The following is a 56,889-nucleotide window of genomic DNA, read 5'->3' on the forward strand; positions in this document are numbered from 1 at the left end:
GTGGCTTGCGGTTCCGGGAACGCACGCGGCGGGGGCGCTCTATCGTGCCGAGCTCGACGAGAGCGACTGGCGTGTGAGCCCCATCCACGGCGACCTCACTGGCCTCGCACCCATCACTGTCTTCACGGGAACCCGAGACCTCGTGCATGCGGATGCGCTGCGCCTTCGTGATCGTGCGCAGAAAGAGGGCATCGCCCTCGACTTCCATGTGGGGGAGGGCATGATCCACGACTACCCACTCTTGCCGATTCCCGAGGCCGCCGAGGCGCGCTCCGTTATTGAGCGCGCAATAACGCGTTAACGAATGAAGGCCGCCTCAGTGAGGCGGCCTTCATTCTGTAATGGAGGGGATACGGAGAATCGAACTCCGGTCATCAGTTTGGAAGACTGAGGCTTTACCATTAAGCTACATCCCCATTTGGTACCCGTTCGTGCTGTGTACCGAGGAATACTGTACCTGAAACCTCGCAAAGTGCGAAGTCGAGATCGCTCAAGGCGAAACTTCCCAGCGAATTGCTGGACGGGAGCCCGATAAACACGGTGAACGGGATGCAAAAGAGATCGATCTTTGGATCTCGTCAACATTCTCTGCGCGCTCAGGCTAGACTTGCCGAGGCCAATTTTGTATCGGCATTGCACTGTGATGCCGCGGCCATGAAACAGCACGGCGCCCCGGGGCGTAGCTCAGCTTGGTAGAGCGCTCGGTTTGGGACCGAGAGGTCGCAGGTTCGAATCCTGTCGCCCCGACGAAATACACCATCGAATTACAGGAGATCCACGACGTGAAGACAACCGTTGAGAAGCTGAGCCCGACCCGCGTCAAGCTCAACATCTCGGTCACCCCCGAAGAACTCAAGCCGAGCATCGATCACGCGTATGGCCACATCGCCTCGCAGATCAACATCCCCGGCTTCCGCAAGGGAAAGGTGCCGCCGCAGCTGGTTGACCAGCGCGTTGGCCGCGAAGAGATCTTGAACCACGCTGTGAGCGATGGACTCGATGGCTTCTACCGCCAGGCTGTTACCGAAGAAGAGATTCGCGTTCTCGGTCGCCCCGAGGCTGACATCGTCACCTGGCCCGAGGTCAAGGACTTCAGCGGAGACCTCGTTCTCGCTATCGAGGTTGACGTTCGCCCCGAGTTCGACATGCCTGCCTACGACAAGCTCACCCTCACGGTTGACGCTGTCGAAGCATCCGCCGACGACGTCAAGACCGAACTCGACACCCTGCGTGCTCGTTTCGGCACGCTCGTCACCGTTGACCGTCCGGCCAAGACCGGCGACTTCGCTCAGCTCGACCTCGTCGCCAAGATCGGTGACACCGAGGTTGACTCCGCAACGAGCATTTCCTACGAGCTCGGCTCAGGTGAACTGATCGAGGGCATCGACGAAGCCCTTGACTCGCTCAGCGCCGGCGAATCCACCACCTTCGAGTCAGTACTGCTCGGCGGAGACCACGAGGGCGAAACCGCCGTCATCAGCGTTTCGCTGCTCACCGTCAAGGAGCGCGAGCTTCCTGAGGCTGACGACGACTTCGCTCAGATGGCTAGCGAGTTCGACACCATCAAGGAGCTCAAGGCCGACCTCAAGGAGCAGGTAAAGCGCTCCAAGTCGTTCGGTCAGGCTTCTGAAGCTCGCGACCAGATCGTTGACGAACTGCTCAAGAGCGTTGAGATCCCCGTTCCCGAGAAGCTCGTTGAAGACGAAGTTCACCGTCACCTCGAGAACGAGAACCGCCTCGAAGACGACGAGCACCGCGCAGAGGTAGTCGTCGCCAGCGAGAAGACCTTCCGCTCGCAGATCCTCCTCGACTCGATCGTTGAGAAGGAAGAGATCAAGGTCAGCCAGGAAGAGCTCACCTCGTACCTCGTGCAGGGCGCTCAGCAGTACGGCATGGAGCCCGGCGAGTTCATCCAGATCCTGGACAAGAACGGCCAGATCCCCGCCATGGTGGCTGAGGTTGCTCGCAGCAAGGCTCTCGCAGTCGTGCTCAGCAAGGCCAAGGTTGTTGACACCAAGGGCAAGGCCGTCGACGTATCGGCTTTCACCGCTCTCGCCAACTCAGACTCTGCTGAAGAAGTTGTTGCAGCAGAGGACGCAAGCGACGAGTCCTAAGCAACACAGTTTTACCCCCTCACGGCCGACTAGTTATCTAGTCGGCCGTGAGGTCGTTAAGGGCGAAAACGTCAGCGTGTGATTGTCTCGACAAAGAGGCGCGCATAGCGAGCGCCGTCGACGCCGAGCGCGACATCGATGCGGCGAGAGCTGTTGTCAGCAGCGCCGTCTTGTTCGTGTCCTGCGGTGCGGTGGTCGACCACGGTTTGACCGCGAGTGAGCGGATCGGCCAGACTGACGCGCACCGGCACATGCACCGTGGTGAGCCCGACCGGATCGATGGCAGCGCAGACCGCACCAGCATCCCCAATATCGCCGTGTCCATCACCGGCAACGCGAACCTCGCCGCCCTTCACCGTGACAAGGTGCTGGAGCAAGCGGCCAGTGAGTTGAGCTCCGGCCTCTGCCGACGCCGCGAGAGTGGCAATCTCGGCGGGCGCAATGGTGACGGCATAGAAAACATCCAAGCCATACATCGTGATCGGAACACCCGCGGTGAGCACGATCTCCGCAGCCTCGGGATCGTGCCACGTGTTGAACTCGGCAACGGCCGTCGCGTTGCCGACAGAGGCCGAGCCGCCCATGAACACGATGCGTTCGACGTTGGCGAGCACCTCGGGGTAGGTGCGCACCAAGAGGGCGATATTCGTCATCGGGGCGAGCGGAACGAGCGTAACCGGAGTGGGGCTCGCGAGAATCTCGCGACGCAACAGCTCAACCGCATGAAGCGGAACGACCTGACGAGTGGATGCGGGCAGGCCGAGATCGGCGAGTCCATCCACGCCATGAACGTGGGCAGCCGGATGCGCGTCGGCGAGTAACGGGCGGTTGGCGCCCGCGGCTACCGGAACATCGCCGGCTCCCGCAGCATCCAGAACGGTCAAAGTATTACGCACGACCTGCTCAAGGCTCGCGTTGCCCGCCACGCAGGTAACCGCTCGCAGATTGACACCGGGGTGTCGCACCGCCAGCATCAGCGCGAGCGCATCGTCAATACCAGTGTCAACGTCGAGAATCATTTGCTGCATGCGGCAATGCTATTGCCGCTGCAGCACTCACCGTGACGGATGCCGTCACCCACAGTGCGAACTATTCAGCGAGCAACTCGGCAGCGTACCCCCGCACCGAGCGTTGATAGATAGGGAGATAGCTCGCCAGGGCCATCAGGGCAACGGCGGCACCCTGCGTCGGATCGCCGCGACTCGTGAGGGCAAGAGCGAGGAAGGCGGCGGTAGGCCCCGTCCACTCATCGTCGGGATGCTCGTGGAGCTGCTGCTCGAGTAAAGCGATTGACTCCTCGATGCGATCGAGATTGCGTAGCGTGCTGGCCAACTGGATGGTCGCACGCGGCATCAGGGCTGCATCCAAGCCATTCTCGATGGCGCGGCGGTAGAGCGGTTCTGCCTCGGTCTCTAACCCGGCATAGTCCCGCGCGCCCGCTGCCTCGAAGAGCGCTTCGGCATCGTCAGGGTCGCGTTCGGCGACAAGCTCATCGATCGCCGAGACAACATCGTGCTCCGCCATGGTGGCTGCGTGGGCCCAAATATCTGCGATTCGATCGCGCCAGTTCTGCTGCATTCGGTGAGCCTACAAGCAGCCTCTGGCGACGCGGTACTTTGCCTAGGGCGAACACGCCAGAATCGCGGGCCGTACTCGGATAGATTCTTACTACGCGATAACTGAAATGGAGCGCAACAATGGCCCAACCGGCATTGGTCTCGAGCATCTTCGACCAACTCCTCAAGGACCGCATCATCTGGCTCGGCTCAGAGGTGCGCGACGCAAACGCGAACGAGATCTGCGCAAAGATCTTGCTGCTCGCAGCAGAGGATCCCAAGCGCGACATTTACCTTTACATCAACTCGCCCGGTGGTTCGATCACCGCTGGCATGGCGATCTACGACACGATGAAGTTCGTTCCGAACGACATTGTGACCGTCGGTATTGGCCTTGCCGCCTCGATGGGGCAGTTCCTGCTCTCCTCGGGTACCAAGGGCAAGCGCTACATCACCCCCAACGCACGCGTGCTCCTGCACCAGCCGTCGGGTGGATTTGGTGGAACCGCCGCAGACATTCAGACTCAGGCTGGCGTCATCCTCGACATGAAGAAGCGCATGGCAGAGCTCACCGCTGAGCAGACTGGCAAGAGCGTCGAACAGGTTCTTATCGACAACGACCGCGACAACTGGTTCACGGCTAAAGAAGCACTCGAATACGGCTTCGTTGATCACCTCCGCGAATTCGCATCCGACGTTGTGGGCGGTGGCGGAACCGAAGACAACGCGTCCGACGACAACGCAACCGGCAAGAAGGACTAATCATGGAGAACTTTAACCTCGGTGCTCAGGCACCCGCAGGCATTGGCCGTCCGGATGCTGACGCTCGCTACATCTTGCCGACGTTCGAAGAGCGCACGGCATATGGCTACAAGCGCCAAGACCCGTACGCCAAGCTGTTCGAAGACCGCATCATCTTCCTGGGTGTGCAGATCGACGACGCATCCGCCGACGACGTGATGGCTCAGCTTCTCGTTCTCGAGAGCCAAGACCCTGACCGCGACATCGTGATGTACATCAACTCACCCGGTGGCTCGTTCACCGCGATGACGGCAATCTACGACACGATGCAGTACATTCGTCCGCAGATTCAGACCGTCGTTCTCGGCCAGGCTGCTTCGGCTGCCGCCGTGATCACCGCCGGTGGAACCAAGGGAAAGCGTCTGGCTCTGCCCAACGCCCGCATCCTCATCCACCAGCCCAGTGGTGGCTCGGAAGGTTCGAGCCAGGCGTCGGACATCGAGATTCAGGCACGCGAAATTCTTCGTATGCGTGGATGGCTCGAAGAGACCCTGTCGTTCCACTCGAACCGCACTCCTGAGCAGATCAACAAGGACATCGAGCGCGACAAGATCCTGAGCGCGGCTGAGGCAATGGAGTACGGTCTCATCGACCAGGTGCTCACGAGCCGCAAGACGCTGCCGGCGATCACGAGCTAACACTCGCTTGTACGCAATTGAGGCGGTCACCCTGATGGGGTGACCGCCTCAATTCGTTAATACGTGTGGTGAGAGAGGGTGAGCCAGCTGACGCGCTGGCTCACCTTCCTTACGGGGACTCGTCTTTCTTGCGTTTGACGGAGATCAAGAAGATCGCCACGCCAGCAATCAGCACGAGCGTGATTGCGGCGCCGATTAACACGATCGTTTCAGCATCGACGCTCGTGCCCGCAGTGGAGCCGTCACTATCGCTGCTGCCGTCGGAGTCTTCGGACGCCGCCGGGGGAGTGCTCTCCTCGAGCGAACCACCGCCGCAGGCTGGCGGGGCATCCAACGCTTCGGAGAGCACCTGATCGGCATCCGGTTGCCACGTGAAGTTGATCTCGTCAGAGATGGTGTGGCCGTCGGCTGACACCAGCTGCCAGAGCATCCGGTACTCACCAGGCTCACCGAGAGCAGCCACAGTGGAGAGCGACTCGTCGCGGATGCTGACGCAGCCGTCGCCGTAGTAGCCGCCGTCGGCATCCAGAATCTGAATCGCGAAACCACCACCGTCCCCGGCAAGGTCGAGCAGTACGTCGTTGGTGGTGACGGAGAACTCGTCGGGCAGCACGGTGAGGGTTTCGCCCTCGAGCGGGGTGCTGTCGACGAGATAGTTATGGGCAGACGCGGGCGCGGCCACGAGCAGCAGTAACGCTGCAAGCGTGGCCGCGCTGAACGCGGCGCCGATGCGAATAACTCGACGCATGATTCGAACTACTTAGTGGCGGGGCGACGGAAAGCGAATGCCGCTACGAGCGCGCCGAGACCGGCGACGAGACCGGCGATTCCCAGACCGCGGGCAACCGGGTCGCCGCTGGAAGCTGCAGCCTCGTCACTGTGCTCGTCTTCACTGGCGTGGTCGTCGCTGTCGCCGTGAGCATCGTCGTCGGTTGCGGTGTCACCGTGGTGATCCACCGGAGCATCGTTGACGTAAAGGATTGGAGCAGGCTTCTCCGCTCCCTCTTCGGTGCCATTCCAACTCACAACGGAACCATCGGTGTACGTCTGGTCGGCGGTCAGTACAACGCTTCCGACATCCGGAACCGGTCCGAGTGAGATCGGGAGCAAGAGCAGTGCACCGTCGCCGATTTCGGAACCCGCCTGAGCTGTCCACACAATCGACGTCACGGCTTCGGTGATTTCGCTTTCGCCGATCATGACGGGCTCGGGCAGCTCGCTGCGCACCAACTCAGCATCCCAGCCGGGAACCGGCACGAAGCGCACGCTCGTGAACGGGGTGTCGGTGGGCAGGTTCAGTTGCACGCGGTTGGTCTTCTCGGTGTCTGATTCGTTGGGAACCTTGACGGTGATGAGGGCGTAGCTTCCAGCGTCTGACTGGCCCGGGTCAATAGTGACGTGAGCCATCGCTGCGAGCGGAGCCGCTACTGCGAGTGCAGCACCAGCGGAAAGGGCGAGGGCAACTTTAGTTAAATTCTTCATTGTTTTCTTTCTCAAAAAGGGTCGCAAATGAGCGACAAATATCGGGGGATGCTGTGCGGCGTCGTTAGGCCGCGGCGAGAGTGGCCGGTGGGCCCCGATAGCGCGTGATGGAGAGAAAGCGAGGGACAAGGTCAACGGCGGGCGTGCTGCGCGGCACGACGCGGAACTCGAGAACAGGAGTTGAGCCGAGGGTGAGCGTGGCGAACAGGCGCGAGACGAACATCCGCGCTGTATCGAAGAGCCCCCAGAACGCGACTTCGGCGTAGCGAAAAGCCACGATGGTCACTACGGCAGCGACGACGTGGGAGAGGGACATCGCCGAATCGGCGGACTGCGCTACCGAGCTGAAGTCAAACGTCATCGCGGCCATGTTGTGCTCAGCGATGCCGGTAGGGGCCAGCATTGAGCTGAAAAGTGCGTGATACATCGCTTGGCTCGCCATAATTGCGATGCTCAAACGGGCGAGTGAGATCGTGCGCCCGGCAAGCAGGGTGCAGATCGCGATCGAAATCACGAGGGAGACGCCCATGCCGAAAAGCGATGGCGAAATGCCGCCAGCGAATTGATGGGAGAACGCCGCCGTAAAGGTGGCGAAGAAAGCGGCGATGCTGCCTCGAAGCACGCGCATGGCACGGGTATGCATGGGGCTCCTTCGAGGTCGGCGCTAACCCTTCCAGCCTAGTTCGTCTTCGCGGCCTCGTTGACTGCATGGAAGCTGGGATGTTGCGGTGCAACCGACTCGCCGAAACGCCGCCTGTAATGGTGACGGAGACTGACCGAATATCGGGTTAGGCTCATTGTCAAGGTATTTACTCAAGGAGAGGAACCGGCATGGCCCGAATTGGGGAAAGCGCGGACCTGCTCAAGTGTTCCTTCTGCGGCAAAAGCCAAAAGCAGGTACAGCAATTGATCGCCGGTCCGGGTGTCTATATCTGCGACGAGTGCGTAGATCTGTGCAACGAGATCATCGAAGAGCGTCTTGCTGAAGCTGGCGAAGAGCCGTCGAGCGAATTCGACCTGCCTAAGCCACGCGAAATCTACGACTTCCTTGAGGAATACGTCATCGGCCAAGAGGCAGCTAAGCGCTCGCTCTCCGTTGCCGTCTACAACCACTACAAGCGCGTTCGTGCTCGCAGCACCATCACCTCCGCCGATGCGGTCATCGACGATGTGGAGATTGCCAAGTCGAACATTCTGCTCATCGGTCCCACCGGTTGCGGTAAGACCTATCTCGCTCAGACTCTGGCCAAGCGCCTCAACGTTCCGTTCGCTGTTGCGGATGCCACAGCACTGACCGAAGCCGGCTACGTCGGCGAGGATGTCGAGAACATCCTCCTCAAGCTCCTTCAGGCTGCCGACTACGACGTCAAGCGTGCCGAGACGGGCATCATCTACATCGACGAGATCGACAAGATCGCTCGCAAGGCTGAGAACCCGTCCATCACGCGCGACGTGTCTGGTGAGGGCGTTCAGCAGGCGCTGCTCAAGATTCTTGAGGGCACCGTCGCGTCCGTTCCGCCGCAGGGTGGGCGCAAGCATCCGCATCAAGAATTCATTCAGGTAGACACCACCAACGTGCTCTTCATCGTTGCGGGAGCTTTCTCGGGTCTCGAAGAAATCATCTCTAACCGCGCGGGCAAAAAGGGTATCGGTTTCGGTGCTCCGCTGCACAGCAAGGGTGACGATGTGAACCTCTTCGGTGAGGTTCTGCCCGAAGACCTCCACAAGTTCGGCCTCATTCCTGAGTTCATCGGTCGCCTTCCTGTCGTGACCACGGTCACCCAGCTCGACCAGGTTGCTCTCATGGATATTCTCACCACGCCTAAGAACGCTCTCGTGCGCCAGTACCAGCGCATGTTCGAGATCGACGGTGTTGAGCTGGAGTTCGAGCGCGATGCCCTCGAAGCGATTGCCGACCTTGCCGTGCTTCGCCAGACCGGTGCTCGCGGATTGCGTGCCATCCTCGAAGAAGTTCTCGGGCCGATCATGTTCGACGTTCCCTCCGACGAGACCGTCGGTCGCGTCATCGTGACTAAGGCTGCCGTTCTGGAGAACGCGGCCCCCACGATCGTTCCTCGTAAGCCGGTGCGTGCGGAGAAGTCCGCCTAACGGCACCTTTCGTCTCGCCCACGCTTCTAGAAAGCGCAGATGCCTCCGGGCGTCTGCGCTTTTTTAGTGCCCGAGAGCGCTCGGCACGCGATGTAGGCGCTCGATGGCGGGCAGATGCGGGCGCAAGACGAGTCGTCGGGTGGCGAGGTGGCCGAGAAGTGATGTTCCTGAGGGCGATCGCGCCGGGCAAACACATTGCAGCCAAATTCGGGTGAGGCTGAGATGGGATCGCCCTCAGGACATCGTGCTAGGTGACGTCTAAGTGTGAAGGGGCGCGACTAACGCGACCGGCACTATTGTGCCCGACCGGAGGGCATTAACGAAAGGTTTTCACCAATTTTTGTGGGTCGAGCACAACAATCCACCAACTGCTGTGCTTTTCCTAGGAGCTTCAGGCAATGCGTTCACTTCTCGCGTGGCTTTAACTAAAGTGCGGTCGTCGATTTCGGTGAAATCGACGACCGCACTCGTGTGTTGGTGGTTAGTTGAGGCCGCGACGGGTTAGTAGCGGCTGCAGCTCGGCGTCACGTCCGCGGAAGTCGCGGAAGGCTTCGAGCGGGTTCTTGGAACCGCCGACGCCGAGCAGCCGCGAACGGAAGCGGTCGCCGTTTTCGCGGGTGAGTCCGCCGTTTTCGGTGAACCACTCGACAGTGTCGGCATCCAACACTTCACTCCAAATGTAGGAGTAGTAGCCAGCGTCATAGGCGGAGTTTGCAAAGATGTGCTGAAAGTAGGTGCTGGAGTAACGGGGAGGCACGGCGGGGTTGTCGAGACCGACTTCGGCCAAAGCCTGCGCTTCGAAAGCGGCGACATCCGTGACATCGTCGGCAACACCGATGCGGTGCCACGCCTGGTCGATCAGGGCGGCAGCCAAGTACTCGCTCGTGAGGAAGCCTTCGTTGAAGGCGGCGCTGGCCTGAATGCGCTCCACGATCTCGCGGGGCATGGGCTCGCCGGTCTCGTAGTGCTTGGCGTAGTTGTCGAGAACCTCGGGCCAGAGCATCCACATTTCGTTTACTTGGCTGGGGAACTCGACAAAGTCGCGGTAGGTGTTGGTGCCCGCGAACTTGGGGTACGTGACGCGGGCAAAGAGCCCGTGCAGCGCATGCCCGAACTCGTGGAACAGCGTGTTGACCTCGTCATAGGTCAGCAACGTTCTCTCACCGGCGGCCGGCTTCGGCACGTTGAGGTTGTTGGTGACAATCACCGGATGCCCGAGTAGGTCTGACTGCGAGATGAGCGAGTTCATCCAGGCACCGCCGCGCTTGGAATCCCGCGTGTAGAGGTCGAGGGTGTAAAGCCCGACTTCAGTGCCGTCTTCGTCGGTCACCTCGAAGACCCGCACATCAGGGTGGTAGGCGGGCAGATCACGGCGCTCGCTGAAAGTGACGCCGTAGAGCTTGGTGGCGGCGAAGAAAACTCCGTCACGAAGCACGCGCTCCGCCTCGAAGTACGGACGCATCTGGGTGGTGTCGACGTTGTACTGCTCGGCGCGCACCTTTTCGGCGTAGTACGCCCAGTCGGCGGCCGTCACCTCGGTGCCCGCGAGCTTTTCTAGTGCCGCGTGCTCATCACGAGCGTTGCGCGCTGCGGCAGGAGCAAGCTTGCCCAGCATGTCAGCGACCCGCTGCGGGTTCTGCGCAGTCTCATCGGCCGTGACCCAGGCGGCGTGGCTCTCGAAGCCTAAGAGAGCCGCACGCTGCGAACGAACCTTTGCGATCTCAAGCACAAGTTCGCGGTTGTCGAACTTTCCGCCGCGGATGCCACGGGTGCGCGACGCTGCCATGACCCGGCCGCGAACATCCGCATTCTTCAACACAGAGAGGTGTGGTTGGTTGGTGGGCAGGATGAGCGTGATGAGGTACTTGCCGGTGAGCCCGCGATCATGCGCGGCGCTGGCAGCCGCCGAGATCTCGGAGGCGTCAAGGCCGTCGAGCTCGTCGATGCTGTCCACCACGACGGCGAGGTCGTTGGTGTCGGCGAGCAGGTTCTTCTCGAACTTGGTCGTGAGGGTCGAGAGCCGCGAGTTGTAGTCGCGCAGGGTCGCTTTGGCCTCTTCGGAGAGGCCAGCGCCGGCAAGCGTGAATTCGGTGAAGTAGCGCTCGACGAGGTAGCGGGCTTCGGCATCCAGCTCGGTGGAGTCGAGACCGTCATGAATGCTGCGAATGCGTTCGTAGAGGGCACTGTTGAGGCTGATGGCGTCGTTGTGCGCGGCAAGCTGGGGAGCGATGACCTCTTCGAGAGCATCCGAGGCTGCATCGCCATCGGCGGAAGTCTTGTTGAAGAAGACGATCGCGACCCGGCTCAGCAACTGGCCGCTCTTTTCGAGCGGGATCATGGTGTTCTCAAAGCTGGGGGCTTCAGCCTGCGCTGTGATCGCTTCGATCTCGGCGAGTTGCTCAGCCATACCCTTCTCGAACGCGGGAGCGTAGTGCTCGTCTTCGATGTCGGCAAAGGGTGGCATGCCGAAGGGCAGCGTGCTGGGCTCAAAGAAAGGATTGGTCATTCATCTACCCTATTCTCGGAAGATGACGAGCGAGCGATATACCCACGGCCATCATGAAAGTGTGTTGAAGTCACACACGTGGCGCACGATCGCCAATTCGGCGGCGTACTTCGAGCCGCACCTTGAGTCGGGGCTCTCGTTGCTCGATATCGGCTGCGGGCCGGGCACGATCACAGCGGAGTTTGCCGACCGACTGGCCCCCGGCCGCGTTGTCGGGCTGGATGCCGCGCCCGCAGCGATAGAAAAAGCATCGGCTTTCACTGCCGAGAACCTGAGCTTCATCGTGGGTGATGCGTATGCGCTGCCGTTCGATGACAACAGTTTCGATCTCGTGCATTCGCATCAGACCCTGCAGCATTTGGGCGATCCGGTCGCGGCTCTCGTGGAGATGAAGCGCGTCGCCAAACCGGGCGGACTCATTGCAGTGCGAGACGTCGACTATGCGGGCACTATTTGCTTCCCCGAGTTGCCGGGGCTGAAGGTCTGGGCTGATGTGTACGACACGGTGCATCGCAGTAACGGGGGAGAGCCAAATGCGGGCCGCCGTCTAAAGGCGTGGGCGATGCAGGCGGGCTTGAGCGACGTCGTCACGTCAGCATCGATCTGGAACTTCTCTGACGACACTGACCGCCAGTGGTGGGGCAGCATGTGGGAGGCGCGCGTGCTGGAATCGGCCTTCGCCGCGGACGCCCTGAGCAAGTCGCTGGCCACGCAAGAGGTACTGCAGCAGATCAGCAGCGCGTGGCGTGAGTGGGCGGATTCGCCCGAGGGCTGGATGGCAATGCCGCACGGTGAGATTCTCGCGCGAGCGTAATCTCACCGGCGGCCTACCGGGTTCTGCAGAAGAGCCGTGTGGAAGGTGCCTTACGAAACGGGTTCTTCGACGGTGACGGTGCCGTCGGCGCGTTGGCGCACGACGGTGCCGTCGTCGAGTTCGGCAACAGGACGCGATTCAAGCCACGTGAGCGTCCAACGCCACGCGCTTGTATCGAGGTGGGCGACATCCGCTTCAACACCAGCGATCGCCTCGCGCATTGCTGCGCCGAGGCGTTCGGGTACGTCGCCGCCGACCGGCCATCGAGTGCCGAGCTGCATTAAACGTTCTTTTCGTACAGGATCCACGACGTGCGGTCAGCGACCTTGTCGTAGAGAGCCTTAGCGCTGTCGTTTTCCTTGTTGGTGATCCAGCGGAGCTTTCCGCCGCCATCTTCTGCCGCACGAGCAGCGATGTCGTCGATGATCGTTCCGGCAACTCCGGCACCGCGGTGCTCGGGGTCGACGTACAGGTCATCCATGAACCAGCCCCAGGAGGCGGTGAAAGTGTCGGGCAGGCGGCGGTACAGGCCAAAAGCGGCTACTGCACCAGGAGTGGGGCGGCCTTCGGGGGCCACGGCAACAACAGCGTTGAGCTGTGCCGAGTCATCCATGAGCCATTCCCAAACGCCCTGAACGATTTCATCGGTGAACTCAGTGTCGTAGAACACTCCGTACTTTACGAAGTGTGCTTTCCACTGGTCAAAATCGTCGTGCTGAATGTCGCGAACTGTGTACGAAGGCTTCTCTGAATTCGTCATTTATTCAACAATACGCGGTTTTGGGGTTCGACGCCGCGCCGGCGCCGAACCCTCAGCAGACCTTTAGGCAGAAGCCTCAGGTGCAGCTTCAACCAAAACGATGTCGCGAACCTCGATGTCATCGGCTTCCACAATCGTCAGATCGTGGATGCGGCCAACAGCCTTCAGGTCGTCAATAGCGGCAGCAATCAGCGCTGGCCCTGCGAGGGTGGCCGAGGTTACTTCCGTCTTTTGTGATGCCTTCGCGTCGGTCTTGGCACGGCGGATCGTGATGAGTGCCTGGCTGACCGCGTGGAACAGACCACTCGGCTCAGCGGTGACGCCGAGCTCGTCGGCGGTGGGCCACGATGCCGAGTGAACCGAGGTGTTGTGCGTCCAACGCCAGACCTCTTCGGTAGCGAACGGCAGGTACGGTGCGAAGAGGCGCAGGAACACGTCGATCGCGGTGTGCAGGGCACGGTTCGCGCTCGCTTGGGCTCCGGGGGTTCCTGCGCCGTAGGCGCGCTCCTTGACGAGTTCGAGGTAGTCGTCGCAGAAGGTCCAGAAGAACTTCTCGGTGACCTCGAGCGCCTTGGCGTGATCGAAGTTCTCCAGCGCTGTGGTGGCCTGGTCGACAACCGAAGCGAGCTCAGCGAGCATCTCCAGATCGAGAGCCTCGGTAACTACCGCACCGGAATCCGTTGCCGCAGCAGCGGGAGCCGGGAACGAGTAAACGAACTTCGACGCGTTCAAGACCTTGATCGCGAGTCGGCGACCGATCTTGATCTGCTTCGGGTTCTGCGGGTCAAAGGCCGCGTCGGTTCCGAGGCGGCTGGATGCTGCCCAGTAGCGAACGGCATCCGAACCGTGGTCATCGAGCATGCCCTTGGGCGTTACAACGTTGCCCTTGGACTTGGACATCTTCTTGCGGTCGGGGTCAACGATGAAGCCGGAGATGCCGGCGTTCTTCCACGGCACCGTTCCGTGCTCGAGTTCCGAACGCAGAGCGGTCGAGAACAACCACGTGCGAATGATGTCTTGGCCCTGGCTGCGCAGCGAGTAGGGGAAGACCACATCGAACAGCTCGGGGTCGGTCTCCCAACCACCGGCAATCTGCGGGGTCAACGACGAGGTGGCCCACGTGTCCATGATGTCGAGTTCGCCCTCGAAGCCTCCGGGAACGCCACGCTGGTCTTCCGTGTAGCCGGGAGCGGTATCCGACGAAGGATCGATCGGCAACGAGTCTTCACTCGGAACGATGGGCGAACCCTTTTCGCCCTCGGCGTCGAGCTCGTACCAGACGGGAATCGGAACGCCGAAGAAGCGCTGGCGCGAAATGAGCCAGTCGCCCGTGAGGCCACCAACCCAGTTGTCGTAGCGAACGCGCATGTGGTCGGGGGTGAAGTTGATCTGCTGGCCAGCGTCAAGAAGGCGGCTGCGCAGCTTCTCGTCGCGCGCACCATTGCTGATGTACCACTGGCGCGTGGAAATGATCTCGAGGGGCTTGTCGCCCTTTTCGAAGAACTTGACCTGGTGCTGGATCGGCTTAGCGTCACCGATCATTTCGCCGGAGGCCTTCAAGAGCTCGACCATGGCGGCCTTCGCGCTGAAGACCGTCTTGCCCGCGAGCTCAGCGTAGGCAGACTGAGCGGCGTCGCCCACGATGACATCGGGAGCGTCAGCGATGATGCGGCCGTCGGCGCCGATGATGGTGCGGTTCGGTAGGTCAAGCTCGCGCCACCAGACAACGTCAGTGACGTCACCGAACGTACAAATCATGGCGATTCCCGAACCCTTGTCTTGCTGAGCAAGGTGGTGGGCAAGAATCGGAACCTCAACGCCAAAGATCGGCGTCTTTACCATCGTGCCGAAGAGGTGCTTGTAACGCTCATCGTCGGGGTGAGCCACGAGAGCAACACAGGCAGGCAAAAGCTCGGGGCGCGTCGTCTCGATGTGGATGTCCTCGCCATCCGCCTTATGGAAAGCCAAGCGGTGGTACGCGGCAGGCTGCTCTTTGTCTTCGAGCTCGGCCTGCGCAACGGCAGTGCGGAACGTGATGTCCCACAGGGTGGGAGCATCCGCCTGGTAAGCCTCGCCGCGCTCAAGGTTGCGCAGGAACGCACGCTGGGCGGCACGCTGAGCGTCATCGCCAATGGTGCGGTAGGTGAGGTTCCAATCAACGCTCAATCCGAGCTGGCGCCAGAGGTCTTCGAACTGCTTTTCGTCTTCGGCCGTCAACGTCTCGCACAGCTCAACGAAGTTGCGACGCGAGATCGGTAGCTGGGCTGCAGCCTTCGTCGACTTGCCTTCGCCACCCTGCTGCGGAGGCTCAAAACCCTCGTCGTAGGGGAGCGTGGGGTCGCAGCGTACGCCGTAATAGTTCTGAACCCGACGCTCAGTGGGCAGACCATTGTCATCCCACCCCATCGGGTAGAAGATCTCCTTGCCACGCATGCGCTGGAAGCGAGTGACCAGGTCCATGTGGGTGTAGCTGAAGACGTGGCCAATGTGCAGGCTTCCGGATGCCGTTGGCGGGGGAGTATCGACCGAGAATACGCAGTCAGAACCATCGGTGAGCGCCTTCTGGCGATCGAACCGGTACGTACCTTCGTTCTCCCAGACGGGAGCCCATTTGCCTTCGAGGCCTTCTAGGGCGGGCTTTTCGGGAACGCTCGACGACATTATTTCTCCGGTTCGATATGTGCGGCACCGAGTCAAAGAAGAGGTGCCTGAGTGTGAGTGGTGCTCCCCATCGTAACCGAAGGAGGCAGGCCGAACGAGAACGCTGCGGCGAGCTGGAACGGAGACTGCCGCGGGAACTAATTCTTGGTGACCGTCACCGACTTATGGGTGAGTGTGCCCGCAGAATCCTCGAGGGTGACGGTGTACACCTCGGAGTCATTGCTGCACTGATAATCGATCGTGTAGGTCGCCGTCGTGGGCACCTCTTCGAAGGGCTCAGCCTTCGCATTCGTCGTTCGTACGCCGATCCACGCACGTACGGCATCCGCGCTGCTCCAGGAGAAGGTGAGCTGGCTCGTGGGGTTTGCCGACGTACACATCGCGCTTTCCGGGGCACTGAACGTGGCGAATGACGGGCTCGCGGCTGGCGGCGGCGGAGCAGTGGTCGGCTCGGCCTCCGGGGCTGGCTCTTCAGCCTCGCTCTCACTCGGCTCGGGAGAAGGGCTCTCACTCTCGCTGACCGACGGAGTCGGCGACGTCGCCACCGGCACGGAGTCGCCTGAGCCTCGTATCGCCATCAGCGTCAAGGCAATGACGAGAGCAATGAGAAGCAACCCGCCCACAATCGTCAGAATGATCAGCAGGGTGCGTGACTTACCCTCCGGCTCCGAAAGAGGCAAGGGCGGCTTACCCGACCCGGGCGGCGTTGTTCCGCCGGCAGCACCGCCGCCGGCAGTACCGCCTCCAGCAGGCTCGAAGCGCTCCGTGGGAGTGTCACCGCTCTGCGCCTCGAAGCGTTTGGTGGGAGCATCGCCGCTCTGAGCATCGAAACGTTCGGTCGGTTGGTCGTTACTCATGGCATCGCTCCAAGATGGGGGGATCATGCAAGCAGTCCAGCGTGGCAGAAGCCTAAACCCGTAGCCTGCCCATGTCGAGAGCTACTCAACAAGCGCGGGGGTGGGGGAGCGCCGAGGTGCCTTCCGCGAAGACCGCGCTAGCGGGCGGTGAGTGCTGAGGCGAAGGCGCGTTCGACGAATGGCTCGAGGCGACCCCGTTGTGGTCCCGCCTGCGCCCACTCTTGCGCGGCCGCGACAACACACGCGATCAGGGCATAGGCCTGCGCGCGAGCAGCAGCTGGCTCAGCACCGTGACGCTGGGCGAACCCCGTCAATAGTCGGGCCTGCGTCGCGAAACGGCTCATGGCCGACGCCTGCAATTCCGCCGCACTACCGATCAAGTCATACTGCGTGAGAATGAACGGAACATGCTGCGACTCCAACGGTGCGACAGCGGCAAGCATGGCTGCACGGATGGCGTGGCTCGCGTCGGCAGGCGGCGCCGGCTGCTCAGCCAACGCTGCCTTCAGTCGCTCGGTAGCGGCATCCAGCTCGACCCAGAAGACTTCGCCCTTAGCGTCGAAATAGTTGAAGAACGTGTTGCGGCTGACGCCCGCACGGGTGGCGATCTGGTCGACCGTGGTGCCGGTGTAACCGTTCTCGATAAACAGCTCGAAGGCAGACTCTTGGAGGAGTTCGCGAGAGGCAGCGGGCGGGCGACCACGAGTGGCAGAGCGGGAAGGTGTCACGCGATCATCCTCTCACTCGCGGCAGGGCAGACAGAAGAGACTGCGTGTACGGATGCCGAGGGTTCGTGAAGATTTCATCTGTCTCGCCTGTCTCCACAATGCGGCCCTCGGTGATCACGGCTACGCGGTCGCTCATGTGGCGAATCACTCCGAGGTCGTGCGAGATAAAGAGGTAGCTGAGGTGAAGGTGGCGCTGCAGTTCGTCGAGCAGATTCAGCACGCGGGCCTGAGTCGAAACATCCAGAGACGACACCGGCTCGTCGCACAGAATCGTCTGCGGGCCCGGGGCGAGAGCACGCGCAATGGCTACCCGCTGGCGTTGGCCGCCCGACAAATGCAGCGGACGACGGTTCTTGAGCGCCGGCGGCAAACCCACCGCGTCGAGAAGTTCGGCCGTTGTCGTCAATGAACGGCGAGTGTCGGATGCTCGCGCGCTGAGGGCATCGTTCAGGATGCGCTCGACGCTCAGCCGTGGATCGAACGAGCTCAAGGCATCCTGGTAAATCGCGCCCAGGGCGGGACGAAGCGGGCGGCGCTCGCGAGCACTCAGCGAACCCCACTCGTGGCCGGCCAGCAGCACTTCGCCGCTGTCTGCGGTCTCGAGCCCCAGCGCGATGCGCGCGATCGTGGTCTTGCCCGAGCCGGACTGGCCGACTAAGCCGAGTGTCGTTCCGGCGGTAAGGGAGAGGGAGACCGCGTCGAGCGCCTGAATGGGGGCGCCGTGGGGTGTCGGGTAGCGGCGAGAGACGGACCGGAGTTCGAGGGCGGGAGGTGCTGCGGAATCGGCGCTCGCCGCGGTCGTGGCGTGATTCGACGTCGTCACGGCAGAAACGGTGCCGGCGACCGGGGCTGCGACCGCGACAGGTTCTGGGGAAGCCTCAACGACAGTTCTGAGATCGGGCTTGGTGTCCGCCGGCAATGTCAGCGGAACGCCGCGCGGAACATCCACGGGGATCGCGGCGAGCAACTGTTGTGTCGGCAGTGCTGTCGGCGCTCGCAGCAGGGCGTTTGTCTCACCCGTCTCCACGATGCGGCCTTCGCTCATGACGGCAACGCGATCAGCAACGCGTGACACCACTGCCAGATCGTGGGTGATGAGGATCATGGCCGTGCCGCGGTCACGCAGAGACGACAGCAAGTCGAGCACGCGAGCTTGGACCGTGACGTCGAGAGCGGTCGTGGGCTCGTCGGCGATGATGAGGGCAGGGCCTGCCGCGATTCCGGCAGCGATAAGGGCGCGTTGGCGCAGTCCGCCCGAGAGCTCGCCCGAACGTTGGCGTGCTCGCAGTGCCGGATCGGGAATGCCCACGGCATCCAGCAGTTCCAGCACACGGGCCTGCCGCTCGCGTTGGCTGAGTGTGGTGTGTAGCCGCAGCACATCATCGATCTCACGCCCGACGGGTCGCAATGGGTCGAGCGACACGAGCGCATCTTGCAACACCAGCCCAATGGATGCTCCGCGAATGCTTCGCCACCGTCGAGCACCGGGTGCCGGAAGGCTCTCTCCCGCCAGACTCAACTCGCTGAAGCTCACGTGGGCTCCGGCGGGCGCAAGCCCGAGCAGGGAACGGGCCGTGACGCTCTTGCCCGAACCCGACTCTCCGACAATGGCGAGGCATTCGCCGGCGGCGACCTCGAAGCTCACGCCATCGACGGCCGGGCGGGCGGCGCGGTCGAAGTGCACGCTGAGGTTGCTCACGCGCAGGAGCGGGGTGGCGGTCATCCGCGGGCCTCCTGGCGGGTGCGGGCGTTGAGGGCGCGCCCGAGCACGGTGAACGATGCGGCGGTCGCGACGATGGCGAGACCGGGGAAGACCGTGAGCCACCAGGCGACGTCGATGTAGGTGCGGCCGCTGGAGAGCATCGCGCCCCATTCGGCGGCAGGCGGGGCGACGCCGAGGCCGAGGAAGCCGAGCGACGACGCCCAGACAATGGCTTGACCAACACCGAGAGTGCCGAGCACAAAGATCGGCGAGAGTGCGCCGGGCAGAATGTGTTGCCACACGATTCGCGCCCGCGAATGGCTGAGCACTGTTGCGGCCTCCACGTAACTGGCGTTGCGAACGCTGCGCAGTTGGCTGCGGATGATGCGCGCATAGCCGGGCGCGGTCGAGAGACCCACCGCCACGGTCGAGGTGACCACTCCGGGCCCGGCGATCGCGATGAACACGAGCGCGAGCAGCAGGCCGGGAAGAGCAAACATGACCTCGACGATGCGGGTGCTGACGAAGTCGCCGAGTCTGCTGCCGAGCCCGCCTAGGAGCCCGAGAACGAGCGCAAGGCCGAGCCCGACCGTGGTGGCGGCGGTTCCGATGAGGAGGGAGTTTCCGGCGCCGAAAACGACGCGGGTGTAGACATCGCGACCGGACTCGTCGGTGCCGAAGAAGTGGGCAGCCGATGGTGACTGGAACGCTTCGGCAGGGGCAACGGCATCCGGGTCAGCGGTCGTCATGAGCTGCGGTGCGAGAGCAGCAGTCAGAATAAGTGCAAGCACGGCGAGAGCTATCATGACGCCCGTGTTGCGAAGCCACCCGTAGCGGCCCCGGATGCCGGGAGCGCGCCCCGCAGGCTGCGAGAGCCGGCCAGCCAAGATTTCGGTCATCGTGATGCCACCTCCGTCACGCGAGGGTCGACGATGCGGTCGACGACATCCGTTGCGACTGTCACGATGATGAAGGTCAACGCAGAGAGCAGCGCGACGGCGGTGACGACGGGGATGTCGCGGATGGTGACGGCACTGAGGAGGGTTCTGCCGAGGCCTGGCCGCGCAAAGATCGTCTCGACAACAACGGCACCGCTCAGGAGTGAGCCGAAGGCCCAGCCGGAGAGGGAGATGCCGGGAAGAGCCGCGTGGCGCAGCACGTGACGAAGGCGCACTCCCCATTCGCTTTCGCCGCGAGCCCGGGCCGAGAGCACGAAGGGCTGCTCGTAGGCGTTGGCCAAGGACTCGCGCATGACCTGGCCGAGGAAGCCGGTGAGGGGCAGAGCAAGGGTGAGCACGGGCAGAACAAGACCGAGGGGGCCAGGGACGCTAATCGGGGGAAGCCAGTGCAACGTATTGCTCAGCAGAATGATGAGCAGCGACGCCAACCAGAAGTGGGGAACGGCAGCCGCCAGCAATTCGAGTCCCGAGCCGACTGCCCGCGAGACGCGTCCGCGACCGCTCGTCGCCAAGGTAAGGCCAAGAGCGCCCAGCCACGCCACTACGAGCGAGGCAAGTGTGAGCACGAGCGTTGACCAGAGTTGCGTCAGCACATAGGGAGCCACCGCCACCTTGAGGGCGTACGACGTGCCGAAGTCGGCGACCGCGAGCTTGCCCATCGCCAGAAAATACTGAACGATCAGCGGCTGGTCGAGGCCATAGTCGGCGCGAATTTGGGCCACGGCTTCGGCGGACGCTTGCGAGCCGGGACCACCAAGAATCGCATCGACCGGATCGCCCGGAATCAACCGCAGCGCAAAGAAAATAACGGTTGCGACAGCCCACAGAACAAACGCCCCGCCGCCCACCCGGCGCGCGACCCACCCCAGCGACCGCAATCGCGTCGCTGGGGTGGAGACACTTGCTACTGCAGGAGCGTCAGTCGAAACCGTCACAGAGGGCGTTCCTTGGTGGTGGGCTGAGTGGGTGTGTCGACGACCGGATACTTCGTCGTGTTAGTTACTCAACCACGCATCGTAGAACGTTGGTGCTGCTACGGGGGGCAACGCCCGGAATCCCTCGACGCTGGTGCTGTAGAGGTAGTGGTTCTGCTGGTCATACAGGGGCAGAACATAGAAACCGTCAACAATGATCGACTGAGCCTCGGCATACAGTTCTTGGCGCTCGCTGGCATCCGAAGTCTCGCTGGCCGTCGTAAGGAGGGCATCGAGGGTGGGGTCGCTCAGCTGGGCCAGGTTCGCGTAGTAGCCGCTCGGAGCCGGAATGATCGAATCGGAGTGGTACAGAATGCGCAGCACGTCAGCGCCGACCTTCGTGTACGGAGCGCTCACGAGGTTGTATTCGTTCGTGAACAGAGCGCCGTACCAGGACGACAGATCCGTCGGCTGCAGGATGACCTCAAAACCAACGTCTTTCGCTGAGGCCTGGATCTGCTCAAACAGTGACTGCTCAGCGGGGATCGACTGGTTCGTGCTGATCGGGAACGTGAGGCTCAGGCGCTCGCCGTCTTTCGTGCGATACCCGTCGGAATCGATCGTGTCCCAGCCGGCTTCGTCGAGCAGGGTCTTCGCGGCCTCCGGGTCGGTGGTGAACACGTCAGGGGTCGAGATTCCTGCACCTTCGACGCTCGAGAGCACCGAGTACGAACGCTCTGCCGTTCCAAAGAACAGGCTGTCGATTCCGGGGTTGACATCCACCGATCGGATGAAGGCCTCGCGTACGCGGATGTCGTCAAACGGTGCCTTGCCCGAGTTCAGTTCGATACGGTTGGCGGCGCCGGGGCGCGGCGCATCGAGCTCCTCGATGGTGGCCACGTCGGCGGCGGACGAGATGTTGTTGGGCTGCGCGTTATCGATCACGTCAACGTCGCCCGACTGGAGGGCGGCGTAGCGGGTGGCGGCATCCGGAATGAAGCGCCACTCAATAGCGTCGAGACGGGCCGCACCGGTGTGCTCAGCGTCAGCGGGCGCCGAGTTGTAGTCCTCGTTGCGTTCGAGGGTGACCGACTGCTGCTTGACCCAATCGGTCACGATGAAGGGGCCGGTTCCCACAGGGCTCTCGCAATTGGTGGCCTGGTCGCGCTCAAGCGCGGTGGGGGACTGGATGCTCACCCACGGCTGCGAGAACGATTCGAGTAGCGCGCTGTCGGGCGCTGACAGGGTGAAACGTACCTGGTCGGCGGCGACGGCTTCGATGCCGTCGATCTTGCCGACGGCGAGGTAGCCGGTGGAGGAGGCCGTGTCGGGGTCTTTCAGGTGCTCGATGTTCGCCTTGACGGCTTCAGCATCAAAGGGGGTGCCGTCGGTGAAGTTCACGTCGTCACGCAGCGTGAAGTCCCACGTGAGTCCGTCTTCGCTCTCGGTCCAGTCGGTGGCGAGCCACGGGATGATCTCGCCGTCACTGTCCTTCGAGACCAATGACTCGAGGTACTGGGTGCTGATGAGTCCCTGCGGGTAGTTGCCGCCGACGTGCGGGTCGAGGCAGCCAGGCTCGGCATCACCCGTTGCGTAGACGAGCGTGCCGCCGTCTACGGGCTCAGCAGCAGGTTCGGTTGCTGCCGTGCAGCCGGCAAGCAACGCGGCGCCGGCCGCGATCGAGAGGGGGAGTAACAGGATGCGGGGTGCGTTCACGGGGATCCTTTTGTGAGGGAGAAATGCTGCTCGGGTGCGAGACACTCAATTATTGTTGAACTGAGTACATTAAGTCCAACTGAGCAAAAAACCGGGCCGGTTTGCCTGAGCAAAACCGACCCGGTTGGTGAAGCTAAAAGAGCGAGCGTTAGTCCTGCTTGCGCGAGAACTTGGTGGCGATCTTCCACGTGGTGGGGATCACAGCGGCGGCGATGCCCGCCTTGATGAGTCCACCGATGATGAAGGGGTAGAGACCCCAGGCCAGAACCTGCTCGAGCGTTCCGCCGGTCACAATGGCGAGCCACGTGAGACCGAAGGCGAAGGTGACGACGGTGCCGCCGAGGAAGGACAGCGCGGCGCCGAGGAACTTCTTGTCCCAATCGCGTTGGGCGAGCCATCCGGTAAAGGCAGCAGCGACGATGAAGCCGATGATGTAGCCGCCGGTGGTGCCAGCAAGAACGCTGATGCCAGAAGAAGCTTCGCTGAAGACGGGGAGCCCGACCACACCGAGCAGCGCGTACAGCGCCATCGAGATCGCTCCGCGAGTTGCGCCAAGCGAGGCACCTACGAGCAGTACAGCGAGCGTCTGGCCGGTGATCGGCACGGGGTACAGCGGCACAACAACTTGGGCCATCACAGCAGTCAGGGCGGCGCCGGCGGCAACGAGCGTGATGTCAGTGGCGAGGCTACGAGAAAAGACGGTGTCGGCGAGCGTGGGCCGGCCGAGGGTCAAAGTGAGAGTCGACACGCGACGCTCCTTTCCTTTGTCTGCGAACTGTGAAGAGCCCTGCCTGAATAGGCGGGTGCCTGAATAACCCTAGTCATAGTTCGCGGACATGGGTGTGCGCCTCGTGCTAACAAACCTGCTCAGATTTGTGCGATGCGTAACAATTGCGATTCTCACGCTGCCGGCGCCAAGAACAACGTTCCGCGAATCACGCTTCCCGCAAAGGTGCGCACAGCGACGAGTACCCAAGCGCCCACTAACGCCACGAAACTCAGTAGCGCCATAACTTGGAGCACAGTGGACCCGGTCGCTGCGGCGAGTGCGCTCAAGGCGACAACCATGTTGCCGACAGGGAATGTGAATGACCACCACGTGAGGCTGAACGGCAGACCGCGGCGCGCGGTATGCACGGTCATGGCAATCGCTAGCGCTGTCCAGAGCAGAGCAAACCCGAGGGTGGGAACGCCGTAGATGAAGCCGAAGAAATGGAGAGCCTCGGCGAGCTCAGCCGACACTGCGTAGGGTGCAACCACGCCAAGAACAACGGCTGCCGTAATCGACTGGCCGAGCGGGCCAAGCACAATCCAGAGAGTTGGCACTGCCGCCGAGTTGCCGATGTTGTGTCGCGCTAGCCGACCCCAGATCAGTGGAAGGATGACCGCGGTGGCGATCATGCTGAGTCCAAACATTGCGTAGCAGGCGATCAGCATCGTGAGCCGTACCTCGCCCTCAGGCAAGAACGGGATGAGAGGCGCACCGGCTGCTGCCGAGACCAGGGGAGGGACCACGGGCATGATCCAGCCTCCGAACGGCGATTGATCCGTGATCGAGGTCGACGTGAAGGTCAAGAACGGCACAACCACGGCGGTCGCGAGGCCCAGCACAGTGCCGATCGACCACAGCACAAGCGCAACGATGAGCGCAGCATCCGCTCCCATGATGTCGGGGCCGAAGAGCAATGCACCGGCGCCGATAGTGAGAATTGCCAGCGGTGGAGCCCCATAGAAATGAACCATCGCCGGATGCCGGTGGTGCGAAAGCGCAACCTCACGGTGGGCGATCCAGTGCGCTGCGCTCGCGGCGACCAGCCCGAGGAGCAAGACGGTCGCAATCACCCAGACAGTGCTCGCAAACACGTGCAGTTGCGGGGAGATCAGGGGGAGCACGGCGGCAGCGTTCGCGACGATGCCCGTGCCCATCACCGAGGCAAACCAGTTAGGGCTGATGTGGGAGATCACATCGCGGGGGCTGCTGAGGTCGCGCAGCAATACGCGGCGGCGAGGGATCTGGCTGCTCATGAGTCGTTTCTGAAAGTCGGAGGCGCGACGGGTTCGGCCCACCGGTGCAACCGCAGGTATTGGTGCCGCATTCCCGTAACCTTGAGCCACCCCGGTGCTGCGCGGCAGTTGTGCGCGGCTACGGGATATGCCGCGCCTCGTCGTGTAGTGGAGGATTCATGACCGAACTCGTGATCGTTGCCCTCGTGGTGTTCGCCTTCGCGATGGTGTCGCGCAAGCTGGCGCTGTCTCCCGTTACCGCGCCGATGGTGTTCACCGCGGCGGGCATCCTGCTGGGCATTGTGGGCGCGCAGTGGTTTCAACTTGATCTCAAGAGCGAGGTCGTTTCGATCCTTGTTGAGGCCACTCTCGTCTTAGTGCTCTTTACGGATGCCGTACGCATCGATTTACGAGCGTTGCGCACGCAGATCTTTCTTCCGCTGCGCTTGTTGGGTATCGGCCTGCCGCTCACGATTGTGCTCGGAGCGGTTGCCGCGTGGGCTCTCTTTGGTGAGCTCACCTTCATGGAGGCCGCTCTCATTGCCGCGATCTTGGCGCCGACGGATGCTGCGCTCGGCCAAGCGGTTGTCAGCGATAAGCGGTTGCCGGTTCGCATTCGGCAGGCCCTCAACGTGGAGAGTGGCCTGAACGACGGAATCATGGTTCCGGTTGTGACGGTCTTTCTGGCTATTGCCGCCACGGAAACCGGAGCCGCTTCGGGAGAGAGCTGGGGCCTCTTCGCGGCGCAGCAGATTGGCTTCGGAATTCTGTTCGGCGGGCTCGTTGGTGTCGTCGGCGGGTGGTTGCTGAGCCGAGCTGCACGGGCGGGCTGGGTCGATGGCATTTACCGCCAGTTGGCTACCATCGCGATCGCGGTCACGGCCTATGCGAGTGCCGGCGCCCTAGGGGGCAACGGCTTCATTGCTGCGTTCGTCGCCGGTCTTGCGTTCAGCGCGGTGGCCCGCGACCACTGTGAGGATGTTCAAGACTTCACTGAAGACGAGGGAGAGCTGCTCAGCTCGATCACTTTCTTGGTGTTCGGTGCGGTACTTGCAGCACCGATCCTCACCTCGCTCACGTGGCAGATCGCGCTCTACGTGGTGCTGTCGCTGACGGTGGTGCGCATGGTGCCTGTTCTCTTGGCGCTGGCCTGGTCCGGAACCCGCTTTGAGACACGGCTCTTCATCGGTTGGTTCGGGCCGCGAGGGCTCGCCTCGATTTTGTTCGCGCTGCTCGTGTTCGATGAGTTGAGTGGATCCGTGGCCGACACCGTCTTCTCGGTGGCGGTGTGGACGATCCTCGTCAGCGTCTTTGCGCACGGCGCGACGGCAAGCCCGTGGACTTCTCGCTTGGCACACCGTCTGAGTTCGGCGCCGGCATCCGCCGCTGAGTTGAAGCATGTGCAGGAGATGCCCGCACGTCGTCGGTTCCGATGATTTTCGACGCAAAAGCAAAGTGCACTTGTGCTAGTCCAACTAGAACAACTAAAGTGGAGTCATGCTAGTTCGAGTCGATCCCGCGTCAGAGACGCCACTGTTCGAGCAACTCGCGGCGAGCATCCGCCAATCGGTCATCGATAAGTCGGTCACGGCAGGGGAGAGGCTCCCTAGTGCACGTGAGCTGGCCAGCTCGCTCGGCGTCAACATGCACACCGTGTTGCGCGCCTATCAAGAGCTGCGTGACGAAGGCTTCATCGAACTTCGCCGGGGCCGGGGAGCGATCATCGCGGCCACCGCCCACAGTTACGACACCCTGGCCGATGGCATCACCGCGATCGTGGCCGAAGCCCGCACCCAGAACGTTTCCCTAGCTGCACTGACCGCCCTCATCCGAGAGGAATACAAATGACCCTTCCTGCCGAGAACGTTGCGCCCCAACTCACGCGCAACCGTCGCCTCATCATCGTGATCGGCGTGGTGATCCCACTGCTCATCACTATGGCCGCGGCCTTCGTCATGGCACTGTGGGTCCCCGAGCTTCCGAACCCCGTCGCATCGCACTGGGGAACCTCCGGGCCCGATGGCTACTCCACGGTGGGAAGCGTCATCGCGCTCCCGCTCTTGCTGACTCTCGTCTTCGCCGCGCTCGCCGCGTTCGGGAGTTGGAAGGGCGGCCCTAACGGCGGCATGCTCTGGGCGCACAAAATCATGGTGGCGGCATCCGTGTTCCTTTCCATCTCTCTGAGCGTGACCGCGGCCGGCTCACTCGCCGTTCAGCGTGGACTCGACAATGCCGAGAACGCTCCGGCAATCGGCGGAATCGCGCTCGCCGCGTTCCCCATCGCCTTTGTAGTGGCGGTGTTCGCCTGGCTCATGCTGCCAGCGTCCGAACGCATCCAGTCGACACCCGTCGCGGCGAAGCCGATCGCCGGCACCACAACGCAGCGCGTTCACTTCTCCAGCACTACTCGCGTGGGCGCCGGTGTGCTTGTGGTCGTCGCCGTTGCGCTCCTAGCGCTCGGAATTGCCTTGGGCGTGCAGGCGGTGAGCAACCCCGCCGAGCTCTTGCTCCCCGCAGTCATCGGACTCGTCGTGATGGCGCTCGCCGTGAGCACGCTGTCGTGGCGCGTGACCATCGATCAGCGTGGGCTGAAGGTTCGCTCCGCCTTCGGCTTTCCCCGCGCCACGATTGCTCCCGACCAGATCGCCTCGGTCGCGACGGTCGAGGTGAACCCAATCGGCGAATTCGGCGGCTACGGCTGGCGTTGGGCTCCGGATGGCCGCAGCGGCATCGTGCTTTCCAAAGGCGAAGCCCTCGAGGTAACGCGCACCAACGGCAAGCGGTTCATCGTCACGATGCACGATGCTCAACTCGCCGCTGAAGCGCTCGCCACGGTCGCCAAGAAATAGCGCTCCGAACATTCGACTCAACTGCTTACAGGAGCCACATGTCTCAGCCACCGAAAGGTCGGCACAGCAGCGATTCTCCGCCAGCTCTGCAGAAAGTGAAGTCGCCGATGCTTCGCGAGCCGACGCACGTGTTTTACTCGCGCGTCGAAGGTTCTTGGGTTCACTGGGTGGGGATAGGTCTAGTCGTCGTTGTCGTGTTTCTGTTGGTCTTGTTGTTCATGCCGGGTATTCACGTCCTCTCGCTCACAACCCGGTTGCTTATGGGCCTTGCGATGGTGAGTTTGCTGAGCGTCTTGATGATCCCGTTCACCAGCACTCTCACGATAAAAATCGTGATCGATCGCGACGCATTGCGGGTGCGCTCAACGTTCGGCTGGCCATTGATCACGATTCGGCGCGAGAAAATCACCACTGTTGAAGTCGTCGATTACGACACGTGGAACGGTTTCGGACGACTTGGGCTAGTTTGGGGATTCGGTGGCCGGAGTGGGCTTGTGCTGTTTGACGGCCCCGCTATCGAAGTCAATCAAACGAACGGGAAGTGTTTCGTCCTCTCCGTGCGTGACGCTGAAGCCGCCGCCGAAGCGCTCGCCACGGTCGCCAAGAAATAGCGCTCCACGGTCAGCTAACTCGCGTATCATTGACGCACACGCTATGAACCGGCTATCACCGGGGAGCGTTCGGAAGAAATCGTCTCAACTTCAGCTTCGGCGGGGGAGCGGGCGGCGGTAGAACCGAACGGGTAAGCCCGTTACAGCGATACGAGTGGTGTGCCTCCGGGTGCACAAGCGGGGTGGTACCGCGGCCGTGAGGTCGTCCTCGTGCAGATTATTCGCACCCACGTACCACTGGAGCCTCATGTCGTATCCCCGCCACAGCTCAGACGATTCCGTCGCGCCGTCACCGAAGTTTCCGGCGATCGAAGAGCAGGTGCTCTCATACTGGAAATCCGACGACACTTTTCAGGCATCCATTGACCAGCGTGAAGGCGCCGATGAGTGGGTCTTCTACGACGGCCCTCCTTTCGCCAACGGCCTCCCGCACTACGGTCACCTGCTGACCGGCTACGCCAAAGACCTCTTTCCGCGCTTCCAAACCATGCGAGGCAAGCAAGTGCACCGCCGCTTCGGCTGGGACACTCACGGATTGCCCGCTGAGCTCGAGGCAATGCGCCAGCTCGGCATCACCGAGAAGAGCCAGATCGAAGAGATGGGCATCGACACGTTCAATGCCGCTGCTCGCGAATCGGTGCTCAAGTACACCGGTGAATGGCAAGAGTATGTGACGCGCATGGCACGTTGGGTCGACTTCGAGAACGACTACAAGACGCTTGACGTGGGCTTCATGGAGAGCGTCATCTGGGCGTTCAAGCAACTGCACCAGAAAAACCTCGCGTACGAAGGCTTCAGGGTGCTGCCGTACTGCTGGAACGACGAGACTCCACTCTCCAACCACGAACTGCGCATGGATGACGACGTCTACAAGATGCGTCAAGACCAGACCGTCACGGTCACCTTCCCGCTCGACGGCGTGAAGGCCGAAAGCCTCGGCCTTACCGGCGTGAAGGCTCTCGCCTGGACGACCACTCCGTGGACTCTGCCCACCAACCTTGCGCTCGCTGTCGGCCCCGACATCGATTACGCAGTGCTGCCGTCTGGCCCCCTCGGTGCTGGCGACGGATCCGAAGAAGGAGCGGCGCAGTTTTTGCTCGCCGCCGACACCATCGCGGCGTACGCAAAAGAACTCGGCTACGAGACAGCGGAAGAAGCCGTTGCTGCCATCTCGCGCACGCTCAAGGGTGCCGAACTCGAGGGCGTTCGCTACGACCGTCTCTGGGACTTCTACGCGGATGCCGAAACGTACGGCACCGAAAATGCGTGGCAGTTCCTGGTCGCCGACTACGTCGCCACGGGTGAAGGTACCGGCATCGTGCATCAGGCGCCCGCCTACGGTGAAGATGACCAAAACGTCTGTGCTGCTGCGGGCATCCCCGTTGTCATCTCGGTCGACGACGGCGGCAAGTTCTTGTCGTCGGTCGCACCGGTCGCCGGTATGCAGGTCTTCGATGCCAACAAGCCACTCACGAAGTTGCTGCGCGAAGAGGGCCGCCTGCTCAAGGTCGCCAGCTACGAGCACTCGTACCCGCACTGCTGGCGCTGCCGCAACCCCTTGATTTACAAGGCTGTCTCGAGCTGGTTCGTGAAGGTTCCCGAGTTCCGCGACCGCATGAGCGAGCTCAACCAGGAGATCAACTGGGTTCCCGAGAACGTCAAGGAGGGCCAGTTTGGCAAGTGGGTGGGCAATGCCCGCGACTGGTCGATCAGCCGTAACCGTTACTGGGGTTCGCCGATCCCGATCTGGAAGAGCAACAACCCCGACTTCCCCCGCGTGGATGTTTACGGCTCGCTTGCCGAGATCGAAGCAGACTTCGGTCGCTTGCCTCTCAATCACGATGGCGAGCCCGACCTGCACCGCCCGTTTATCGATGAGCTGACACGCCCCAACCCCGACGACCCGAGCGGTCAGTCGACGATGCGCCGCATCGAAGACGTGCTCGACGTCTGGTTCGATTCGGGCTCGATGCCCTTCGCTCAGGTTCACTACCCCTTTGAGAACCAGGAGTGGTTCGACAGCCACAGCCCGGCCGACTTCATCGTGGAGTACATCGGTCAGACCCGTGGCTGGTTCTACACCTTGCACACGCTCTCCACGGCGTTGTTCGATCGCCCGGCATTCTCGAACGTCATCAGCCACGGCATCGTGCTCGGCAACGACGGCCAGAAGATGTCGAAGAGCCTGCGTAACTACCCGGACGTCTCCGAGGTGTTCGAGCGTGACGGCGCTGACGCGATGCGCTGGTTCCTGATGTCGAGCTCGGTGATCCGTGGCGGAAACCTCATGGTTACCGAAGAGGGCATCCGCGATGGTGTTCGTCAGGTTCTTCTTCCGCTGTGGAGCACGTACTACTTCTTCACCCTGTATGCCAACGCGGCCGACAATTACGAGGCTCAGTGGCGCACAGACTCCGAAAACGTTCTTGACCGCTACTTGCTGGCTAAGACGCGTGAACTGATCGAGGATGTCACCGCTGAACTTGATGCGCTCGACAGCCCGATGGCCGCGGCCAAGCTCCGCGACTTCGCCGACGTTCTGACCAACTGGTACGTGCGTCGCAGCCGCGACCGCTTCTGGAGCGGCGACGACACGGATGCCTTCGACACCCTCTTCACGGTGCTCGAGACGGTGGCGCGCGTTGCTGCCCCGCTGCTTCCGCTCGTCTCGGAAGAGATGTGGCGCGGCCTTACGGGTGAGCGCAGCGTTCACCTCACCGACTGGCCCGATGCTTCGGCGTTCCCCGCCGATCACGACCTCGTGGCTTCGATGGACCGCGTTCGCGAGATTGCCTCCAGTGGGCTCGCTCTGCGCAAGGCCCGCAGCCTGCGCGTGCGTCTGCCGTTGGCATCGCTCACCGTCGTCAGTGCCGTGCCGTCGGCTCTCGCGCCCTTCAGCGACATCCTGCGTGACGAACTCAACGTCAAGGCGGTCAAGTTCGAACTTCTCGAAGAGGGATCGCTTGACAGCTTCGGCATCACCAAGAAGCTCACGGTCAACGCTCGTGCCCTCGGCCCGCGCGTGGGCAAGCAAGTGCAGCAGGTCATCAAGGAGGCCAAGGCCGGCAACTGGGAAACCACTGCCGAGGGTGTCTCCGTTGACGGCATGCCGCTTGAAGCTGGCGAGTACGAACTCCAGATGGAGGCCGCCGATGAAGCAAGCGCGATCGCGTTCCTCTCTGATGGCGGTTTCGTGATCATCGACACCCAGCTCACGCCGGAACTGTCGGCCGAGGGGCTCGCTCGCGACGTCATCCGTGCCATTCAGGATGCTCGCAAGGCTGCCGGCTTCGACGTCAGCGACCGTATCGCGCTCACCATCGGTGCGCTCGATGCCGCCGATCACGAAGCAATCGCGTTCCACAGCGCGATGATTGCGTCAGAAACGCTTGCAGCGGAATCCGTCGTTCAGGCCTTCGCGAACGAACTCGAAGAGGGCACACTAGAAGTGCACCGCACGCAACTGGCGGCAGGAAAGTACGCCAATACTGGCGCGCTGGTGATCGATATCACCAAGATGGGAACGACCAATGTCTGACCGCGATGATGAACTCGGCAACGACGGCCAATTCGACGAAAACGGCGACCCCATTGAGGTGGAGTTGACGGACGAAGAACGCGCCGAGCTCGGCCCGGATCACCCTCTCGCCGATCTGAGCCCCTTCGCCGACGGTTTCGAGGGCACCAATATCGACGACGATTCGGACTTCGAACTCGAAGACTCCGAGTATCAGTCGGATGCAGAGAACGTCTTCGAAGAACTTCTCGCGCGAGTGGGGGAGCAGGCGCCTCAGCCGCGGCTCGAAGCCACTCGTCGTGCCGTGGAACTCATCGGCGACCCGCAGCGCACCTATCCCGTGATTCACATCACCGGTACGAACGGCAAGACGAGCACAAGCCGCATCACCGAGAGCATCTTGCGCGCCTACGGGCTGCGTACGGGGCTTATGACGAGTCCGCACCTTGTGCGCGTCAACGAGCGCATCGTGATTGATGGCCGCCCCATTTCTAACCGGGCTTTGGCCGAGAACTGGGCTGACATCCGCCCGTTCCTGCTGATGGTCGATGCCGAGTTGCTCGCTAAGGGCGAAGAAGCTTTGACGTACTTCGAGGCGCTCACGGTGCTCGCGTTTGCGAGCTTCGCCGAGGCGCCCGTCGACGTCGCCATTCTTGAGGTCGGTATGGGCGGCGAGTGGGATTCCACGAACGTCGCCGATGGCCAGGTCGCGGTGTTCAGCCCGATTGCCCTCGACCACACGCACCGCTTGGGTTCGACGATCTCCGAGATCGCTCGCACGAAGGCGGGCATTATCAAGCCAGCTGCGGCGATCGTGTCTGCGCTGCAGACCGCGGATGCTCAGATCGAGCTTGAGCGTGCTGCTGACCTTACTGAATCCACGATGGGCGTGGAAGGCGATGCCTTCGAGCTCGTCAGTAGTGATGTTGCCGTCGGCGGCCAGCTCATCACCGTTCGCGGAATCGCTGGCACCTACTCCGATCTCTTCATGCCGCTGTTTGGCGAGTTCCAGGGGCACAACGCCGCCCTCGCCATCGCGGCCGTCGAGTCGTTCTTGGGCGCGGGCACGCAGGCTCTCGTTCACGATGTTCTTGCCGAAGGGCTGGCGACCGTCACGTCGCCTGGTCGCCTCCAGGTAATTGGTGCTGAGCCGACGGTCATTGTGGATGCCGCTCACAACCCTCACGGTGCTGCTGCTCTCGCCGCCGCGCTCAAGGAATACTTCACCTTCGAAGACATCGCCTTCGTGATCGCGGTACTCGACGACAAGGATGCTGCCGGAATCGTCGGTGCCCTCGCCCCGATCGCCAACCGCTTCTACGTCACCACGTCGGAGTCGGAGAGAGCAATTGCTCCCGAAGAACTCGTCGAGACCGTACGCACCTTTACCGATGAGACCACCGACTTCGACACCTTCGCGGAGGCGATCGAGCTTGCTCGCAGTTGGGCAGGGGAGAACGAACGCCGCGCGGTTGTCGTGACCGGCTCAATCACGCTCGTCGGCGAGGCTCTCGCCTTGGCGAAGGCGGAAGGCTGGAAGCCATGACCGCGGAGCCCAAGGTTCGCCGCAAGCGGTCAGTAACCGAGCTGCTGCTGAGCATCGTGTTGGTGCTCGACGCCACGTTGATTTTCTTCGTCGCTCTCACCGCCTTCGGGCTCAAAGCGTTGCAGCCCGCTCCCGCCTTTATTGGGGGAGCAGTTCTCATCCTTGTGTTCGTAGCCTTGGCTCGCATGCTGCACCGTCCCGGTGCGATGGCTGTCGGTTGGGCGCTGCAGGTTGGGCTCATTGCGCTCGGCTTCATCCTCACCCCCATGTTCGTGGTGGGTGCCGGTTTCGCCGCCATTTGGGTGTTCTGCTTCATCAAGGGGCAGCAAATCGACCGTGCAAAAGCCGAAATTCTTAGTACCCAGTCCATGACCACCCCCTCTGAGGAGACACAATGAACATCGAAGAGACCCTTGTACTGATCAAGCCCGACGGCGTTGCTCGCAACCTGACCGGTGAAATCCTTCGCCGCATCGAAGCAAAGGGCTACCAGCTCGTTGACGTTCGACTCGTGCAGGCAGATGTTGACCTTCTGTCGCAGCACTACGCCGAGCACGAAGGCAAGCCCTTCTACGAGCCGCTTCTCGACTTCATGCAGTCGGGCCCGACGGTCGCGCTGCGCATCGCTGGCAACCGTGCCATCGAGGGATTCCGCTCGCTCGCCGGCACCACCGACCCCACCACGGCAGCTCCGGGAACCATCCGTGGCGACCTTGGCCGCGACTGGGGCCTCGCTGTTCAGCAAAACCTCGTTCACGGCAGCGACTCGCCCGAGTCGGCCGCTCGTGAACTCGCGCTCTGGTTCGCCTAAAACCATTCCGCGAGTGAGCGACTCAACCGCTCCCCGCAGAACAACGGCGTGAGCCTGACTTTGGTCAGACTCTCGCCGTTGGTGCGTTAAAGCGGTTTGTTTCCGGCTCGGCGCCAGTAGTCGCGTTGACCGCGGCGTTCTATTCGAACGCTGCGTTCCCGCCAGGGAATACGTTCTAGAGGTAGGCCAGCACGTCGAGTCGTACCTGGGCGACAACGGCAATGATGATGTACCCGACGATCGCGATGACGGGAACCCAGCTGTACGCTGCACCCGCGGCCTTTCGAATGCGCTTCGGCGCCGGGATCGCACCGACCTTGAAGTTACGCAGGGTCACTGCCCAGAACAGCGGAATGGTCACCGACCACACGGTCATGCACCAGACGCACAGCGTGCCGAGGTTGAAAATGCTCTGATATGCCAGCCAGAGAATAAAGGCGAAAGCTCCTGCAATCCCCAGGTTGAAGACCACCCAGAACCAGCTATTGAAGCGGGCACCGGCAAGAATCGCTGCGCCGACGACTACGGGGGCCATGAAAGCGATGAGCCCGATGATGGGGTTGGGGAAGCCGAGAACGGCGCCTTGCTGGGATCCCAGGTTCGCGGCGCACTGCACTACGAGGCTGAAGTCGCAACTGAGATCGACGCCGGGATTTTCGAGCGTATGAATCTTCTCGATCATTAGTTCGAAAGACGCCCAGAGACCAATCAGCCCGGCAAAAATCATGAAAATGGCGAGGGCGATGGGCCTGTTGCGAACCCCGGAAGCAGTCATGGAGGGATTATCGCACGCGCGCCCAGCTCACATTCTGAGAATGCGTGCGATAATGAACCGTAGTTATTCCGAGCCGCGCTCGGAACGACACCAAGAAGTCTTCCCGGGCATAGCGACCGGACCAGTTGCGCAACGCTAGTTGCGTGAGTCGAATAGCCAGTTTCGAAGTGCTGTGAGAGAGCACAACTGCAACGCGAGCCACGGGCCCGTTGCAGGACCTGAAGAATTAGTAGCGGTTCCTGAACCATAGGTTTGGTGGGGGAATAGCGCACGAGAGAGTACCCGGTAGGTGGCGCGGTCGCCTACGAGGGCTAGGAGTACACCAGCAATGGTGAATGAAAGCGATAAGTCGAAAGAAGTTCCGAAGAAGAAGGGCCTGTTTGGCCGTATTCTTCCCTCATCCAAGGCAGCGGTAGAGAAGCCTGTGGCGCAGACGCCTCAGGTTGAGACTCCCGCGGTTGTGGAGGCTCCGGCCGCCACACCGGCAGCTGCAGAGGCTCCCGCCGCGGCGCGCGAACCTCGCGCAGCCAAGTCGACGCAGCGTCCCGCCGCGAAGACTGCGAGCCAGCACCTCGGTCTCGAAGTTCCGGATGCCGTTACGGGCATGAAGGCGGATGCTGCGGCATCCGACTCTTCCGCTGCTTCCGCAGCGAAGGCCGACAAGAAGTCTGATTCTGAAGCACCTGCTCGCTCGCGTTCGCGTAAGAGCACCGCGCCCAAGAAGTCGACGGATGACGCCAAGGCTGCCAAGGCCACTAAGGCTCCCGCCGCTGCATTGACTCCGACGTCGACCACGTCGCTGCTCTTCCAGGCCCCTGACCTTCCCGATCTTCCGGAGCGCGCACCTCGTTCGCGCAACGACAACGGTTCCAACGGCGATAACCGCAATAGTGACAACCGCGACAACCGCGACAGCCGCGACAACGACAACGGCAACAACGATGAGGCCGGCAACGTGCGTCGTCGTTCGCGTCGTCGTTCCGGCGAAGATGCTCGTCCCGGCGACGAGTCGCCCAACACAGTGGTTCGGGTACGCCAGCCGCGCAAGCAGGCTGAGCCCAGCAACGAACCCACTCGTGTCAAGGGGTCAACGCGCCTCGAGGCTAAGAAGCAGCGCCGCCGTGATGGTCGCGATGCTGGTCGTCGTCGTCCCGTTGTCACCGAGAGCGAGTTCCTCGCGCGCCGTGAAAGCGTTGACCGCGTTATGGTGGTCCGCTCAAAGTTTGACCGCATCCAGATTGCCGTTCTTGAAGACGGCGTTCTCGTGGAGCACTACGTCGCTAAGGCGCAGGACGCCAGCCTCATCGGCAACGTGTACCTCGGTCGTGTTCAGAACGTTCTGCCGAGCATGGAAGCAGCGTTCGTTGACATCGGGCGCGGCCGCAACGCTGTGCTCTACTCGGGTGAAGTTGACTGGGATGCCGCGGCGGAGAACTCCGCTGACGGCAAGCCGCAGGCTCGTCGCATTGAGCTCGCGCTCAAGCCTGGCGACCGCGTGCTCGTTCAGGTCACTAAAGACCCCGTAGGTCACAAGGGTGCGCGACTCACGAGCCAGGTTTCCTTGCCCGGCCGCTACCTCGTCTATGTGCCGAACGGTTCAATGAGTGGCATTAGCCGCAAGCTGCCCGACACCGAGCGTTCGCGTCTCAAGAAGATCCTCAAGGGTGTTCTGCCCGAGAACGTCGGCGTTATCGTGCGTACGGCAGCTGAGGGTGCCACTGAAGAGCAGTTGACCCTCGATGTCAGCCGCCTCACCGAGCAGTGGTCAGACATCAGCACTCAGGTCGAGAAGGCACAGGCTCCGGCGCTGCTGCACTCCGAGCCCGATCTGCTCATCAAGATCATCCGCGATGTCTTCAACGAAGATTTCCACAAGCTCGTCATCGAAGGTGCCGACGCTCGTAAGACGATCGAAAGCTACGTTCGTTCCGTTGCGCCCGACCTCGTTGATCGCCTTCAGGCGCACGAGAGCTCGGTTGACTCCTTCGAGGAGTACCGCGTCTCCGAGCAGATCGAGAAGGCGCTTGACCGCAAGGTTTGGCTGCCCTCGGGTGGTTCGCTCGTGATCGACCGCACCGAAGCGATGACGGTCGTTGACGTCAACACGGGCAAGTTCGTCGGCTCCGGCGGAAACCTCGAAGAGACCGTCACGAAGAACAACGTGGAGGCCGCTGAAGAGATCGTTCGCCAGCTGCGTCTGCGCGACATCGGTGGAATCATCGTTGTCGACTTCATCGACATGGTTTTGGAATCCAACCGCGACCTCGTGTTGCGCCGCCTCGTCGAGTGCTTGAGCCGTGACCGCACGAAGCACCAGGTTGCCGAAGTTACGTCGCTCGGTCTGGTTCAGATGACGCGTAAGAAGCTCGGCCTCGGCCTGCTCGAAACGTTCAGCGAGAACTGTGAAGTGTGCGCTGGCCGTGGTGTCATCGTTCACCACGACCCCGTATCGAAGCACCGTTCGCAGCCGACCCAAAACGAACAGTCCGGCAGCGGTCGCCGTGGTCGTAACCGTGGCGGTAACAATAACTCCGGTGGCTCGAACAACAACGGTTCCGGCAACTCCGGCTCCAATGGCAATGGCAACGGCAACGGAGGTTCGAACGCTCAGCAGTCGAACGGCTCCGCGAAGGCGGCCGCGACTCCGGCAACAGGTGCCAGCAACGGTACCCACGCCATCACCGAAGACGTTCGTAACGCCCTCGCCCGGGTTGCTGCCAGCACGGTCGTTCCCGTAGTGGAGAACGGCACGGATGCTCCGGCCGCCGATTCCGCAGCGAAGAGCGCCGCACCCGCAGCAGAAGCCGCGACCACTTCGGCGCCTGAGCCGAAGAAGTCGCGCCGCAGCAAGAGCGGCAAGCAGACGAGCAAGTCGGCATCGCCGTCGCAGGATGCAGCGGAGCCAGCAGCTGCTGCGGCCCCCGCTGACGAGCCTGCAGTAGCGATTCTCGACATCCCGATCACGAAGACTGAGAAGGCTGCTCCCAAAATAAGCACGCACGACGCGGAGCAGATTCTGGGATCGGTTCTTGAGGCTCTTCCCGAGCCCAAGCAGCCCGGCCACGGCCGTGCTCGCGGATCGCGTCGCGCCAGCAGCCAGGGCAAGATCGTCAACGCAACTCCCAGCGACGACAACTAGCTCGTCGCTTCTCGGCTCCGTGACAGTTTCGAGTTTGTAAGGTTATTCCGTGACCACCACTGTGCCAGCGAGCGTCGATGAGCATCATCAGCATGATCATCGACCTCGCCGCTCCCGCAACCGCTGGTTGTGGTTGGCGATCGGCACGCTGGGGGTCGCGGGTATCCTCGGCCTTCGCGCGTTCACCGGCGCGCAAGACTCGTTCGGCGTTCCGGGGCTCACTGCAGACCTACTGACGCTCGCGACGAGCGTCATTATCGAGTCGTTGCCCTTTGTGGTGCTCGGTATTGCGCTGTCGATCGTCGTTCAGGCGTGGCTTCCGGATGATCTGCTCATGCGATATCTGCCGAACAGCCCCGTGCTTCGTCGCGCTGCGATCTCGATGTTCGGGATTGCCTTGCCCGTGTGCGAGTGCGGAAACGTTCCTCTCGCCCGCGGGCTCGTGATGAAGGGCTTCACTGTTCCCGAGTCAATGACATTCTTGCTCGCGGCACCCATCATCAATCCAATTACCATCGTCACCACTCATCAGGCGTTCGGTTTTGACGACGGCATTCTGGTCGGCCGTATTCTCGGTGGGCTCGCTATCGCCAACATCGTCGGTTGGCTCTTCAGCCTTCACCCGCAGCCCAATTCGTTGCTCACGGACCGGTTCGCCGCTCAGTGCGCTGCGGGCTCGCATGAACACCGCCAGTCGCGCTCAGAGAAAAGTCTCGATATCTTCATGCGGGAGTCGAGTGTGCTGATGCCCGCCGTCTTTATCGGCTCGCTTATCGCCGGCGCCATTCAAGTGGCTGTTCCTCGAGACGTTCTTGTCTCACTCGGTAGCAACCCGCTGTGGTCGATTCTCGCGATGATGCTTCTCGCCTTTGTCATCTCGGTGTGTTCGAGCGTTGACGCCTTCTTTATTCTTCCGTTCGCGAGCACCTTCATGCCCGGTTCAATCGTGACGTTCCTCGTATTCGGCCCGATCATCGACATCAAGATGCTCGCGATCATGCGCACGACGTTCCCGGGCAAGGTCCTTCTGCAGCTGTCTCTCGTCGTCGCGCTCATGAGCGCCCTGATCGGGTTGGTGATCAACTATGTGGCCTAGTCTTCAACGCTGGTGGGGCGTCATCCTGATCCTGGTGGCAGTGTGCGCCACTGTCTGGCTTGGCGTGACCCAGCAGCTCGTTCTCTATATTCACCCCCGCTACGTGGTCTTCACCGTCGTGATGGCGGGCATCGCGCTGGTTCTCGGTGTTCTCAGCATCGCAGTGCGCCCTGCGGACACCGAAGGCTCCGCACCACGGCGCGGGTGGTCGCGTGTCGTGGGGGGATTAGCGCTGCTGCTCTCTGGTGCCGTCGCCCTCACGCTCGTTCTCATTCCGCCGACAACGCTCTCGAGCGCAACCGCGAGTCAGCGTGACATCGTGGGCTCCACGGTGGGCAGCGACAGCCAAAATGTGGATGAGGTAGAGAACGCCGACGACGAACTGCTCGCGAGTTTTACCGTCGTGGACTGGGCCTCGCTGCTTCGTCAGACGAGTGACCCGAGCTTCTACGCGAACAAGACAGCGGATCTCGTCGGGTTCATCACAGCGAGCGAGGACGACCCGAGCAACATCTTCTACCTCTCGCGGTTCACCGTGACCTGCTGCGCCGTTGACGCCCAGCCCACCGGAGTTGCGGTGTACGCACCAGAGTGGCAGAACGAGTTCGAGGTCGATGGGTGGATTGAGGTTACGGGTTCGTTCGAGACCAACCCCAGTTCCCGCAGTGATCTGCCCCTCGTGCTGGTTCCGGAGACAATGACTGCAGTGGAGCGGCCCAGTGAGCCATATCTCTATTAGCGCGCCGCCTCCCGAAGCGGCCAACAGCATGCGATCGTTCCGCCGCACTTTTGTGTTGACCTCGGTCATTCTTGTAGTGCTGTGTGGCATCTTCTTGGCTTTGGGCTACCTTCAGGGTCCCAAACTCTCAAGTGCGCAGGTCGACGCGGATGCCGTAGTCACGTCGTCCGATCAAACCTTGCGGTTGTTTGCCAATCAGGCCATCGCTGCCGTCGATCCGGCTGCGGTCACGGTCGAGCCGGCGATCGACGCCACCGCATCGAGCGAGGGAGACCTCATTTCGGTGCAGTTCGGTCAAGCGCTCGACTACAACACGGAGTACACCGTGAGCGTGGAGGGCGTCACGACTCTGTCGGGAGGCCCCGAGTCGACGCTGACGTACTCGTTCACGACGGGGGAGCCGGAGCTCTACTACCTCGACCGTGGCGAGCCCAACGACGAGATCATTCGCACGGGGCTCACGTCTCAAGACCGCACGGTGGTGTTCGCTGGCGTGGGAATCCAAGAATTTATACCCGTGGGCGATGTCGTTGCGTTCACGACCGCCGCGGCTGATCGCACGGGCACCCTGACGCTAGCGAACCCCGATACCGGGGTGACGGAGCAAGTGCTGTTGCCCGAGGCCGGTGAGGTTGCCGATTTGGATGCCACACGTTCGGGCTCGCTGTTGGGCTTCACTATTTCGAGTGAAGATCCTGGCCCTATCCCCACGATCTCGCACACGCTGTACACGGTTGACCTCGATCGAGGCCGCGATGTGGTTGCCGTCAACGACTTAGACGGTGAGCCGATGCGTGTCACGGGGTGGCAGTTTGTGCCCGGCACGGCAGAAATCGTGGCAGTGACCACCGAGAGCACGCTGGTGCGCGTCGACACCACGACGGGTCTCATCATTCCGCTCGGCGGCTACTTCGACTTCGATCGCGTCTCAGCAGACGGTTCTACGGCGATCGTGAACGACACGACAGGCAGTGCGGCCGTAACGCTCGCTGATGGTACCGAGGTGCGGCTGCATCCTTCACGTATCGACGGCGAACAACCTTTTATCGGTCAAACTGATGCCGATGCAGACGGCAACCTTGTCGCCAAGATGGTGTTGGTGGGGGAGACCGGGGCGACGTTCAGCAGCGTTCTTGCGTTCGACAACGGCGAGGAGTCGCGCGTTCTTTACCAAACGGTTGGCGACAAGGGCGCCATTCTCGATTTTGAGGTTTCGCCGAACAACCAGTTCGTTGCTGTCGAAGTTCAGCCCAACGTGGCGACTCTCGATTCAGACCAATACGTGATGAATCCGCGACCGCAAAGCACCACAACCTATCTCGTGGAGATTGCCACGGGAGCCGTTACGCGCAGTGTTGAAGGCTTTGGTGCCGTCTGGCGCTAGATTCGCTGTATGACCGCTGTTTCTGATCTCAACGAATTGCTCTCGACCATGGAGCCTCACCTCAACGAGGGCGTCTACGTCTTCGCCACGGTGAAGTCTCTCGCCGACGTCGAGGCGGAGTCGATCGTGGCGGTCATGCGCGAGACAGAGGGCATGTCAGTCGTACTGTCCGAGGCGGATGCGGTGCGCCAGGGTATCCCGCACGAGTTCCGTTCATCCTGGATCACTCTCACGGTCACCTCGGCGTTAGAGGCAGTGGGGCTCACGGCAGCGTTCGCGCAGGCTCTCGGTGACGTGCAGATCAGCTGCAACGTGATTGCCGGGCATCATCACGATCACTTGTTTGTGCCTGTGGAGTCAACGGATGCCGCCCTCGCGGCCCTGCGGTCGCTGCAGTCGACCGCGAACTAACTTTCGCTCCCGCCGGCCGTTAGTGCGCCGGGCGATCCTTTTGCGCTACCCGCAGGCCGCTGGCTTGGAGGCGATGCACGAACTCTCGCACGCCTACGGGCTCGGCGCCGAGTGCCACGAGATCGCTCCACATGCGGGCGGGAACGTCGTAGTGATCGAGGTCGAAGCCACGGCGGGGGATACCGGCGCGTTCGGCAAACTCGTGCAGTTCTTCGAGCGAGGTGTCGCTCACAATGTGCGCCCAGACCGTATCGTGGGCTGGCCAAATGGGCTGGTCAATCAACACGGTCATAGGTTGAGCCTAATTGACGGCCAATCTGCAGGCGGAGGTTTTGACCCAGTGCCCGTTAGCGGCGTACTATTGAACCCGCTGCACCCGAGTTGTGGTTTCGATCTCCGAGATCGTGACCAATGTTGGTGTACACGTTCTCGTTTTCGCCGAGTCAAGTTTTGATTGATTCAGTCGAAAGCTACCGCAGCGTGTCGTTTGACCGGGAGTGCCCACGTCGAGTATCGTTGATCCTTGGCGTGTGCTGGGCAAAGCCCGCAGAGATCGCCACAAGCTTCAGTAGTTCTAGCTATTCAATCGTTAAGTAAGGGTCAAAAGTGGTTTACGCAGTTGTGCGCGCCGGTGGGCGGCAGGAGAAGGTAGAGGTCGGCACGATTGTCGTTCTCGACCGCATCGCAGCCGACAAGAACGGCAATGTTGAGCTCGCTCCAGTTCTGTTCGTTGACGGCGACAAGATCACTCACGACGCTAAGGCGCTTGAGAAGATCAAGGTCGTTGCCGAGGTATTGAACGACGAGCGCGGTCCCAAGATCGTTATCCAGAAGTTCAAGAACAAGACCGGCTACAAGGTTCGCCAGGGTCACCGTCAAGAACTGACCCGCATCAAGATCACCAGCATCAAGTAACTGCTGACGGACGTAAAGGACTTCTAGACAGATGGCACATAAAAAGGGCGCAAGCTCCACCCGTAACGGTCGTGACTCCAACGCGCAGCGCCTCGGCGTAAAGCGCTTCGGCGGCCAAGAGGTTCTCGCCGGCGAGATCATCGTTCGCCAGCGTGGCACCCACTTCCACCCCGGCGTTAACGTCGGTCGTGGCGGCGACGACACCCTGTTCGCTCTCGCAGCGGGCGCGGTTCAGTTCGGTGCAAAGGGCGGCCGCAAGGTCGTCAACATCGTTTCCGCGTAACTTTCCGCGGCATAAACTCCGCGTCACCTGCGTGCAGGGGGCGTAAAAGCGAAGAGCGAGCTTCGGCTCGCTCTCGCCATTTAAGATGGCAGGCGTCTGCTGTCTAAAATGACAGCAGAATATTTTCAGTAGCTCACGAGAACAGGAGGAACCATCGTGGCATCGTTCGTCGATCAGGTAACTCTTCACCTCGTGGCAGGCCACGGTGGTAGCGGTTGTGTGTCCGTTAAGCGCGAGAAGTTCAAGCCTCTCGCCGGCCCTGACGGTGGCAAGGGCGGTGACGGTGGAGACATCGTTCTCGTCAGTGACCCGCAGGTAACGACCCTTCTCAACTACCACCGCTCACCGCACCGCAAGTCTCAGCACGGGCAGCCCGGTCAGGGCGACCTCAAGGCGGGTACCGCCGGTGCAGAGATGGTTCTTCCCGTTCCTGTGGGCACTGTGGTGCGCGATGGCGACGGCGAAGTGCTCCTCGATATGGATGCTCCGGGAATGCGACTTGTCGTAGCTCCTGGTGGCCAGGGTGGGCTCGGTAACGCTGCACTCTCATCCACGAAGCGCAAGGCTCCCGGCTTCGCGCTGCTCGGTACTCCCGGCTTCGAGGGTGATATTCACCTCGAGCTCAAGACAGTGGCCGATGTCGCTCTGGTGGGTTACCCCTCAGCGGGTAAGTCCAGCCTCATCGCTGCGATGAGCGCGGCAAAGCCGAAGATCGCGGACTACCCGTTCACGACCCTTCACCCGAACTTGGGTGTTGTTGAGTCGGGCGAGATCCGTTACACGATCGCCGACGTTCCCGGCCTCATCGAGGGTGCGAGCGAGGGTAAGGGACTCGGGCTAGAGTTCCTACGTCACGTTGAGCGTTGTACCGCTCTGCTTCACGTTCTCGACTGTGCAACCCTCGAGCCTGGTCGCGACCCAATCAGCGACCTCGACATCATTCTCGGTGAACTCGCTGCGTATCCTGTGCCTGAGGGTCAGAAGCCGCTTCTCGAGCGTGAGCAAATCATTGCTCTCAACAAGGTCGATGTTCCTGACGGAAACGACCTCGCCAACCTCGTCAAGGCTGAGCTCGAAGAGCGCGGTTACCGCGTGTTCGAAGTTTCCGCTGTGTCGCGTCACGGTCTTCGCGAACTCTCGTTCGCCCTCGCGGCCCTCGTGGTCGCTGAGCGTGAAGCCCAGATCGCTGAGCCGGTCAAGGAACGCATCGTTCTTCGTCCGCGCGCCGTCAACGCCAAGGACTTTGTTGTCAAGGTCGAGGGTGGCACGTACGGCAACGTGTATCGCGTTGTGGGAGAGAAGCCCGAGCGTTGGGTCGCTCAAACAGACTTCGTGAACGAAGAAGCCGTTGGTTACTTGGCTGATCGTCTCGCGCGCCTCGGTGTTGAAGACCAGCTCTTCAAGTCCGGTGCCGTTCCTGGCTCCACCGTCATCATCGGCGCGGGCGGAGGTGTTGTCTTCGACTGGGAGCCCACACTGTCATCCGCTGCCGAATTGATCGTTGCGCCGCGTGGTACCGACCCACGCCTCGACGATAACCCTCGTGAAACGAACCGCAGCCGTCGTCGCAACTACCTTGAGCGTATGGACGCCAAGGCTGCAGCGCGTGCAGAGCTCGATTCTGAGCGCGAGGCAGGCGTCTGGCGTGACGATGAGGGCTTCGCTATTCAGCGCGACGATGAGACAGAGGATCGTGAATAACAAGCCCACCGTGCGTGCCGAGATTCCTCGTGCGCGCCGCATCGTTGTCAAAGTCGGCTCGTCGTCGGTGAGCGGTGCCAACGTGGGTCAGATCAGCGCTCTGGTTGATGCTCTTGTGTCAGCACATGCAGCGGGATCTGAAGTCATTCTTGTTTCTTCCGGTGCTATCGCCACCGGTATTCCGTTTCTCAAGCTCGATAGTCGTCCGACTGACCTCGCGACTCAGCAGGCTGCCGCGGCAGTTGGCCAGAACGTGCTGATCTACCGTTACCAAGAGAGCTTCGACCGCTACGGCGTTGTCGCCGCGCAAATTTTGCTCACGGCCGGGGACATGGAAAACCCCACCCACCACAGCAACGCTCAGCGTGCGCTCGAACGACTTCTCGGGCTCAAGATCTTGCCCATTGTGAACGAGAACGACACGGTTGCGACCCACGAGATCCGTTTCGGCGACAATGACCGCCTCGCGGCGTTGGTTTCCGTGCTGGTGCGGGCGGATGTGCTTGTGTTGCTCTCGGACATTGATGCGCTGTACACGAAACCTCCGTCTGATCCGGGTGCCGAGCGCATCAGTTTCGTCCCGTTCAGCAACGACCTCAGCGACGTTACTTTTGGTGACATCGGGGCGGCCGGCGTCGGTACCGGGGGAGCAGGCACGAAAGTTGCCGCTGCTAAGCACGCTGCTGCAGCTGGAATCCCCGTGCTCCTTGCCGAAACGGGCAGTGTCGCAGCGGCTCTCGCCGGGGAAGAAATCGGCACCTGGTTCGAGGCAGACACCCTCCCGTTGTAACGTTCTTCGGCCTCGGGTTTGCGCCGCTACACTCTGACTATGGTTGATTCGGCAGTTACCGCTCTCTCTATTGACGACAAGCTTCGTGCAGCGCGCGCAGCTTCGCGCACGCTGGCAACGGCCACAACGGTGCAGAAGAATGCGGCGCTGGAAGCTATCGCCGCTGGAGTCGTTGCGAATGCCGACCGCATCGTTGAAGCTAACGCGCTTGACCTCAAGCGGGGGCAAGAAAATGGCATGACGGTCGGACTTCAAGATCGGTTGCGCCTCACTGCGGAACGAATTGACCAGTTATCCGCTGCGGTGCTCGAGATCGTGGAGCTCGCTGACCCCGTGGGCACTGTCGTGCGGGGTTCGGTGCTGCCCAACGGGTTGTCGGTAGCGCAGACCCGTGTTCCCTTCGGCGTGATCGGCGCTATCTACGAAGCACGCCCCAACGTCACGATCGATATTGCTGCGCTCGCCCTCAAGAGCGGCAACGCGGTGATGCTGCGCGGAGGCTCTGCGGCCGAAGACTCCAACCGCGTTCTCGTTGGCGTCATCCAATCGGCGCTATCCAGCGTGAACATCGACCCGGCATCCGTGCAGACGGTTGATGAGTTTGGCCGCGATGGGGCTAAAGCGCTCATGCAAGCCCGTGGTTTTGTTGACGTGCTCATTCCCCGAGGCAGCGCTCAGCTCATCCAGACCGTCGTGAACGAGTCGACAGTTCCCGTGATCGAGACCGGCGCCGGTATCGTGCACATCTTCTTGGATGAGTCCGCCGACGAAGCGACCGCAGTCGAGATTGTGCACAACGCCAAGGTGCAGCGCCCCAGCGTCTGCAACGCCCTCGAAACTCTGCTGGTGCACGAGAGCGCTGCCGAGCGGTTAATTCCGGCCGTGCTTGCTCGCCTTGCTGACTCGGGCGTGACCATCCACGCCGACGCGCGTACTCGCGAACTTTTCCCCTCTGCTGAGGCGGCCACCGATGAGTCTTGGGCTACTGAAAACTTGAGTCTGGATGTCGCGGTGCGGGTCGTAGCTGACCTCGACGCCGCCATCCAGCACATCGACACCTACTCGACCAAGCACACCGAGTCGATCATCACTAACAATCTGGCGAATGCTGATCGCTTCCTCGCTGAGGTGGATTCTGCGGTGGTCATGGTGAACGCCTCCACTCGGTTCACCGACGGGGCAGAGTTCGGTTTCGGTGCTGAAGTGGGCATTTCCACGCAGAAGCTGCATGCTCGCGGCCCGATGGGCCTGCCAGAACTTACGAGCACCAAGTGGGTTGTGCGCGGCAGTGGCCAAGTGCGCGGGTAGACTGTTATCGGTTTTGTGAATGGAGATCTGATGTCGATTTTTCTGAACGTTCTTGCGTCGAGCGAAGAGCTTGCACCTCTCGTGCTGCCCGCGCTCGCTTTCCCGCTCATTGCGGCTGTCGTCTTCACGACTCTGGGCTTCGTCACGTGGAGCTTCCGCGACGTCGCTAACCGTCAAGACCCTAAGGCCGCGAAGGCTGGCGACGCCCACGGCGCAGGCCACTAAGGCTTTTCATGACCGCCGAAACGGCGCCGCGGCGCGCACGCATCGGCATTATGGGTGGCACGTTCGATCCCATTCACAACGGTCACCTTGTAGCGGCGAGCGAAGCGCAAATTCAATTCAACCTCGATGAGGTTGTCTTCGTGCCCACCGGTAAGCCGTGGATGAAAGACACCGTCACGCCGGGGGAGCATCGCTACCTCATGACCGTGATCGCGACCGCCGCCAACCCTGGCTTCAACGTGAGCCGCGTCGACCTCGAGCGCGAGGGCGCGACGTACACGATCGACACTCTTCGTGACATGCGCAAGGCCTATCCGGATGCTGACCTGTTCTTCATTACTGGTGCGGATGCGGTCGCCCAAATCATGGAATGGAAGGACGTCGCAGAGGTCTGGACTCTCGCCCATTTCATAGCAGTTTCACGGCCAGGACACGCCTTAACCATTAGCGGATTGCCTGAGCAAGGCGTAAGCTCGCTTGAAGTGCCGGCGCTTGCGATCTCATCCACCGATTGCCGAAACAGGGTCAGTGGGGGTTATCCCGTCTGGTATCTGGTTCCGGATGGTGTCGTGCAGTACATCGCCAAGCACCATTTATATCGGAGTACTTAATGACCACTTTTCACGATCCGCCGCCGCAGTCGCGCCGTGCGGCGCGTCAGAGTGAGCGCGAGCACACGTCAGACGGGCAGCCCACGGTCGAAGGATTCACCACCTTCCCGGCGCAAGCACAGAACGAGCAGCCTTCGGCTGCCGAAAACCACGACTCTTCCTCTTTCGAGGTCCCCTCGACAGACGCCGCTTCGGCCCAGCCGGCGCCCACTAATACGGCAGCAGCGCACAAGCCTGCTCCCGCAGAAGCCGCACCAGCCGCAAACGCACCGGCAACCGCATCCAGCGCCAGCGGCGATGCAGAACCTACTCGCGAACGCACGCTGACTCGTCGAGAGCTTCGCGAGATGCGAGCGCGCGAAGAAGCTGCGAAAGCTGCGAATCAGAACTCCGCTGAGGCAGCCCCAGAGCCCCGCGGCGTTGCGTCAACTCCGGCAGCTCCTGCTGCTCCGGCTGAAGCAGCCGCTGCTGCATCTGCTCCTACCGCTTCCACGGCTGCTCCTACTGCTCCCGCGGCTAGTCCGGCTGCCCCCGCGGCTCCGACGCAGTCCGCGCCCACGGAAAGTGCGGCGACTCCTGCAGCTCCCGTTCAGGCTCCGCCTGTCGTTCCGGTCGCACGCCCCGCGGCGGCAGCTGCGCCTGCAACTGCGCCCTCTTCCTCAACTTCCACCGCAGCTACGCCAGCGGCATCCGCCCCTGAGGCTCCTGCACGCTCGTCAGCGCCGGCACGTCCAAGCCTGGCTGACTTGGCTGCCGCAGCCTCGGCAGCGGCGGCGGCACCGTCTAAGCCTGCCAAGTCGGTCGACGAGCTTTCGTTTGCACCCGATGCTCAGCTCTATGTTGAGCCGCCGGCTCTCGTCGACCCGCTCGCTGTTGTGCCCGAAGCCGCGTCTGACTCTGCTTCGGTCGACGCGTTGAGCGCGTTTGAATCATTGCTCGGCAACTCCAACGACTCTGCGGCAGCCGCGCCTGAAACGGCCGCACCGCGATCACCTCTCGCTGACTTGCCAGCACCGAGTGCATCGGCCCCGTCGTACGCGGCAAACCTGCCTGCTCCGACCTCGACTCCGGCGTCCGCCAAGCCCGAGCGTCCCACGATCGAGGGTCTCCTCGGCCTCGAGCCCTCGGCCGAATCCACGAAGGCTGAGCCTGCCGCGCCCAGCCAAACCACGTTGAGCAACGCTCGTGCGGAATTCGACGAACTTGCTCGCAAGCGTCTCGACGGCGACGTTGCTGCTCCGGCGACGACGACTCCAGCTGCGACGACGACTCCAGCTGCGACGGCTCCGTCCGCGGCAGCGAAGGCTCCGGCTCCGACGGTTGCTCCGGCGAAGGCTGAACCGAACGCCGCGACGCCAGCAGCCTCCGGCACCTCGGCATCCACTCTGTCGGCGGGACACTGGTCCAAGCAGGCCAACGTCGCCGACGATTCGAACGACGCTATTGTTGCGCGCACGATTGGTAGCGGAAGCACAGCGACCAACGCGTTAGTGCTGCCGGCGATCCCGTTCGCGACTGACATCCGTGGGCCGCTGAACTCCAGCGGGGAAACTATGCTCACCGGATCGATCGACCTGCCGAGCACACTTTCGGCAAGCGGGGTTTCTGACCGCTTCGATAAGGGCGACATTGATTCGCTCCTGGATCTCAACGACAGCGACATGGTGTCAACAGATTCAGCACCTGTGCGTGCGGTTAAAGCCGTCAGCACATTCTCTAACCAATCAGTTACGCAGACGCAGAAACCGAAGGGCACCCGTGCGCTCACGGTTCTGCTGATCTCGGCAGCGTCGATGGCGGTTGTAGTTGCGGGTCTTCTCGTGGCAGCCTTTGCCTTCAACATGTTGTAGCTTTAACTCTTTGCCATCAGCTAATTTCCGATTAAGGATCCTGTGACTGCTTCTCCTCGTGCCAACGAGCTACTTTCCATCGTCGCGCACGCCGCTGACGCCAAGCAGGCGACCGACATGGTTGCTCTGGACGTCACCGGGCCCATGCCTTACGCCGATATTTTCTTCCTCGCGACCGGTCGCAACGAACGTAACGTTCAGTCGATCGCCTCCGAGATCGAAGAGAAGATGATCGCAGCCGGCGCCAAGCCGCTGCGCCGCGAAGGGCGTGCAGAAGGTCGCTGGATTCTTCTCGACTTCGGTCACGTTGTTGCGCACATCTTCCACGAAGAAGACCGCCTGTACTACTCGCTTGAGCGACTGTGGAGCGACTGCCCCGTGATCCCGATTACGATCGAGCAGCCCGTTCGCGACGACGCCGACAGCGACGCGGAGTAACAAACTTCACACTACGTAACCCAATTTTGCTGGGTGGCGTTGTACTGGTGTGCTTGAGGTATCCGGGCAGTTAGACCCCGGGGTTACTCTCACCGAGTTACCTTCTCACACTGGGGTTTCATGATTACGCTCAATTCCGTCACCAAGACTTTTGGTGATGCCGCGAACCCTGTTCGCGCTCTCGACGACGTCAGCCTGTCGGTAGCGAGCGGGGAGATCTTCGGCGTCATTGGCCAGAGCGGTGCGGGCAAGAGCACGCTCATCCGCACCGTCAATCTGCTTGAACGGCCGGATGCTGGCACCGTGACGGTCGGCGACCGTGAACTCACCGCGCTCAACGATCGCGAACTGCTTCAGGCACGTCGCGAAATAGGTATGGTCTTTCAGCAGTTCAACCTGCTTGACAGCCGAACGGTGCGCGGCAATGTTGAACTTGCTCTCGAAGTCGTCGGTGTCGACCGCCGGGAGCGCACTAAGCGCACCAACGAGATCCTCGAGCTAGTGGGTCTCGAGCACAAAGCTCAGCAGTATCCCGCTCAGCTCTCGGGCGGGCAGAAGCAGCGCGTGGGCATCGCCCGTGCTCTCGCATCACGCCCGCGGGTATTGCTCAGCGACGAAGCAACGAGCGCGCTTGACCCCGAGACAACAGAGTCGATTCTGCAGCTCCTGCGCAGCATCAACAAAGAGCTTGGGCTTACGATCTTGCTCATCACCCACGAGATGGATGTCGTCAAGAGCATCTGCGATTCCGCAGCGCTCATGAGCGGCGGCCGCATTCTCGAGCAGGGCCGTTTGGTGGACTTGCTCTCGCAGCCTGGGTCGCAGCTTGCGCGCGGACTTTTCCCGCTGGGGGAGCTGCCGGAAGGTAATTCCACCGTCATTGACGTCACCTTTGTTGGGTTGTCGTCGGGTCGCCCCGTGGTCTCTCAGCTGGCGCGCACGCACCAGATTGATGTTGGTCTCGTTGGCGCTGCCATCGAGACGATTGCCGGTGCCCAGTCGGGTCGCACGCGGCTAGAGCTGCCGGGAACAGCTGACGCTAACGCGGCAGCGATCAACGACCTGCGTGCCCAGGGGCTCGTAGTTGAGATTGTGAGGAGCGGACGATGATTGATACCACTGCTCCCGGCTTCTGGCCGCAGCTGTTCGAAACGCTTCTGAAGGCCACAGGGGAGACCCTGTACCAGGTCGGCGTCACGATGCTCATCACTCTCGTGCTGGGGCTCGTTCTCGGCACTCTGCTCGTGGTCACCGACCGCGGTGGCATCCTTGAGCGTCCGTTCGGCAGTCTGGTCGCGGGCCGCGTCATCAATGTGGTCACGCAGACGGTCGTCAACCTTGGTCGCTCGATCCCGTTCATCATTTTGATGATCGCGCTCATCCCGTTCACGCGCCTCATTCTTGGCTCGGCGTTCGGTGTGACGGCGGCGATAGTGCCGCTGACGGTGGCTGCCATCCCGTTTTACGCTCGCATCGTCGAGATCTCGTTGCGCGAAGTGAACGAGGGGCTCGTTGAAGCGGGTCACTCGCTCGGCGCGACGCGGTGGCAGTTGGTGTCGAAAGTAATTATTCCTGAGGCGGTACCGGGCCTCATCCGTGGCTTTACAACGACAGTGGTGTCGATTGTGAACTACTCGGCAATCGTGGGTGCGATCGGTGGTGGAGGTCTGGGCGATGTTGCTATTCGCTACGGTCACCAGCGCTACAGCGTCATCCACATTGTCGCGGTGATCATCGTGCTGGTTGCGATTGTGCAGATCGTTCAAGTGGTCGGCGCTCGCCTGGCCAACCGAATGTCTCACCGCTGACTTTGTCGGCGGCTGACCCTCACGTAGTTCTCTTTCTCCCTTCGTTTCACCCTTCACCAAAGGAATAGTTATGTCACGCTCCAAGTTCTTCTCCCTCTCCACCGTGGCCGCCGCTGGGGTGCTCGCTCTGACCCTGGCCGGATGCTCGGCTCCCGCCGAAGAGTCCGCACCTGCTGATGGCACCCTCGGTTCGCTGACCGTCGGCGCTACGGCAACACCGGCTGGCGAGATCGTTCAGTTCGTCATCGACAGCGGCCAGGCTGAGGCTGCCGGTCTCGAGCTCGACATCGTTGAGTTCACCGACTACACCACCCCGAACCCCGCGTTGAGCGAGGGCAGCCTCGACGTCAACCTCTTCCAGCACGCGCCGTTCCTCGACCTGTACAACGAGAACACGGGCGACAACCTGTTCGTTGTCGGCCAGGTGTACCTGCCGCCGCTGGCGCTCTACTCGAAGACCGTAGACGACCTCGCTGACCTCCCGAAGGGCGCCAACATCGCTCTGCCGAACGATGCGAGCAACGAGGGCCGTGCGCTGCTGCTCCTCGCGGATGCCGGAATCATTGAAACCACGGATGCCCCGTCGACTGTGTCGGACATCACCGCTAACCCGAACGACTACAACTTCATCGAGATCGACGCAGCAAGCCTGCCGTCGGCGCTCGATGACCAGGACGCGGCGATCGTGAACTTCAACTACGCCGGTGCTGCTGGCCTCTCGGGTGACCTGCAGCTCGTGACCGAAGGAACCTCCAGCGTGTACTACAACACGCTCGTCACTCGTGACGAACTCAAGAGCGACCCGCGCGTGACGAAGCTCTACGAATTGTTGACCTCCGACGAGACGAAGGCGTACATCAACGACTTCTACAACGGACTCGTCATCCCCGTTTCCTAAGCGACAACGCGGGCAACACCACCGTTCGCTCAGGCGAACGAAGGGCGGTCACCATCTTCACGGATGCTGGCCGCCCTTCGGTTTTTCCCAAATATTTCGCACACTTTTGGCCGGGAATCGCTCAGATGGTTTTGGATGCGCTGAGCGTGTAGTAATCTTGTCAAGTTGCGTTTTCTACACGGAAACAAAACAAATGGGTCCATGGCGCAGCCCGGTAGCGCACCTGCATGGCATGCAGGGGGTCAGGGGTTCGAATCCCCTTGGATCCACCATTTAGCCCCGCAATCGTAAAGATTGCGGGGCTTTTTCGTTCCCGCCTGCTGGCGTGCGTGAACTCGGTCGCGGGCGTTGCCGTGTCACAACTCCGTGCGGCAACCCCCGTGCGCTCAGCGCAGCCGCTAGCCTGAGCGAAAACGATCTGGAGTGCGCCGCGCGAGTAACTGCAGCCGGCGGGCATCCACCTCACAGCAGAGCTGAATGGAATAGGCGCCGATGCACGAAGTTACCTGCCCTCACTGTGGCAAAGCGTTCACTATCGATGAGGCCGGCTATGCCGACATCGTGAAGCAGATTCGTGACCGCGAGTTCGAGAGTGAGCTGCACGAACGGCTCGACGCGGCCGAGGCGACGAAGAAGGCGGAGATTGAGCTCGCCGAGGCGAAGGTCGCGCGCGAGTTGCAGGCGGAGGCCTCGAAGAAGGACGCCGCCATCCAGGAGCTAAAGGCCCAGCTGGATGCTGGGGCTGTCTCCCAGAAGCTCGCGGTGGCTGAGGCGCTGAGTGCCGTTCAGGCCGAGCGTGATGCGCTGGCGAATGAGCTCGAGAAGACTCAGCGGGAGCGTGAGGCCGCAGCCGATCTTGCCGAGGCCAAGAGGGTCAACGAACTACAGAAGGCCACGGCGGGTAAGGAAGCTGAGATCCAGGCGCTGAAGTCGAAGCTTCAGGCAGCGGGCTCGGAGCAGCAGCTGGCGCTTTCGGCAGCAGTAGGCGCTGTCGAGAAAGAACGGGATGGGCTCAAGAGCTCTCTTGAGCGCGTGGAGTTGGAGAAGAAGCTCGCCGAGACGTCGCTGAAAGACAAGTACGAGACTCAGATCAAGGATCGCGACGATGCGATTGAGCGGCTGCGCGATATGAAGGCGCGGCTCTCGACCAAGATGATCGGTGAGACGCTCGAGATCCACTGTGAGACCACGTTCAACCAGATTCGTGCCACCGCCTTCCCGCGCGCCTACTTTGAGAAAGACAACGACGCGCGCAGCGGCAGCAAGGGCGACTACATCTTCAAAGAGGCGGATGAGTCGGGCACCGAGATCGTGTCGATCATGTTCGAGATGAAGAACGAGGCCGACACCACGGCCACGAAGAAGCGCAACGAAGATTTCTTGAAAGAGCTCGACAAAGATCGCAATGAAAAGGGTTGCGAGTACGCAGTGCTGGTGTCACTGCTGGAGCCCGACAGCGAGCTGTACAACTCCGGAATCGTGGATGTCTCCCACCGCTACCCGAAGATGTACGTGGTGCGCCCCCAGTTCTTCATTCCCATCATCACGGTTCTCCGCAACGCGGCGCTCAATTCACTCACGTACAAGAACGAGCTTGCGCTCGTGAAGGCTCAGAGCATTGATGTGACGAACTTTGAGGAAGAGTTGGACTCCTTCAAAACAGGCTTCGCTCGTAACTTCGACTTGGCATCCCGCAAGTTCCAGACTGCGATCGACGAGATCGACAAGTCGATCGATCACCTGCAGAAAACTAAGGATGCCCTGCTCGGTACGAACCGAAACCTGCGTCTCGCAAACGACAAGGCTCAAGACGTGACGATCAAGAAGCTGACTAAGGGCAACCCGACGATGGCCGAGAAGTTCTCCGACCTCAACAAAGGCGAGAGCTAACACCCCACGCCGCCGCGAAGGCCGTTAAACGGTCGTTACGGGCGTTGTAGGCGGTGAGACCGGAGTCTTGCGCACGCGCGCCTTGAACCACGCGGTATCCGGCACACGCGCCAACAGCGGGCCGGCGATGATCGTCATGAGCACGTAGGCGGTGGCCAGCGGGGCAAGCATCGGTTCGATGCCGGCGCCGACCGCGAGGCCAGCGATCACGATGGAGAACTCACCACGCGGTGTCAGAGCCAACCCGGTACGCCAACGGCCAGGGGCCGCGATGCCGGCGCGTTTTGCAGCCCGGTAGCCGGAGAACGTTTTGGTGCCGATGGTCAGTACAGCGAGGGCGAAGGCGGGCAGCAGCACCGGAATGATGTCGGCGGGCGAGGTCGAGATGCCGAAGAAGACGAAGAAGACGGCGGCGAAGAGGTCACGCAGGGGAGTGATGAGCTGCGCGGACTGGTGCGCCACAGGACCCGAAATGGCAATACCCACGAGGAACGCACCAACTGCCGCTGAGACGTTCACCGCCTCAGCAAGACCCGCAACGAGCATCGTGAGCCCCACAACTCCGAGGAGCAACGCTTCAGCGTTCTTCTGGGGGAGCAAGCGTGACAAGAACCGCCCATGGCGAAGCGCTACATAGAGGATGGTGACGACAACAGCAACAGCGATTGCCACGGTGATGGACCCCTGCAGTAGCCCGGCACCGATCACGAGAGCGGACAGCACCGGCAAGTAGAAGGCCATGGCGAGGTCTTCCATCACCAGGATCGACAGAATTACCGGCGTCTCGCGGTTACCGAGTCGCCCAAGGTCCCGAATGACCTTGGCGATAACGCCGGATGACGACACCCACGTCACTCCAGCGAGAGCCACCACTGCGGCGGGTTCCCAGCCGAGCAAAATGGCAAACAGTGCGCCGGGGAGCGCGTTAAACACGCCATCCAAAATCCCCGACACCCGTGATGTCTTCAGGTTCGCCATGAGCTCGTCAGCCGAATACTCAAGACCGAGCATCGCCAATAGCAGGATCACGCCGATTTGCGATCCGACTTCGAAGAATTCTTCGCTGGCCTGAAGAGGCAGAAGGCCGCCTTCACCAACGGCAAGGCCGGCAAGGAGATAGAGCGGGATCGCCGAGAACCCGAAGCGTGCGGCAACTCTGCCGAGCACACTCAGAACGAGCAGGAGAGCGCCAACCTCAATTAGTAGCTGCGTCGTCTCATGCATACGCGACTCTTAGCTGGGACCGTTATTGATGAGCTTGCCCAGAGCGTCGAGACCCTGACGGGTGCCGACCGCAACGATCACGTCGCCAGACTCGAAAACAACCTCGGGACCGGGCGACGCAACAACATCATTACCGCGAACGATGGCAACGATGGAAGCACTCGTGAGGGTGCGGGCTTTCATATCGCCCATGGGGTGGCCAACGAATCCAGAGCCGTTGGGTAGCGAGATCTCTTCGTTGAAGAGCCCCTCGGCTTTCTCCCCGAGAGCCGACAAACGGCTGAGGGTGAGCGACGAACCGAGAACCTCGGCAATGGCAGAAGCCTCATCATCGGTCAACGAGATAGACGCAGCATTCGAGTCGGGGTCGTCCGCATTGAAGAAAGCAAGATCACGTTCACCCGAACGCAGCGAGACCACGCTGACGCGGCATCCTGAGTTCGTGATGACGTCGTTGCGCACGCCAAACCCGGGAAGGTCAATTCGTTCGATTCTTACGCCCACGGTTTCAACTTACCTATTCGATTGTGGCCAATAGTCCAGCGAGAACTCTACGCCTGTTGAGGCGCATCCCCTACTATTCCGCAGTCGCGGATCGGGGGCGCGGCGCTGGCGGCGGTGGCACTTCTTTTGCGGCGATCACTTTTTCAAGCTCGATGGTCTCGAGGCCACGCTTGGTCGCGACGACACAGTGGGTGTCATCGGCGAGGTGAAAGTAGCCGAGAGAGTCGGTCGCCCGGCCATCCTCGATGAGGTGACGCACCACAACACGGGTTCCACTCGTGGTGGCTTTCAAAAACTCTGCGGGGGTAGTCATCGGGGTTACCACGAACTCTTGTCGTAGTCCTTGAGGAAGATGCCGAACAGATCTTCGCCATCCTCGCCACGCACGATGGGGTCATAGACGCGGGCCGCACCATCGACGAGGTCGAGCGGCGCATGAAAGCCCTCTTCTGCCAACCGCACCTTGGTGGGGTGGGGGCGCTCATCCGTAATCCAGCCGGTATCGACGCTGGTCATGAGAATGCCGTCGCTCTCAAACATCTCGCGGGCACTCGTGCGGGTGAGCATGTTCACGGCGGCTTTGGCCATGTTGGTGTGTGGATGCCCGGGGCCCTTGTAACCGCGACCGAACACGCCCTCCATCGCCGACACATTCACGATGTATTTGCGACGGGATGCGGAGGCCGCCATCGAGGGACGCAACTTGGAGATCAGCACGAACGGTGCCGTGGTATTCGCCAGCTGAACTTCGAGCATTTCGAGCGGGTCGACCTGATCGACGTGCTGCGTCCACGAGTTGATCGAGTCGAGGTCAGGAACGAGGCCACCGGCGTCGATCGCGGTTCCGGCAGCGAGGCGCTCCAGTGAGCTCGAGCCAGCGGTCATGGCTTGCTCTGTCAGCTCTTCGGCACGCGTAGCCGCGGCGGCCAAGATCGGATGCGCCGATACCGACTGCGCGAGGGCCTGTGGGTGCGGGTCATTCGTGTGCCCGAAGGTCACGAGCTCGGGCAGCGGGCCATCGGGCAGGGGAGCAAGCTCACCATCGACGAGCGGCTGGTACGCCCCGGGGGAGCGACGCACCGTCTGCGTCGCATTGTTGATCAGGATGTCGAGTGGGCCCTGCTCAGCGACAGACTCGGCCAGGCCGATTACTTGAGCGGGGTCGCGCAGGTCGATTCCGACCACGCGAAGGCGGTGCAGCCAGTCTGCCGAGTCGGGCAGGCTCGAGAAGCGACGAACGGCATC

Annotated in this window: 55 protein-coding genes and 3 tRNA genes (2 of these 58 cut by a window edge); 34 read left to right on the top strand and 24 right to left on the bottom strand. The window is 61.7% G+C overall.

Annotated elements, in window-relative coordinates; all coding sequences use genetic code 11:
• Window positions 1-301, top strand: partial view of an alpha/beta hydrolase fold domain-containing protein gene (locus tag CLV85_RS06315; protein WP_229820278.1) — the end only. The gene continues 407 nt to the left of window position 1, outside the view; the window shows 301 of its 708 coding nt (coding positions 408-708); the start codon falls outside the window, past its left edge; it ends in the stop codon at window positions 299-301.
• Window positions 302-342: 41 nt separating this feature from the next.
• Here the strand turns inward: CLV85_RS06315 and CLV85_RS06320 are convergent.
• Window positions 343-416, bottom strand: a tRNA-Gly gene (locus CLV85_RS06320).
• A 257-nt stretch (window positions 417-673) separates the two neighbouring features.
• Between CLV85_RS06320 and CLV85_RS06325 the strand changes: the two genes are divergently transcribed.
• Together CLV85_RS06325 and tig are read left to right on the top strand one after the other, a co-directional pair.
• Window positions 674-747, top strand: a tRNA-Pro gene (locus tag CLV85_RS06325).
• A gap of 35 nt (window positions 748-782) precedes the next feature.
• A complete protein-coding gene (tig, locus tag CLV85_RS06330; RefSeq protein WP_157847482.1) occupies window positions 783-2,114 on the top strand; it encodes a trigger factor in 1,332 nt (443 codons plus the stop codon).
• Window positions 2,115-2,185: 71 nt separating this feature from the next.
• Here tig and CLV85_RS06335 read toward each other — a convergent pair whose 3' ends face one another.
• Window positions 2,186-3,142: a nucleoside hydrolase gene (locus tag CLV85_RS06335; protein ID WP_100388712.1), complete on the bottom strand. Its 957-nt coding sequence runs from the start codon at window positions 3,140-3,142 to the stop codon at window positions 2,186-2,188.
• 61 nt (window positions 3,143-3,203) lie between these two features.
• Window positions 3,204-3,692: a tetratricopeptide repeat protein gene (locus CLV85_RS06340; protein ID WP_100388713.1), complete on the bottom strand. Its 489-nt coding sequence runs from the start codon at window positions 3,690-3,692 to the stop codon at window positions 3,204-3,206.
• A gap of 119 nt (window positions 3,693-3,811) precedes the next feature.
• Between CLV85_RS06340 and CLV85_RS06345 the strand changes: the two genes are divergently transcribed.
• Together CLV85_RS06345 and CLV85_RS06350 are read left to right on the top strand one after the other, a co-directional pair.
• Window positions 3,812-4,432, top strand: a complete 621-nt coding sequence (locus CLV85_RS06345) for an ATP-dependent Clp protease proteolytic subunit (RefSeq protein ID WP_100388714.1) — start codon at window positions 3,812-3,814, stop codon at window positions 4,430-4,432.
• A 2-nt stretch (window positions 4,433-4,434) separates the two neighbouring features.
• Complete coding sequence (locus CLV85_RS06350) at window positions 4,435-5,109, top strand: ATP-dependent Clp protease proteolytic subunit (RefSeq protein ID WP_100388715.1); 675 nt, start codon at window positions 4,435-4,437, stop codon at window positions 5,107-5,109.
• Between the two features lie 109 nt (window positions 5,110-5,218).
• Here CLV85_RS06350 and CLV85_RS06355 read toward each other — a convergent pair whose 3' ends face one another.
• The 3 genes from CLV85_RS06355 to CLV85_RS06365 all read right to left on the bottom strand — a co-directional run bounded on the left by CLV85_RS06355 (window position 5,219) and on the right by CLV85_RS06365 (window position 7,234).
• Entirely contained in the window at window positions 5,219-5,857 is a 639-nt protein-coding gene (locus CLV85_RS06355; protein WP_100388716.1) for a copper resistance CopC family protein, read from the bottom strand.
• 8 nt (window positions 5,858-5,865) lie between these two features.
• Entirely contained in the window at window positions 5,866-6,591 is a 726-nt protein-coding gene (locus CLV85_RS06360) for a YcnI family copper-binding membrane protein (RefSeq protein ID WP_100388717.1), read from the bottom strand.
• A 64-nt stretch (window positions 6,592-6,655) separates the two neighbouring features.
• On the bottom strand, window positions 6,656-7,234 hold the full coding sequence (locus tag CLV85_RS06365) for a hypothetical protein (protein ID WP_147433353.1): 579 nt from the start codon (window positions 7,232-7,234) through the stop codon (window positions 6,656-6,658).
• 188 nt (window positions 7,235-7,422) lie between these two features.
• Here CLV85_RS06365 and clpX point away from each other — a divergent pair, with 188 nt between their 5' ends.
• Window positions 7,423-8,700: an ATP-dependent Clp protease ATP-binding subunit ClpX gene (gene clpX / locus CLV85_RS06370; RefSeq protein ID WP_100388719.1), complete on the top strand. Its 1,278-nt coding sequence runs from the start codon at window positions 7,423-7,425 to the stop codon at window positions 8,698-8,700.
• A gap of 481 nt (window positions 8,701-9,181) precedes the next feature.
• Here the strand turns inward: clpX and CLV85_RS06375 are convergent, their stop codons facing one another.
• Window positions 9,182-11,206 (bottom strand): M3 family metallopeptidase, encoded by a 2,025-nt coding sequence (locus tag CLV85_RS06375; RefSeq protein ID WP_100388720.1) that lies wholly within the window; start codon window positions 11,204-11,206, stop codon window positions 9,182-9,184.
• A 22-nt stretch (window positions 11,207-11,228) separates the two neighbouring features.
• Between CLV85_RS06375 and CLV85_RS06380 the strand changes: the two genes are divergently transcribed.
• A complete protein-coding gene (locus CLV85_RS06380; protein WP_100388721.1) occupies window positions 11,229-12,020 on the top strand; it encodes a class I SAM-dependent methyltransferase in 792 nt (263 codons plus the stop codon).
• Between the two features lie 50 nt (window positions 12,021-12,070).
• On the opposite strand, the gene CLV85_RS06385 is transcribed toward CLV85_RS06380, so the two are convergent.
• The 11 genes from CLV85_RS06385 to CLV85_RS06435 all read right to left on the bottom strand — a co-directional run bounded on the left by CLV85_RS06385 (window position 12,071) and on the right by CLV85_RS06435 (window position 24,342).
• Window positions 12,071-12,301, bottom strand: a complete 231-nt coding sequence (locus CLV85_RS06385; protein WP_100388722.1) for a hypothetical protein — start codon at window positions 12,299-12,301, stop codon at window positions 12,071-12,073.
• Window positions 12,301-12,780: a GNAT family N-acetyltransferase gene (locus CLV85_RS06390; RefSeq protein WP_100388723.1), complete on the bottom strand. Its 480-nt coding sequence runs from the start codon at window positions 12,778-12,780 to the stop codon at window positions 12,301-12,303. Before CLV85_RS06390 ends, CLV85_RS06385 begins: the two co-directional genes overlap by 1 nt.
• 63 nt (window positions 12,781-12,843) lie before the next feature.
• Window positions 12,844-15,441: a valine--tRNA ligase gene (gene valS / locus CLV85_RS06395; protein WP_100388724.1), complete on the bottom strand. Its 2,598-nt coding sequence runs from the start codon at window positions 15,439-15,441 to the stop codon at window positions 12,844-12,846.
• A gap of 137 nt (window positions 15,442-15,578) precedes the next feature.
• Window positions 15,579-16,298 (bottom strand): hypothetical protein, encoded by a 720-nt coding sequence (locus CLV85_RS06400; RefSeq protein ID WP_100388725.1) that lies wholly within the window; start codon window positions 16,296-16,298, stop codon window positions 15,579-15,581.
• Window positions 16,299-16,435: 137 nt separating this feature from the next.
• Window positions 16,436-17,026 (bottom strand): TetR/AcrR family transcriptional regulator, encoded by a 591-nt coding sequence (locus CLV85_RS06405; protein WP_100388726.1) that lies wholly within the window; start codon window positions 17,024-17,026, stop codon window positions 16,436-16,438.
• Between the two features lie 4 nt (window positions 17,027-17,030).
• On the bottom strand, window positions 17,031-18,749 hold the full coding sequence (locus CLV85_RS06410; RefSeq protein WP_100388727.1) for a dipeptide ABC transporter ATP-binding protein: 1,719 nt from the start codon (window positions 18,747-18,749) through the stop codon (window positions 17,031-17,033).
• Window positions 18,746-19,627, bottom strand: a complete 882-nt coding sequence (locus tag CLV85_RS06415; RefSeq protein WP_100388728.1) for an ABC transporter permease — start codon at window positions 19,625-19,627, stop codon at window positions 18,746-18,748. The genes CLV85_RS06410 and CLV85_RS06415 overlap by 4 nt, the downstream gene beginning before the upstream one ends.
• Window positions 19,624-20,622, bottom strand: a complete 999-nt coding sequence (locus CLV85_RS06420; RefSeq protein ID WP_100388729.1) for an ABC transporter permease — start codon at window positions 20,620-20,622, stop codon at window positions 19,624-19,626. The genes CLV85_RS06415 and CLV85_RS06420 overlap by 4 nt, the downstream gene beginning before the upstream one ends.
• Before the next feature lie 60 nt (window positions 20,623-20,682).
• A complete protein-coding gene (locus CLV85_RS06425) occupies window positions 20,683-22,317 on the bottom strand; it encodes an ABC transporter substrate-binding protein (protein WP_100388730.1) in 1,635 nt (544 codons plus the stop codon).
• Window positions 22,318-22,465: 148 nt separating this feature from the next.
• Window positions 22,466-23,065, bottom strand: a complete 600-nt coding sequence (locus CLV85_RS06430) for a biotin transporter BioY (RefSeq protein ID WP_100388731.1) — start codon at window positions 23,063-23,065, stop codon at window positions 22,466-22,468.
• 152 nt (window positions 23,066-23,217) lie between these two features.
• Window positions 23,218-24,342, bottom strand: coding sequence for a TDT family transporter (locus tag CLV85_RS06435; RefSeq protein WP_100388732.1), 1,125 nt, complete (start codon window positions 24,340-24,342; stop codon window positions 23,218-23,220).
• Window positions 24,343-24,500: 158 nt separating this feature from the next.
• Between CLV85_RS06435 and CLV85_RS06440 the strand changes: the two genes are divergently transcribed.
• The 8 genes from CLV85_RS06440 (at window position 24,501) to ndk (ending at window position 33,655) form a co-directional block, all read left to right on the top strand.
• Window positions 24,501-25,757, top strand: a complete 1,257-nt coding sequence (locus CLV85_RS06440) for a cation:proton antiporter (RefSeq protein ID WP_100388733.1) — start codon at window positions 24,501-24,503, stop codon at window positions 25,755-25,757.
• 61 nt (window positions 25,758-25,818) lie between these two features.
• Window positions 25,819-26,169 carry a GntR family transcriptional regulator gene (locus tag CLV85_RS06445; RefSeq protein WP_100388734.1) on the top strand — a complete coding sequence of 117 codons (351 nt, stop codon included), beginning with the start codon at window positions 25,819-25,821 and terminating at the stop codon, window positions 26,167-26,169.
• Window positions 26,166-27,170 carry a DUF1648 domain-containing protein gene (locus CLV85_RS06450; RefSeq protein ID WP_100388735.1) on the top strand — a complete coding sequence of 335 codons (1,005 nt, stop codon included), beginning with the start codon at window positions 26,166-26,168 and terminating at the stop codon, window positions 27,168-27,170. Before CLV85_RS06445 ends, CLV85_RS06450 begins: the two co-directional genes overlap by 4 nt.
• Before the next feature lie 38 nt (window positions 27,171-27,208).
• The gene (locus tag CLV85_RS06455; protein ID WP_147433354.1) at window positions 27,209-27,781 is read left to right on the top strand and encodes a hypothetical protein; all 573 of its coding nucleotides are present in this window, start codon (window positions 27,209-27,211) and stop codon (window positions 27,779-27,781) included.
• A 247-nt stretch (window positions 27,782-28,028) separates the two neighbouring features.
• Window positions 28,029-31,319, top strand: a complete 3,291-nt coding sequence (ileS, locus tag CLV85_RS06460) for an isoleucine--tRNA ligase (protein ID WP_100388737.1) — start codon at window positions 28,029-28,031, stop codon at window positions 31,317-31,319.
• Complete coding sequence (locus tag CLV85_RS06465) at window positions 31,312-32,844, top strand: bifunctional folylpolyglutamate synthase/dihydrofolate synthase (RefSeq protein WP_189621818.1); 1,533 nt, start codon at window positions 31,312-31,314, stop codon at window positions 32,842-32,844. The genes ileS and CLV85_RS06465 overlap by 8 nt, the downstream gene beginning before the upstream one ends.
• Complete coding sequence (locus CLV85_RS06470) at window positions 32,841-33,242, top strand: DUF4233 domain-containing protein (RefSeq protein ID WP_100388738.1); 402 nt, start codon at window positions 32,841-32,843, stop codon at window positions 33,240-33,242. The genes CLV85_RS06465 and CLV85_RS06470 overlap by 4 nt, the downstream gene beginning before the upstream one ends.
• Window positions 33,239-33,655: a nucleoside-diphosphate kinase gene (ndk, locus tag CLV85_RS06475; RefSeq protein ID WP_009772535.1), complete on the top strand. Its 417-nt coding sequence runs from the start codon at window positions 33,239-33,241 to the stop codon at window positions 33,653-33,655. Before CLV85_RS06470 ends, ndk begins: the two co-directional genes overlap by 4 nt.
• A 175-nt stretch (window positions 33,656-33,830) precedes the next feature.
• Here ndk and CLV85_RS06480 read toward each other — a convergent pair whose 3' ends face one another.
• Window positions 33,831-34,430, bottom strand: a complete 600-nt coding sequence (locus CLV85_RS06480) for a vitamin K epoxide reductase family protein (protein WP_100388739.1) — start codon at window positions 34,428-34,430, stop codon at window positions 33,831-33,833.
• Between the two features lie 328 nt (window positions 34,431-34,758).
• Here CLV85_RS06480 and CLV85_RS06485 point away from each other — a divergent pair, with 328 nt between their 5' ends.
• From CLV85_RS06485 to CLV85_RS06505, 5 genes are all read left to right on the top strand, one after another.
• Complete coding sequence (locus tag CLV85_RS06485; protein WP_100388740.1) at window positions 34,759-37,569, top strand: Rne/Rng family ribonuclease; 2,811 nt, start codon at window positions 34,759-34,761, stop codon at window positions 37,567-37,569.
• A gap of 133 nt (window positions 37,570-37,702) precedes the next feature.
• A complete protein-coding gene (locus CLV85_RS06490) occupies window positions 37,703-38,665 on the top strand; it encodes a permease (protein WP_205030357.1) in 963 nt (320 codons plus the stop codon).
• Entirely contained in the window at window positions 38,655-39,404 is a 750-nt protein-coding gene (locus CLV85_RS06495; protein WP_100388742.1) for a TIGR03943 family putative permease subunit, read from the top strand. Before CLV85_RS06490 ends, CLV85_RS06495 begins: the two co-directional genes overlap by 11 nt.
• Window positions 39,385-40,788: an Ig-like domain-containing domain gene (locus tag CLV85_RS06500; RefSeq protein WP_229820274.1), complete on the top strand. Its 1,404-nt coding sequence runs from the start codon at window positions 39,385-39,387 to the stop codon at window positions 40,786-40,788. The genes CLV85_RS06495 and CLV85_RS06500 overlap by 20 nt, the downstream gene beginning before the upstream one ends.
• A 9-nt stretch (window positions 40,789-40,797) precedes the next feature.
• Window positions 40,798-41,199 (top strand): ACT domain-containing protein, encoded by a 402-nt coding sequence (locus CLV85_RS06505; RefSeq protein WP_100388743.1) that lies wholly within the window; start codon window positions 40,798-40,800, stop codon window positions 41,197-41,199.
• A gap of 19 nt (window positions 41,200-41,218) precedes the next feature.
• Here CLV85_RS06505 and CLV85_RS06510 read toward each other — a convergent pair whose 3' ends face one another.
• Window positions 41,219-41,491 (bottom strand): DUF4031 domain-containing protein, encoded by a 273-nt coding sequence (locus CLV85_RS06510; protein WP_100388744.1) that lies wholly within the window; start codon window positions 41,489-41,491, stop codon window positions 41,219-41,221.
• Between the two features lie 314 nt (window positions 41,492-41,805).
• Between CLV85_RS06510 and rplU the strand changes: the two genes are divergently transcribed.
• From rplU to CLV85_RS06580, 14 genes are all read left to right on the top strand, one after another.
• Window positions 41,806-42,114, top strand: a complete 309-nt coding sequence (gene rplU / locus CLV85_RS06515) for a 50S ribosomal protein L21 (RefSeq protein ID WP_009772527.1) — start codon at window positions 41,806-41,808, stop codon at window positions 42,112-42,114.
• 31 nt (window positions 42,115-42,145) lie between these two features.
• On the top strand, window positions 42,146-42,397 hold the full coding sequence (rpmA, locus tag CLV85_RS06520) for a 50S ribosomal protein L27 (protein WP_100388745.1): 252 nt from the start codon (window positions 42,146-42,148) through the stop codon (window positions 42,395-42,397).
• Window positions 42,398-42,553: 156 nt separating this feature from the next.
• Window positions 42,554-44,098 (top strand): GTPase ObgE, encoded by a 1,545-nt coding sequence (obgE, locus tag CLV85_RS06525; RefSeq protein ID WP_100388746.1) that lies wholly within the window; start codon window positions 42,554-42,556, stop codon window positions 44,096-44,098.
• On the top strand, window positions 44,091-44,888 hold the full coding sequence (proB, locus tag CLV85_RS06530; RefSeq protein ID WP_229820272.1) for a glutamate 5-kinase: 798 nt from the start codon (window positions 44,091-44,093) through the stop codon (window positions 44,886-44,888). Before obgE ends, proB begins: the two co-directional genes overlap by 8 nt.
• A gap of 39 nt (window positions 44,889-44,927) precedes the next feature.
• Window positions 44,928-46,196 carry a glutamate-5-semialdehyde dehydrogenase gene (locus CLV85_RS06535; RefSeq protein ID WP_100388748.1) on the top strand — a complete coding sequence of 423 codons (1,269 nt, stop codon included), beginning with the start codon at window positions 44,928-44,930 and terminating at the stop codon, window positions 46,194-46,196.
• A 30-nt stretch (window positions 46,197-46,226) separates the two neighbouring features.
• Window positions 46,227-46,421, top strand: coding sequence for a hypothetical protein (locus CLV85_RS06540; protein ID WP_100388749.1), 195 nt, complete (start codon window positions 46,227-46,229; stop codon window positions 46,419-46,421).
• 8 nt (window positions 46,422-46,429) lie between these two features.
• Window positions 46,430-47,032 (top strand): nicotinate-nucleotide adenylyltransferase, encoded by a 603-nt coding sequence (nadD, locus tag CLV85_RS06545; protein ID WP_100388750.1) that lies wholly within the window; start codon window positions 46,430-46,432, stop codon window positions 47,030-47,032.
• The gene (locus tag CLV85_RS06550) at window positions 47,032-48,882 is read left to right on the top strand and encodes a hypothetical protein (protein WP_100388751.1); all 1,851 of its coding nucleotides are present in this window, start codon (window positions 47,032-47,034) and stop codon (window positions 48,880-48,882) included. Before nadD ends, CLV85_RS06550 begins: the two co-directional genes overlap by 1 nt.
• 42 nt (window positions 48,883-48,924) lie before the next feature.
• Complete coding sequence (gene rsfS, locus CLV85_RS06555) at window positions 48,925-49,320, top strand: ribosome silencing factor (RefSeq protein WP_100388752.1); 396 nt, start codon at window positions 48,925-48,927, stop codon at window positions 49,318-49,320.
• 120 nt (window positions 49,321-49,440) lie between these two features.
• Window positions 49,441-50,430 carry a methionine ABC transporter ATP-binding protein gene (locus tag CLV85_RS06560; protein WP_100388753.1) on the top strand — a complete coding sequence of 330 codons (990 nt, stop codon included), beginning with the start codon at window positions 49,441-49,443 and terminating at the stop codon, window positions 50,428-50,430.
• The gene (locus CLV85_RS06565) at window positions 50,427-51,128 is read left to right on the top strand and encodes a methionine ABC transporter permease (protein WP_100388754.1); all 702 of its coding nucleotides are present in this window, start codon (window positions 50,427-50,429) and stop codon (window positions 51,126-51,128) included. Before CLV85_RS06560 ends, CLV85_RS06565 begins: the two co-directional genes overlap by 4 nt.
• 70 nt (window positions 51,129-51,198) lie before the next feature.
• A complete protein-coding gene (locus CLV85_RS06570) occupies window positions 51,199-52,026 on the top strand; it encodes a MetQ/NlpA family ABC transporter substrate-binding protein (protein ID WP_100388755.1) in 828 nt (275 codons plus the stop codon).
• 195 nt (window positions 52,027-52,221) lie between these two features.
• A tRNA-Ala gene (locus CLV85_RS06575) sits at window positions 52,222-52,298 on the top strand.
• 220 nt (window positions 52,299-52,518) lie between these two features.
• Window positions 52,519-53,916, top strand: coding sequence for a DUF2130 domain-containing protein (locus tag CLV85_RS06580; protein WP_100388756.1), 1,398 nt, complete (start codon window positions 52,519-52,521; stop codon window positions 53,914-53,916).
• A 24-nt stretch (window positions 53,917-53,940) separates the two neighbouring features.
• On the opposite strand, the gene CLV85_RS06585 is transcribed toward CLV85_RS06580, so the two are convergent.
• The 4 genes from CLV85_RS06585 to CLV85_RS06600 form a co-directional block, all read right to left on the bottom strand.
• Window positions 53,941-55,140: a cation:proton antiporter gene (locus CLV85_RS06585; protein WP_100388757.1), complete on the bottom strand. Its 1,200-nt coding sequence runs from the start codon at window positions 55,138-55,140 to the stop codon at window positions 53,941-53,943.
• A gap of 9 nt (window positions 55,141-55,149) precedes the next feature.
• Window positions 55,150-55,644, bottom strand: coding sequence for a cation:proton antiporter regulatory subunit (locus CLV85_RS06590; protein ID WP_100388758.1), 495 nt, complete (start codon window positions 55,642-55,644; stop codon window positions 55,150-55,152).
• A gap of 73 nt (window positions 55,645-55,717) precedes the next feature.
• Window positions 55,718-55,957, bottom strand: coding sequence for a hypothetical protein (locus tag CLV85_RS06595; RefSeq protein ID WP_100388759.1), 240 nt, complete (start codon window positions 55,955-55,957; stop codon window positions 55,718-55,720).
• Window positions 55,958-55,962: 5 nt separating this feature from the next.
• Window positions 55,963-56,889, bottom strand: the 3' portion of a protein-coding gene (locus tag CLV85_RS06600) for an SDR family oxidoreductase (protein WP_100388760.1). The gene runs 552 nt beyond the window's last position; 927 of the gene's 1,479 nt are visible here — the last part of the coding sequence; its start codon lies off the right edge, out of view — the gene reads right to left on this strand; it ends in the stop codon at window positions 55,963-55,965.

The organism is Salinibacterium amurskyense, assembly GCF_002797685.1.
GTDB lineage: Bacteria > Actinomycetota > Actinomycetes > Actinomycetales > Microbacteriaceae > Rhodoglobus > Rhodoglobus amurskyensis.

Coding starts and splice junctions, on each gene's coding strand:
- CLV85_RS06340 (WP_100388713.1), bottom strand. CDS start 3,692: ATGCAGCAGAACTGGCGCGATCGAATCGCAGATATTTGGGCCCACGCA.
- CLV85_RS06390 (WP_100388723.1), bottom strand. CDS start 12,780: ATGACGAATTCAGAGAAGCCTTCGTACACAGTTCGCGACATTCAGCAC.
- CLV85_RS06565 (WP_100388754.1), top strand. CDS start 50,427: ATGATTGATACCACTGCTCCCGGCTTCTGGCCGCAGCTGTTCGAAACG.
- valS (WP_100388724.1), bottom strand. CDS start 15,441: ATGTCGTCGAGCGTTCCCGAAAAGCCCGCCCTAGAAGGCCTCGAAGGC.
- clpX (WP_100388719.1), top strand. CDS start 7,423: ATGGCCCGAATTGGGGAAAGCGCGGACCTGCTCAAGTGTTCCTTCTGC.
- CLV85_RS06535 (WP_100388748.1), top strand. CDS start 44,928: ATGGTTGATTCGGCAGTTACCGCTCTCTCTATTGACGACAAGCTTCGT.
- CLV85_RS06595 (WP_100388759.1), bottom strand. CDS start 55,957: ATGACTACCCCCGCAGAGTTTTTGAAAGCCACCACGAGTGGAACCCGT.
- CLV85_RS06400 (WP_100388725.1), bottom strand. CDS start 16,298: ATGAGTAACGACCAACCGACCGAACGTTTCGATGCTCAGAGCGGCGAT.
- CLV85_RS06450 (WP_100388735.1), top strand. CDS start 26,166: ATGACCCTTCCTGCCGAGAACGTTGCGCCCCAACTCACGCGCAACCGT.
- CLV85_RS06550 (WP_100388751.1), top strand. CDS start 47,032: ATGACCACTTTTCACGATCCGCCGCCGCAGTCGCGCCGTGCGGCGCGT.
- CLV85_RS06415 (WP_100388728.1), bottom strand. CDS start 19,627: ATGACCGAAATCTTGGCTGGCCGGCTCTCGCAGCCTGCGGGGCGCGCT.
- CLV85_RS06365 (WP_147433353.1), bottom strand. CDS start 7,234: ATGCATACCCGTGCCATGCGCGTGCTTCGAGGCAGCATCGCCGCTTTC.
- CLV85_RS06385 (WP_100388722.1), bottom strand. CDS start 12,301: ATGCAGCTCGGCACTCGATGGCCGGTCGGCGGCGACGTACCCGAACGC.
- CLV85_RS06560 (WP_100388753.1), top strand. CDS start 49,441: ATGATTACGCTCAATTCCGTCACCAAGACTTTTGGTGATGCCGCGAAC.
- CLV85_RS06375 (WP_100388720.1), bottom strand. CDS start 11,206: ATGACCAATCCTTTCTTTGAGCCCAGCACGCTGCCCTTCGGCATGCCA.
- CLV85_RS06360 (WP_100388717.1), bottom strand. CDS start 6,591: ATGAAGAATTTAACTAAAGTTGCCCTCGCCCTTTCCGCTGGTGCTGCA.
- CLV85_RS06350 (WP_100388715.1), top strand. CDS start 4,435: ATGGAGAACTTTAACCTCGGTGCTCAGGCACCCGCAGGCATTGGCCGT.
- CLV85_RS06335 (WP_100388712.1), bottom strand. CDS start 3,142: ATGCAGCAAATGATTCTCGACGTTGACACTGGTATTGACGATGCGCTC.
- CLV85_RS06470 (WP_100388738.1), top strand. CDS start 32,841: ATGACCGCGGAGCCCAAGGTTCGCCGCAAGCGGTCAGTAACCGAGCTG.
- CLV85_RS06480 (WP_100388739.1), bottom strand. CDS start 34,430: ATGACTGCTTCCGGGGTTCGCAACAGGCCCATCGCCCTCGCCATTTTC.
- CLV85_RS06435 (WP_100388732.1), bottom strand. CDS start 24,342: ATGAGCAGCCAGATCCCTCGCCGCCGCGTATTGCTGCGCGACCTCAGC.
- CLV85_RS06495 (WP_100388742.1), top strand. CDS start 38,655: ATGTGGCCTAGTCTTCAACGCTGGTGGGGCGTCATCCTGATCCTGGTG.
- CLV85_RS06445 (WP_100388734.1), top strand. CDS start 25,819: ATGCTAGTTCGAGTCGATCCCGCGTCAGAGACGCCACTGTTCGAGCAA.
- CLV85_RS06410 (WP_100388727.1), bottom strand. CDS start 18,749: ATGACCGCCACCCCGCTCCTGCGCGTGAGCAACCTCAGCGTGCACTTC.
- CLV85_RS06570 (WP_100388755.1), top strand. CDS start 51,199: ATGTCACGCTCCAAGTTCTTCTCCCTCTCCACCGTGGCCGCCGCTGGG.
- CLV85_RS06455 (WP_147433354.1), top strand. CDS start 27,209: ATGTCTCAGCCACCGAAAGGTCGGCACAGCAGCGATTCTCCGCCAGCT.
- ileS (WP_100388737.1), top strand. CDS start 28,029: ATGTCGTATCCCCGCCACAGCTCAGACGATTCCGTCGCGCCGTCACCG.
- CLV85_RS06510 (WP_100388744.1), bottom strand. CDS start 41,491: ATGACCGTGTTGATTGACCAGCCCATTTGGCCAGCCCACGATACGGTC.
- CLV85_RS06345 (WP_100388714.1), top strand. CDS start 3,812: ATGGCCCAACCGGCATTGGTCTCGAGCATCTTCGACCAACTCCTCAAG.
- ndk (WP_009772535.1), top strand. CDS start 33,239: ATGAACATCGAAGAGACCCTTGTACTGATCAAGCCCGACGGCGTTGCT.
- CLV85_RS06355 (WP_100388716.1), bottom strand. CDS start 5,857: ATGCGTCGAGTTATTCGCATCGGCGCCGCGTTCAGCGCGGCCACGCTT.
- CLV85_RS06580 (WP_100388756.1), top strand. CDS start 52,519: ATGCACGAAGTTACCTGCCCTCACTGTGGCAAAGCGTTCACTATCGAT.
- CLV85_RS06465 (WP_189621818.1), top strand. CDS start 31,312: ATGTCTGACCGCGATGATGAACTCGGCAACGACGGCCAATTCGACGAA.
- CLV85_RS06440 (WP_100388733.1), top strand. CDS start 24,501: ATGACCGAACTCGTGATCGTTGCCCTCGTGGTGTTCGCCTTCGCGATG.
- rpmA (WP_100388745.1), top strand. CDS start 42,146: ATGGCACATAAAAAGGGCGCAAGCTCCACCCGTAACGGTCGTGACTCC.
- CLV85_RS06585 (WP_100388757.1), bottom strand. CDS start 55,140: ATGCATGAGACGACGCAGCTACTAATTGAGGTTGGCGCTCTCCTGCTC.
- nadD (WP_100388750.1), top strand. CDS start 46,430: ATGACCGCCGAAACGGCGCCGCGGCGCGCACGCATCGGCATTATGGGT.
- CLV85_RS06485 (WP_100388740.1), top strand. CDS start 34,759: ATGGTGAATGAAAGCGATAAGTCGAAAGAAGTTCCGAAGAAGAAGGGC.
- CLV85_RS06505 (WP_100388743.1), top strand. CDS start 40,798: ATGACCGCTGTTTCTGATCTCAACGAATTGCTCTCGACCATGGAGCCT.
- CLV85_RS06540 (WP_100388749.1), top strand. CDS start 46,227: ATGTCGATTTTTCTGAACGTTCTTGCGTCGAGCGAAGAGCTTGCACCT.
- CLV85_RS06380 (WP_100388721.1), top strand. CDS start 11,229: ATGACGAGCGAGCGATATACCCACGGCCATCATGAAAGTGTGTTGAAG.